The sequence below is a fragment of the Wolbachia endosymbiont (group A) of Aleiodes leptofemur genome, assembly GCF_964028465.1.
Taxonomy (GTDB): Bacteria; Pseudomonadota; Alphaproteobacteria; order Rickettsiales; family Anaplasmataceae; genus Wolbachia; species Wolbachia pipientis.
Map to the genome: position 1 here is coordinate 114221 of NZ_OZ034782.1, position 57671 is coordinate 171891.

A 57671-nucleotide genomic window follows, 5' to 3' on the forward strand; every position below is an offset into this window, starting at 1 on the left:
GAATAAGATTTTGTCCTTTAATTTTATTGTTGGATCTTTATAAACCTCAAACAACATGCTATTGCTATCAATATTGTTGTTTTTAAAGGAGGTATAGTTGTTTATGATCTTCTCTTGCAAGGGAAGAAGCATTTTATTCAGGCAAATAAACGCAGCAATAACAATAAAACCTGTAGCCAAAAATGCTAGTGCAGGGCTAGAAGTGCTTGTAGATAAATAGGCATAAAGACCATCAACAATTAAGTTTTTGTATAATCTTTCAAAGGGACGAACTAGAATCGGGTCAAGGATATAGTGAACAAGAAGATTTAAATAATACACGAGAAACAAAAGTGCAATCAAAAATGCAATAATACTACAAACAACCAAAAATGCTTTTAATCTCGGATTCATAACCCCCTCTTAATAATCTGTTAATATAATCTATTTTAGGAATAAATTGAAAAAAATGCAAGTTTTTATGTTAAAAGATCAATTGAAATTTCTGAGTTTAGGGTATATTGTTAATCTATTTAGATAAGAATTATTGTGTCAAATAAAATAGGTTTTTGGGCTATTTTTGCCTTAGTGATTAGCAGCCAAATTGGCTCTGGAATTTTTATGCTTCCAATTAGCCTTGCTCCATATGGCATGTATAGCCTTATAAGCTGGATAATATCAGGGCTTGGTGCTATATCTCTTGCTTTAGTTTTTGCCTCACTCTGCGCAAAATTTCCGGAAACGGGTGGCCCTCACGTCTATGTAAAGCATGCTTTTGGCCCTGCTGCAGCTTTTTTTGTTGGTTGGACGTATTGGGTGATCTCATGGGTTAGCACAACAGCCGTAATAGTTGTGGGTGTTGGTTATCTTACACCATTTTTCCATGAAGATATTCAAAACGTACATCTGTTTTTAGAGATGTTATTACTTACAATTATTACACTAATAAATTTTAGAGGAGTAGCTACTGCTGGACGTGTTGAGTTTTTATTGACGGTGATAAAAATTTCTGTATTGCTTGTAATACCTATAGCAGCATTGTTTTTTTTTGATAGAAATAACTTCATCATAAGTGAAGAAATATCAAATCTTACAACATCGCAGATTCTTGCCCGTTCTACACTTATTACTCTATGGGGTTTTATTGGAGTTGAATTGGCAACAGCACCTGCAGGGTCAGTTGATAATCCAGCTAGAACAATACCAAGAGCTGTGGTACTTGGAACAATCTCTGTTGCTGTTGTGTATTTTATCAACAATCTTGCAATTATGGGATTAATAAATGGCAATGATTTAGCAAGTTCAAGAGCACCATATGTTGACGCAATAAAAATTATGGCCTCTGGCAATTGGCACTTGATTATTTCTATAACTGCGTTCATTTTTTGTGTTGGTACTTTAAACGCTTGGGTACTAGCTAGTGGACAAGTGGCCCTTGGCCTTGCAAAAGATAAACTGATGCCACAGTTTTTTGCTCAAAGAAACAAGCACGGTTCTCCTTTCTGGGGCATAACAACTAGCTCAGTTGGAACTGCAACTTTACTAATCCTCACTTCAAGCAACAATTTTGCTAAGCAGATCACATCAATTATCGACTTTTCTGTAGTTTCATTTTTATTTGTTTACCTTGCATGCAGTCTTGCTTTTCTCAAAGTTATTGTGCAAGAAAAGAGTTGTTACAAATTTTTAATTGGCAGTATAGCAACAACCTTTTGCTGCTGGGTAATATTTGAAACTTCTGTGAATACCTTGCTGATCGCAAGCTTATTCACTGCAAGTGGCGTACCTCTTTATTTATTTTGGTATCGCAGAGTTTCTGTATAGCAAATGTTATGTATCTGTTCAGCAGAGTGGCAAAATAAGGTAGACGAGAAAAGACAACTATAGGAAGAAATGGGTGTCATGCCAGTGCGTGACACTGGCATCCAGTTCTTTCGCGCAGTTCCATCAAAAACGTTGTAAAGGATTAATCGCTTTCGTGTTTACCAACTTAGTGCCCAATCTGGATCCCAGATACTGTCTCTGCTGTCAAACAAATTATCCAACAAAATTACAATTAAATGGTTGATTATTTTTAAGAATACCAAAAAAGACATGCATTAATTTTCGCATTAACGCAAGAACTATGACTTTTGGACATTTGCCTTTACTTGCTAGACGCTGACAAAACTTTTGAAAATGATTATTATGGTTTTTGACTACTATAGCTGGCATATAAAGAGCTTTTCGAATACGCTCAGATCCTATTTTGCATATGCAACTTCTCTTACTTACTGACGATCCCGATTGATAATGTCCTGGATTTAGACCAGCAAAAGCTGTAAATTGTTTAGCATTGTCAAAGTTATCAACTGATGGCATTTCTGCGACAACAGCAACAGCAGTAAGATATCCTATACCTTTTATAGTCTTAAGGTTTTCCACCATATTTTTTAGATGTGGATAGTTATTTATATGCTCATTAATTTCTTTTTCGAGAACAATAATTTGCTCCTCTATTGCCAAAATTACTTTAGATATAGCTTCTTTGCAACTGGAATGCATATTTTTGTTTTCCAAGCGATTTGTCTGTTGCACCTTATCATCTTTTAGCGATTGCATGCAACGGTAAAGCTCCCTCAAATGCCTCATTTCAGGTGCAATGGGCTTCCAAAGAGCAGGTTTGTTGGCGATACAAAATCTAGCTATCATAGCTGCATCTGATTTATCTGTCTTATTTCTGAGCAGCTCACTTTTGCCAAAAGCTTTCTGGGTTTACTATACTGACATTATGTCCTAAATCGTGCATAAAAGTAGCCAAATCTTCTCCATACCAACTAGTTGCTTCAAGACATAAATGAGTAAGATTTGCTCCATGGCCATTGCACCAAACTACAAGTTTTGCAAAACCATCTTGATTATTTTGAAAGACTTTGTGTCGTTTTTTACTGTCCACTAACAAACAAACATCAAATTTCTTTTTTGAAATATCCACACCCAAAATAGCATTTACTTGCATAAAATTGCCTCCAAGACTATAAATAAACTGAGAGTTTAGACTAACCTTGTAATACGGGATATAATTCCAAAAGATACTGTTCAGTCTTTAACTCTATGGGAGGGAAGCAAAATCTGGCTTAATGGCATTAGTGTCGCATCAGCTTCACCCTCCCTGTGAGGTATTTTAGCTCTAATGCCTCACATCATAAAGATAAAAGTGTCACGCACTGGGATGACGAGAAAGGAGCACTGGAATTTTTGTTTCAATATTTGTACATGAGCCATGCATCTGAACAGATACAATGTTATAACTAGAGATAATTTTTAAATGATTGATATTTATGAACTACGACTTTTCTTGTTGTCCACTTGTTCAACATTACCCTTCTCAAGTTTACTATCTACTTCTTTTGTGTGTTCATCATCTATACTAGTTTCATCTTTTATCTTACTAGGGTAATCTTCCTGCGATTTTTTATATGCTTCCATGTTGTCATATATAGGGTTACTGATGATTTCTATTTTTTCAGGTGTGAAAATCCTTGCTAAAAATCTCCTTATTATTGGTATTGACCTTAAGAGATCTCTTAGCTTTGAAGATTCTTGTCTTTTGTTTAGAGACTGTTGGTCTATTTTAGAGGTTTTTACACCATACTTTTTATCATCAAAATTTATTGTAGGCTTTCTTTTATTCGAAAGAACACTTTGGGCCTTTGATCCATTGGTTCCTTCAGGCCCTTGAGGTGTAGACATTGCAGGTTTAACCTTAGTTTCATCGTATTCCTTACTCATCTTTCATTTCATTATGTAATATTACTAATATTGCATAATAATAGCTAAATTACAATTAATTGCAAGGTAAAAATATTAAAACAATTGTAAATTTTGTCAGTAAAAATATAATAGAACTTTAAAATTAGAGGTTCATCTATATGAGATACAAAATTGCTGTTATTGGAGCAACCGGAAGAGTAGGGCGTGAGGTATTAAGCACGCTTGCTGAATTTCAAGATGAGGCGATAGATTGCGTTATTGCACTTGCATCGAAAAAATCAGAAGGGAAGAAGGTGAGCTTTGGTGACAAAGAGTTAACAGTTTTATGCCTTGAGGATTATGACTTCGTTGGAACTAATGTAGCCATTTTCTGTGCTGGATCTCATGTTTCTGAAGAGTATGTACCAATTGCAACACAGGCTGGATGCATCGTGATAGATAACAGTTCCCATTTTAGAATGAAAGAGGGTGTGCCACTCATTATTCCAGAGATTAATAAAGAAAAAATTATGGAATATAAAAACCACAACATAATATCCAATCCAAACTGTACTACAATACAGATGCTGCTAGTACTACATCTATTACACCAAAAAGCAAAAATAAAGAGAATCGTTGCTTCAACTTATCAATCAACTTCTGGTGCAGGCAAAGCAGCAATGGATGAGCTCTATGACCAGACAAAAAAAATCTTTATGAACGAAGCTAAAAAACCCAAGATATTCTCTAAGCAAATAGCATTCAATTGCATTCCCCATGTAGGAGAATTCATGGAAAATGGCTCTACAGAAGAGGAATGGAAAATGCAAGAGGAGACAAAAAAAATTTTAGAGGAAGATATAAAAGTTACTGCAACTTGTGTAAGGGTACCCGTCTTTATCGGTCACGCTATGGCAGTAAATGTGGAATTTGATCAACATATCACTGAAGAACAAGCTCGTGAAGTGCTAAGTGAAGCCGAAGATAGTGGAGTTTTAGTGTACAACAGGCGTGAAGATAGTGAATACATAACTCAAATTGATGTTGTACAGGAGAATGCTGTATATGTATCGCGTATTAGAAGAGACAATACTGTTGAGCACGGATTAAATATGTGGATAGTGGCTGACAACCTGCGCAAAGGCGCAGCATTAAATATAGTGCAGATTCTTGAGATTTTGATAAGAGAGCATTTGTCAATCAAGTGCATATAGAGCGCACGTACGTTGTAATTCGAAGGAAATTGTATATCACATGGCAGCGCGTGACGCTGGAATGGCTTTGTTGCATCGCTACTTATGAAAGGCTAACTATAATTAGGATTATAAGCAACTTATTGAAAATCTTGTTTTTTTTGCAATCAATCTGATCAAATTTAAGAATAGTAACTTGTTATTTATATTAATAAATTTAATTCTATTGAAAATAGCTAAAGCATTGAAATTCTTGAATTTTAGCCGGATTAGTGAGTGGTAGTGAAATTTCTTTTACTCAAATTTAGGTATTCACTGACCGTTCTTGTTATAAATACCAGAATAATAAGCTACTGATATTCTCCACCTTTTTTATCTTTAATCCATCATAGCTAGCGATGCAACAAAGCCGGCTGGATTCCAGTGTCAAGCACTGGAATGACACCATTTGCTGTGCAGTTTACCTTCAAAAATGAATGTTCGTACAGCTATGGAATAAATCGCGGTATGACGGTTCGCAGCGGTATAGTATAGCATTTCTCATAATAGTCCGAATAGGTCATAGGAAGGCAGAATCAACAGCACGACGAAAGGATTCGAATAGAGGAATGTTTTTCCTGGCTCTGTTTTTTATAGCAAACCAATGATGCTCAATTTTGTTAAAATCTGGAGAATAAGGCGGCAGATACAAAATTTCTGCACCGACTCCTTTAGCGAGCTTGATAAGCTTATCAGACTTATGAAAAGTAGCATTATCAAGAATGACAGTTTGTCCAGGTTCTAAGATCGGTGCCAAAAATTGCTCAAACCATCCATTAAAAATATCCATATTACAGTGGCCTTCAAATGTTAATGGAGCAACTATCTTTCTTCTACTTAAGGCTGCAACCATGCTGATTCGTTGAGTTTTTTTTCCAGATTTTAGGGCATAAAATCGCTGTCCTTTCTGGCAATACCCATATGGATAGTCCTCCGTGTTATCAATCCCAGACTCATCTATATACACTAAGTTTTCTGGTTCTTTTGTTGCTATAATTTTTAAGAATTCAGCACGTTTTTCTTCGTTCCTTTCCTTGTATCCATATGTCTTTTTTTGCGCGTAAATCCAATTTTTCTGAGAGCTCGGTGGATCGTTTCGATACTAACGTTGCCCCAAAGTTTAGCCATTTCCGACAGAGTTTTTCTACCGTGTTTTTTAGCAAATTCGATAAACTTATTCCAGTCGATAATTTTCTGATTGTAACCTCCATTACCGAGTTTTTTGACTGAAAGTCGCCTGTTTCTTTTTTTCTTTGCTTCCACTCCCACAAAGTAGTTCGTCCAATTTTAAATCTTGCTGCCACTGCTTCTCTGCTTTCCCCTTCGTCTAGTGCTTCCATTGCTTTTTTTCTTAAATCATAACTATATGCTGCCGGCATCCAACCTCCTTATCGCCATCTATCCTTAATCTTATCATATCCGGACTTCTGTGGAAAGAGCTATACCTGGAGAGTTTTGCTATGCTCTCTTTACTATTTTGTATTGCTCTACGAATTGTCTCTGTTGTTTTGGCGCACCCATGTAATATTTGTCCCATAATTCCTCCTTTGATGGTATTGTTTTCTCATATTTTATCATACCATCACACTCTGGGACCATACATCCCCCCCTCCCCCCCCCCTAATTCCTATATCAAACCTTTCTTTACTAGATTATATAGTCAATATAAAAAGCCATATAAAATTGCTTCCACTGCTGCCATGAGGAAATTGCTTATTCTTGCTAACTCTTTAGTCAGAGATGACAGGGTTTTTACTGAGGAATATAACTCTCTGTCTGTTTCTATCTAAGAGCCAGTATAGCTGTGGATAAGCACGTTTATACAGATAAAAGTACTTATCCACAGCTACATCAATTTTTCTATTGACTTTTAACACAACTGCTGAACAGATACATTCGTCATCCCGCTACGTGTTAGCGGCCAAGATACCGCGGCGGTATGCCGTGGGAAACCTGACTTGCATTAGCTATAAAATAGTGATTTATATAAATCCCATAGCATGCCGAATGAAGCTTTTTTTGAGGAAATTTGAATTTTCAACTGCAATCAAGCCAAGATTTCTTAGTGCTTTAGCGCAGAATATTCTGTTGGAAAACATCCTATTTAATCCATCAGTTGCAAGCGCCATTGTAAAATTATCAAAGTATCTGTTACGTGAAATTTTCTTTAATAAATAACTACTGCCAACATCAATACCAGATGCTTTTGCGGCAACTACGTGCTTTATAATACTTTCTACATCTCTAATTCCAAGATTAAGCCCTTGACCTGCAACTGGATGAATTGAATGTGCTGCATCGCCGATAAGCAAAACTCTACCCTTATATAACTTTTTTGCGAAAACAAAACTTAAAGGATAAAGTTTTCTTTCACCCTCTAGTTTTATCTTTCCTAAATAAGAACCAAATCTTTTTTTAAGCTCTATAATAAATTCTTCTTCAGACAGATCCATTAGCATTTTTGAAATTCCAGATTTTTCTGTCCAAACTATCGAAGAAGTATAGCCATCCTTTATCGGTAGAATTGCAAATGGACCGCCAGGAAAAAAACGCTCTACAGCTAAGTTTTGGTGATGCAGTTCATGCTTTACATTAAATACTATGCTACTTTGTTTATAATCAAATTTCGCTTTCGGTATAGAAAATAACTCTGGTAGTTTAGAGTTCTTGCCTTCAGCGCAGATAAGTAGCGATGATATTAATTCCTGGTTATTATCAAGAATAACTTCCACATATCCTGAATCACAAGCAATTGTTTTATAGGAATGTGGAGAGTATATATTTAGTTTATTCAAAAAATTATTGTTGATTGCATTCCATATAGTGGCATTGTTAATAACATAACCCATTGGTTCTTCACCAACCATTTTATGATTGTAATGCACAGTAACCGCATCTAATATGCATATATCAAGTATTGGCTCAGCTTCGCTTTCTATAAACTGCCAAATCCCTAATTTTTCCAATATTTTTTTCGAACCTTGAGAAATAGCAAATGCTCGGTTGTCATCTACTACACGTGGTAGACTATTTTTTTCAATCACAGCTACAGACACAGAGTCACAACTGAGGCCAATGGCAGTAATAAGACCAAGTAACCCACCACCTGAAATGATTACATCATAATTCATTTTATTTACGCTAATTGTAAAATTATATTTTATCTGTTTTGAAAATAGTTTAAACAAACTTTATATATAAATTAAATTTTTTAGATCCCAGTGTCAGCTACTTGGATGACATCTAAAGACACTCCACCTTGTCATTCCAGCACGTAACGAACAACTGTACGAACATTTTGCGAAGGCAGTGTGTTAAATGCTATGGCCGGTTTTGCCTCAAACATAAAGGTGTCATCCCAGTGCTTGACACTGGGATGACTTTGTTGCATAGCAACTGAAAAAATCTGGTGGCTACTGACAAAATTCATTATAAAATAGCCATTTAACCTTGAAAGAAAAAATATGCCACAAAAAATGAGGGTCAGTAACCATAGCGAATATAACAAATTTCTAGAAAAAAGAGGAAATATTTTTCATTATATCAACGAAGCCATAGAAAAGTGGTACGAGAATGGTCCAAAAATACCAGGTGGCAACAATATTTATAGCGATAAAATTGTAATTTTGGTGCACATAATAACTTGTTTATTTAGAATAGGCCTGAGGCAAACAGTTGGGTTTATAGCAGGATACCTTGAGCAAATTGGGAAAAATTTGCAAGTTATCAGCTATTCACAATCATCAAGAAGGTTTAAGAAACTCAATATTAAGATCAATGATTGCAGAAAATAATATGGAAGATATCGAAATTGCTATAGACAGTACAGGAATTAGTATATATAGCTCTTTTTACAATAATCCGAACAGACCGTAATATGCTACTGGCCTGCTATAGCCATAAACACATATCTTATCGCATTCGGACTATTATAAGAAAGGCTATACAACAACACTCCTGGTCATAGCAAATAAAATAGCGAAGATAGAAAGTATCGCAGCTATGAACAGACAAGAAAATTGCATGTAATGTTGAATACAAACAGCAAAAAAGCCATAGCTGTAAAATACAGTAACGGCTGATCACTATGGAGCTTGTGATTTGCTAAAAGAAGTCGATTTTCAGTATGTCATAAAAGTACTATATGCAGATAGGGCATATGACAGAGAAAAGCTCTATAAGCTGTGTAATCAATATGGTATAAAAACGAAAATTCCTCCGAAAAACAACGCAGCAGAGCATCCAAAGTTAGACTATATGGCTGAGAGAAATTCTGCAGTCAAGCTCATAAAGTCATATGATGAAGATGGTATAAAGAAGTGGAAAAAAGAGATGAGTTATGGAAAAAGATCTTATATAGAAAGTTTTTTCTCGCGACTGAAACAAACATTCGGGTTTAGTTTTAGGAATAAATCTGAGACAAATAGAGAGAAGGAACTACTTGTTAAATGCTATTTGCTCAATAAGTTCACTGATATTGGTATGGCTAAATTTGAGATAGCTTCATAAATTTATTGTGCGTTACCTACTATCCAAAGAGCGATGCAACAAAGCCCACTGGGATCCATTCTTCTTTTTTTCTGGATTCCAGCGTCACGCGCTGGAATGACAAAAGCTGCTAATTTTTCATGTAAATAATGGTTATGCAAGCAGTCTATTTTGTAACTAACAAAAGAGGACTTTGATTCGCATGTTTCTCACGCTTATTCTATTGTTTAACTATACTTTGAGCAATGTCTTCATAAATCTCTGCCAAATCCTCACTTAACATTAAAGGATTTCCGCAATCAGAAGCATGGCATATTTGTGGATCTAGAGGAACTCTGCCTAGAAGTTTGATGCCCAGCTCCTCAGACATTTTTTTTGCACCGTCTTTTCCAAATATGTATATTTTTGAGCCGCTTTGAATGAAATAACTCATATTTTCTACAATGCCAATAACCGGTACGCTGAGCTTTGTAAACATATCATAAATTTTGCGAGCATCGATTAAAGAGAGCTCCTGTGGAGTTGAAACTATTATCGCCCCAGTTAAGTTAAAATTTTCCATAAGACTTAAATGCACATCGCCAGTTCCAGGTGGTGTATCAATTATCAAATACTCTATATCGGACCATTTTGTTCCCATTAGCAGACTATAAAGTGCTTTTGTAATCATAGGTCCGCGCCATATTGCTGCACGATCTTTATCGATAAAATAGCCAATTGAAATAGTATGCAGTCCATACTTTTCTATAGGCATTGCTTTACTATCCTGTATTTCTGGCTTTAATTTTTCAGCGCCAAGCATTTTAGGAATTGAAGGACCATATATATCTGCATCAACCAGCGCAACTTTGTGTTTTAACTTTGCTAATGAGAGAGCAAGATTTAGCGCAACTGTGGACTTGCCCACACCGCCTTTACCAGAGGCCACAACGATTATATTTTTCACTCCTTCGATATGTAATTTAGCTTTTTGTTGCCCAGTTTGTTTTTGACAAGTAGCAACCACGGTCACTTTTGTCACCCCCGGTATAGCTTTAACAGCTTGCTCACAATTTCTTCTTAATTCTTCATTTGCTTGCGTGTTACCGGCAACTTCAAGCACAAAACCAACATCTTGACCTTTAATAATAATTGAGGATATTATGCCAAGAGCGATCACATCTTTACCGCTTTTTTGCTCTATGACTTTTTTTAAGTTCTCTCTTACAATTTTTTCGTTGATCATTAGCCTTTTAGGTGATTTCTTCCTGAAGTCGTTTAATCTCAGCTTGAGGAAGGCCGGTTGTCTGAGAGATAATATCAATAGAGATGTCAGCCTTAAGTAGGTTTTTTGCTACTTCAATCTTTCCCTCATCAAGTTTTTTAGCGAGGATGCCTTCTTCTTTCCGCAGATCCATTATTCTTTCTTCATATGCTACTAAATCTTTTTCATTCCAGCTAAACCTGTCTAATTCATCGTAGGCTAACTTTATTATTGGTGCTTTTTCTGCTATTTTCCTTAAGTCTTCTTCCGTAGTTTCATCTGCATATTGTTGTCTAAGTGAAGAAGGTCGCCCCTCCTCACTCGACTTCAAAACCGTACGTGAGACTTTGCGCCTCATACGGCTTCTCTCCAATTTGGAGCTTTTCATGCACACCTCCTGTGTAATTCATCGTGACAATGTCCATGTAACAAAGATAAGTTTTTGATCATGTTGTTTCGTCTATTCCGGTCTTTGTGATGTATTTCTATTGTATCATCACTTTTAAACCATAGTCTACAATTATCACATTTACTTTGTTGTAACTTCAATAGTTTTATTACTCTTAATGGCTTATCTGGTATTTTTCTCAGACGTTTACCCCAATAAACCCAATCACCATCATATGGAGATCTGGTTTTTTGCACTTTGATATGTCGTTTAATAACATGATCGCTGTGTATAATAAGATGTATCTTGTTACTTGTCATAAAACGCCAGTTATCGTTATTATACTTTTTAAAGTATTTTCTTTTTATCCAGCATTTCCCTTTGTTTGGGTGCCTAAAGACTGACCTTACCCAGAAAAAGTGGAGAGAAAGAAAAGAGTTTTTTTGGGTAAAATAAAATTTTGGAGGATTAGAAATGGTAAGAGAATATACGGCAGAATTCAAATTGGAAGCTGTTAAACTGGCAAATGAACAAAGAAAGGCAGGTCAAACAATTACAAAAATAGCAAGAGATTTAGGAATAAAGGGTGGTTTATTAGGAAAATGGATAAAGAAACACAACGAAAAAAAGTCAGCGGCAAATGCATTTCCAGGTAGAGGTAACATGGCTCCTTACGACAAAGAGAGGTTTGATTTACAAAGCAAGAGTAACAAGGGAAAGAGACATTTAAAAAAAAGCCCTGGCCAGTCAAAAAGAGTAAAATATTTTTTTATATAGTAACTGCTATAAAGTACAGGAATTATGTAGGATTTTCTGCTAGTGGCTACTATAAGTGGACCACAAGAAAAATAAGCAGTAGAGAATCAGCAAATAAAGAGCTACTCGAAGCTATTCAAAAAATATATCAAGTTTCTAAATGTAGATATGGAGCTCCTAAAATTCATGCTGAATTGAAGGCTTTGGGTAAAAGTTGCAATTTGAAAACGGTGCAAAGTATTATGCAGAAAAATGACATCAGGGCTATACTGAAAAGAAAGTTTAAAATTAAAAAACAACAAACAGATAATAGAGCTGTAGCTCCCAATATACTAGATCAAAACTTTATTGTTGATCAACCAAATAAAGTATGGGATTACTTACATCAAAACCAAGGAGGGATGGCTATATTTGGCAGCAATAATTCTCACGTATGGTAGTTAATGAGTAGTGCAATAAATAAACAATTGGTTATGAATTCTTTATTAATGGCCATTAATAGGCGTAAACCTGTTAAAAATCTACTGCTGCACAGTGACCAAGGTTCACAATATACTGCGCAAGGGTATCAATATCTCTTAGCTGTAAAGAATATAGATGAGTAATAAAGGCTGTTGTTACGACAATTCTGTTGTAGAAAGCTTCTTCAGTTCTCTAAAAAGGGAGTTACCAATAGACACCTCTCGGCACTCTAAACAGCATATCAAAACTGCTATATTTGAATATATAGAAATTTTTTATAACAAACAACGTCACTATTAGAGGTTGTCCGGAAACAAGTAAAAGGCTATAATATCTGAAATTTTAGTACGGGGTAAAGATGAGAAAAAAGTATCCAACAGATCTAAGCGAAAGGGAATGGGCAAGAATAGAAAAACACTTCAGAGTATCATACAAGAAAGGAGGAAGGCCGCCAAAGTATAGCAAAAAAGAAATATTAGAAGCAATTTTCTATGTATTGCGTACAGGGTGTCAATGGCGGTATTTACCAAATGATTTTCCGCTATGGAAGACTGTGTATGAGCAGTTCAGGCAATGGAAGAAGCAGGGAATTTTTGAGAAAATGAATTATGAAATTACAAAATATAGTAGAAGAAAAATAGGAATGAATGAGCAGCCGAGTGCCTGTATAGTAGATAGTCAATCTGTAAAGACTACAGAAAAGGGGGGATCAAAGGCTATGATGGAAGTAAAAAAGTAAAGGGTAGAAAAAGGCATATAATTACAGACACTCAGGGTTTTATACTAGGTTGTTACGTAGGCGCTGCTAACGAAAATGATAGAGATGGTATTAAAATAGCATTAAACAATATGAGAACAAAATATACTAAAGTTAAAAAAATGTGGGCTGACATGGGATACCAAGGAAGAAATTTAAAGAATCACATAAAGGAAGAATATGACATAGATATTGAAATTGTTAAAAGGCCTCCATGTAGATTTTGGGTGCACAAAGATACTCCACCTGAGCTACTACCAACAAGAGAACAAGGGTTTAAAGTACAGCCAAGAAGATGGGTTGTAGAAAGGACTTTTGCTTGGGTTAATAGGAATAGAAGGCTATCGAAGGAGTATGATTTACTCACAACATCCACTGAGAATTTCATATACCTAGCTATGAGTAGGGTTATGTTAAAGAGGGAATATGCTTGAATTTACTAGTTTCCGGACAACCTCTTATAGCCTTTCTTATAATAGTCCGAATGCGATAAGATATGTGTTTATGGCTATAGCAGGCCAGTAGCATATTACGGTCTGTTCGGATTATTGTAAAAAGAGCTATACCTGCCGCTATTCAAGTCATGTCCGTTTTAGCATAAGAAAGCAAGTCTTTTTCTTTTTATTTCATACACTCTAACCTATTATTAACATAATATATGAGGATCTAAATATAAGTGCTTAACTTATTATAGATATTACTTGGCTATTTTTCCAACTTCTGTTCAAATGACGATGTTCGTGCCACGTTAGTACTCCTGGGTAAAATACCAAAATGTAACTTTCTAACTCGTGTATTGCGTCCTTTTGCTTTAAATCTAAATTGTTTTCAAAATGAACATAGTGTTCTGCGACACCAAATCTTATAACTTTTTGGTTGGTAAAGTCTTCTACCTTGTAATGGTGAGTAACGCTAAACCTTTCTAAAATTGGTTTGTGTTTTAAATTCCACAGTTGTTCAGATAGTTTGCTACTTCCTAGTAAAAATTTATCCCCTTCCTCTTCTACGCTCGTAACCGGAAAACATGCGTTTATTTCCCCTAAGTTCCAGCTATCTGATAATACTATCTGCGCTTTAGCAAACTTAATCTCAGGTAATAAGCTCTGTGGTAGCGGATATAACGTTTTTAAATTATTCCACTGATGACTTCTTTCATAAAGACCGTTATAATTCTTTGTGTGAGGCTCGGTTTCTCCAAGTATTGCTACATCTAATCGATATATGTCATTACTAAATGCTTGCTCATAATGATCGCGTAGATAGTTTTCTATTATCCTAATAACTGGACCACTAGACCTGAAAAAATTTACTCTTCCAAATGATAACACTGGTCCATCTTTTTCTATTTTTAACCCTGAATAATCCGATAACAAACTGCCAAAAAAGCTTTCATCTAAAATGAACCTGCTAATATTGTAGTGATCGTTAAAAATCCTCATTAGTCTCGATCTTGCAGGTAATGATAGCTTTGCTAGTTCTACTACTGCATCAACAAAGAAATCATTTGGTACCTCTTTTATCCCTACTTGCAACTCAAAAAAGTGTTTACCGGGTGGCTCTTCAATAATTGTAATATCTTCTATATTTGCCCATTTTAATGCTATTTTCAGTGACGCTGATGTTCCTCTTAAACGCTGAAATTTTATTCCTTCCTCTACGGCTTTTCTTTTGTCTTTTGCCCAATGCAGTATCTCTCCTAACCCATATTCTTCTATTATCCACGATAGTATTTCATCTTTAGGATTAAGCTTAAATCCTCTTATCCTGCTTGGATCAACTTTATAATCGATTGCTTCTACTAGCCCTTTTTCCTGTTTTGTTGCATTTGGTGGCAGTAACATTTTAAATTTCTCAAATTTGCACATTCATTCCCCAGTACCACAACATCCTCTTTTGGTTCTATTAATTCTACGTTTTCTACACCATCTACAAATAAATTTGCTATTATCCATGATCTTGTAACACTCCATCCCAGTCTTTTGCTTGCTTCAAACTTTTCGATAAATTTCTTCTTCACTGTTTCAATAATATCTGGTCTTTTAATGCTAATTTTACTGTGGATATCTATTTCAATAATATTGCAACTTACCACTTCTATTGTATCTGTTAAAATCCTCACATCCTCCCTGTTTAGCTGATTTCTGACAATTTCTAGTAATTCTTCTTCGGGTATGCCAGTTGTGGATAATTGTGTTGATAAGATTGAAACTTGTACTTTTCCTGGTACAGGTGATTCTACTAATGCATCTTTTACTCTTGTATCTGCTGATAATGCATAATACCGATAATTTCCTCCTGTTGACCAGCCAACTATCTTTGCTTTAATCCTTTTCCTAAAATTTTCATCTTTTTCTTCTTTTTCTCTTTCAACTCCGTAAAATTCAGCTAAATTATCAAGATCTTCTCCCATTGCAAACTTCACTAAATTACTTTTTACTGCTTCATTTATTCTTTCTCTCAGCAAAAGTTCTCGCCATGCTGCTACCTCCAGAATCTTCATCGCTGGGTCACTTTCTACTAATGCTGTAAAACCTGCGTCTCGACTCACTAGCTCTTCTTTCATTCGTGAAAAGATTTCTTCGAAGTTCAGTGGTTCGATAATATTTGGCTGCTCCACCTTTATACCACAACCACGTCAAAGCGAATCTTTTCCCCCATTGGTAAGTACAATCCTTCTAGGTCAAGCGTTACTTTTCCTTCTTTCACTTCTGTTATTTTTACTTTTTCTAACTTAAATCTCTTTTCCCATTTTTCCAAAGCTTCTGCTGTTGCTGCGTAAATTTCTAGCGTAAAATCGCGATTGATTGGCTTGTCAACTAATTCGAACAACCTCGACCCATAATTTCTCCGCATTATTCTGCTATTAATAGGAGTAGTTAATATATCAATAATTGATTGCTTTAAGTGCTCTAAGCCTTCTAATTCCTTTCCTGTTTTAGCATCCATTCCTCTCATTTTTCGACTACTTTAATTTTTTTATTTTGAAAACACACTTTGATTTTTACTTACTATTTGAAAACTACAGGATGCCACATCACCTGTTCTCGCTACACCAATACCATTTACAAATACGTTGTTTGATCCTTGCGTTAGTGTTTCCCCAATACTCAAGATATCACCCTTACGACAAGCAGGTCTACCATTAACAAATACATCTTCACTCCCGCTCACACAGACATGAATCGGCATACCTGTACAATGATCTCCTATGCAAACAACTGCTTTACTCATATATATCAATTTAAATCTACTCTTCTTGCTTTTAATTTAATACTATCTTTTGTCATTTCTATACTCGATTCCCCAGCCTTCAGTGTTATTTTGTCCACTACTTCAATCTCTAAATGATGCTTCCCTTTATCATATGTAAACTTTGTCCCATCCTGAAATTTTACACTATTTATTTCCTTTTTATTCTCTGATGCAGCATACTTCTGTTGATATATTCCAGCTAGTACTACTCCTAATGATAACTCTCCCAATGGTGACAATATTACTACCTGTTCATTTATGCTTGGTGGTAGCCAGCTTCTTTCCTCTCCTGCTCTAGAAGTTATCCATGGAAGAAAATCTGTTAAAAGTTCACCTATTTTTACTCTTACTTTTGCTTTTTCATAATCTACTTCTTTTACAACTCCTATACGAATGATATTCGCTACTTTTCTATTTAGCTCTGAAATCGCAAAACTATGATCCAACATTTATATTTCCTACGTTTATTGTATGTGGTTTAATTTTCCCCTCTTCCCATACTGATTTACCTAAATGAAGCTGATGACTCCAATCAACCATCCACACCAAATATGCATCTAATTCGGGTCTAAATCCATCAGGCTCTGCAGAGAGAAATTCAGCAGAAGAAATATTTTTTACGTTCCAAGTATTTTTATTTACTACTCTTGCTACTTCTGCTGCTAATGACCTTACAACTAACGAGGAATCCTCGACTGTTCCATCAACTACAATTCTCGCTTCAAATCTTCCTCTTAGCGCTAATTCCTCAGTACCCGGATCTTTTCCTGGCTCTAAACTCACAAGCTCTACAAACACCGCTGGCGCTACTATTTCCCTTCTTATCGTTGGATAAACCTCACAAGTTTGCATTGCTGATATTTCTTCCTTTAATGTAGTACAAATTGCGTTATGTAAATCCTTCCAATTCATACTCTGTAGCTCAATTCACGTTCAAAGAACTTTTTAAACACTTCCTCAACCTCATAATTGACAAGATCTCTTATTACTTTTGATGCTTCTGGTTCCAATGGTAGTTTTACTTCCTTTATTGGCAATGCTGCTCTTCCTTCACGTTTAAAAGCTCCTTTATAACCTCTTGGCATCGTTGCCATAAATGCTCCTATAAACTCATTTTTTCCTATTTTTGTACCTCTTTTTGTTTGTCTCATTTTACCCATTGATGAAGCTTTGATGTCATACAAGTTTGCTCTTATTAAAACCTCCAATCTACTTGTTCTTGCCTTAAAGATTCGCAACCTTTTTCTCATTACCGTTAATTTTATCTTCTTTTCCTCACTAATTTCCTTAGCTGCTTTTGCTTTTAACCATAGTGCTGTTTTGTTCAGCGCTTTTATAGCTGCCAGTTTTACTTTCTGCTCTTTTCCGTCAATATTGGAGATTATTTCATTAATATTGTTACCAGTTTTAATATTAAACACTTTCTATTGCCTCAATTTTCCATATTTTACCTGAAGAATCTTTCAATGGTGGTTCAAAAATCTTGTAGAACCTTTTTTCAATCTTGATATAATTACCTATGCTAAAGGAAGTAACGTCCTCACTGCGTATCTCTATTGAGGCAATTTGCTGAGTTAATGCTCCATCTGCACCTAAAGAGTACGTAGTGTCAGGACGTTTAATTAGCGCTTTTATTTTTCGAATAGCCTCCTTATTTTTATTACAATATGTGGCTTCCACTCCTAAATGCTCAAAACAATCTTCCAATAGTCGCTTAATATTCTCTTGCATTCTTTCATAAGTATGCTAATAAGGTATATACTAGTAGATTCCTCTTGTACCTCACCAACTTGTGGTTACTCTACCAGTATGTTATGCTATAGCGACTTTTACTAATATTCCTGGACGATGGCACATTGGCAGAGGATTTGACTGAGTATGTAAATCAGTCCCTCTATCAAATCTTCTTGGCTCTTGTTTTGCATATAGTGGCTGTCCAAGAGTATTTACTGTTTCATTAAAGTCTGCTGGTGCAAAGTATGTCGTAAATGTGCTTGCTGTTCCTACTGGAAAACATTGCCCTGTATCTTTCTCAATAAATCTTCTTACGTTTCCTTCAGGATCAGTTGCTTGCCCTCTATATTCCTCAAATGTGATTCCGCAGAACGTAAATCCTGACCTCATATCATTCCGAAGCGCTGCTCCTTCTTGCCATCAACTATGTTTTTTAAAATTTTTTGAATTTAGTCTCATTTGTTGATAATTTTGTATTTTTATTCAATTGAAAAATGTATTTTGGTAACAAAGATCCTAGTTTATACAGAAAGAAATTTATATCAAACAGCAACCACTGCTTAGATTTTATGGTTAACGAATATGTGCTTTAAATGTGTGTAGACGCACATATCCGTTAACCTATTTTCTATGCAGATTTTTTTTTATTTCATATTAATTGCTTCTTTAAGTCTTGCATTGGCAATTAGATGTATGGTCCCAGAGTGTGATGGTGTGGATTTAGTATAAATAATTCTGGAGACTGTGTCCACTGATAACATATAAATTCATAAGGAGTAAGACCCTTAAGAGTTTTGAGTCTCTTTGCATAATTATAAGCCATAACAAAGTTATAAAGGTGTTCTTTAAGTTGCTGGTGCGATTGATAGTAATACTTCTTAACTGTAGCATCCTTTAAAGTTTTATTCATACGCTCGACTTGCCCATTCGTCCAAGGATGGCTAACTTTTGTCAAACGATGTTCAATAACATTCTCTTCGCAAACTCTATCAAATATATGTTGGAAAGCATACTTATGACGCTTCTGGTTTGTAAATTGTATACCGTTATCTGTCAAAATAGTATGGATTTTATACGGTAAAATTCTAATCAAATTACGTAAGAACTCAGCAGCTATGGGTTTTGTAGCACTGTTACACAACTCAACATAGGTAAATTTGGATGTCCTATCAATAGCAACAAACAAATGTAATTTGCCCTCCTCAGTTCTATAGCTCTTTCCACAGAAGTCCGGATATGATAAGATTAAGGATAGATGGCGATAAGGAGGTTGGATGCCGGCAGCATATAGTTATGATTTAAGAAAAAAAGCAATGGAAGCACTAGACGAAGGGGAAAGCAGAGAAGCAGTGGCAGCAAGATTTAAAATTGGACGAACTACTTTGTGGGAGTGGCAGCAAAGAAAAAAAGAAACAGGCGACTTTCAGTCAAAAAAACTCGGTAATGGAGGTTACAATCAGAAAATTATCGACTGGAATAAGTTTATCGAATTTGCTAAAAAACACGGTAGAAAAACTCTGTCGGAAATGGCTAAACTTTGGGGCAACGTTAGTATCCAAACGATCCACCGAGCTCTCAGAAAAATTGGATTTACGCGCAAAAAAAGACATATGGATACAAGGAAAGGAACGAAGAAAAACGTGCTGAATTCTTAAAAATTATAGCAACAAAAGAACCAGAAAACTTAGTGTATATAGATGAGTCTGGGATTGATAACACGGAGGACTATCCATATGGGTATTGCCAGAAAGGACAGCGATTTTATGCCCTAAAATCTGGAAAAAAAACTCAACGAATCAGCATGGTTGCAGCCTTAAGTAGAAGAAAGATAGTTGCTCCATTAACATTTGAAGGCCACTGTAATATGGATATTTTTAATGGATGGTTTGAGCAATTTTTGGCACCGATCTTAGAACCTGGACAAACTGTCATTCTTGATAATGCTACTTTTCATAAGTCTGATAAGCTTATCAAGCTCGCTAAAGGAGTCGGTGCAGAAATTTTGTATCTGCCGCCTTATTCTCCAGATTTTAACAAAATTGAGCATCATTGGTTTGCTATAAAAAACAGAGCCAGGAAAAACATTCCTCTATTCGAATCCTTTCGTCGTGCTGTTGATTCTGCCTTCCTATGACCTATTCGGACTATTATGAGAAATGCTATAACTTCAGCAATATCAATATGAAAGTAACCGATAGGATATTGTTTGAATTTCTTTTTTGACTTAACTTCTCCATCAACAGTTGGTAATCTGCTAATGTTGTGTCTTTGTAAACAACGATGCAAGCTAGAGCGAGTCAAATGCGGAATTGTAGACTGCAGAGCGTAAAGGCAATCATCTAGTGGCAGTAGTGTATACTTGCGAAATGTAACTATTATAGCTTCCTCTTCTAGCGTTAAAACAGTTGATCTTGGATGCTTTCGACCCATATCAGCATCTTTCGTAAATGAACGTTTTCTCCACTTAATAATAGTTTTTGGATTAAGGTTATAATGCTTGGAGAGTTTTGCTATGCTCTCTTTTCTATTTTGTATTGCTCTACGAATCGTCTGTGTTGTTTTGGCGCACCCATGTAATATCTGTCCCATAATGACTCCTTAAATGATGATGATAGTATACCATCACTCTCTGGGACCATACATCTTATAGCCTTTCTTATAATAGTCCGAATGCGATAAGATATGTGTTTATGGCTATAGCAGGCCAGTAGCATATTACGGTCTGTTCGGATTATTGTAAAAAGAGCTATATCTACGCAACCATTATGAACAAACATTTAGTAATGACATATATCGATTAGATGTAGCAGTACTTGGAGAAACAGAGCCTCATACAAAAGATTACAAAGGCGTCTATGAAAGAAGTCATCAGTGGTATAACTTAAAAGCCCTGTATCCTCTAACTCAAAGCTTATTACCATCGATTAAATTTGCTAAAGCGCAGATAGTATTATCGGACAGTTGGAACTTAGGAGAAACAAATGCGTGCTTTCCGGTTGGTAGCATAGAAGAAGAAGGAAATAAATTTGTATTGGGAAACGATAAACTTTCATGGCAACGTTGGAATTTAAAACACAAACCAATTTTAGAAAGGTTTAGCGTTACTCACAACTATAAAGTAGAAAATTATACAGATCAGAAGGTCAGAAAATATGTTTTAGCAGAACACAACGTTTACTATAAAAATGATTTGGATTCAGAGCAAAAAGACTCAATACACGAATTAGAAAAGCACATTTTAGTATTTTACCCGGGAGTACTGAAGTGGCATGAACATCGACATTTGCACAGAAGTTGGAAAGATAGTTGAATAATATCTCTAATAAGTTAAGTACTTATATTTAGATACTCATATATTATATTAATAATAGGTAAAAGTGTATGAAATAAAAAGAAAAAGACTTGCTTTCTCATGCTAAAAAGGACATGACTTGAATAGCAGCAGGTAAACATAAGAAATTTATCTGGCGCTAGAAAAGCTAATTTTGTGAGGTATGAAATGAGTTTTAGCAAGAGTAAGTTTTTTAAAGAAGTATCAAGTAACGGATTTAAAGATATTAATAAAAGAAATGAAGAAGGAGAAACGATATTACACCAAGCAGTAGAAATCTCTGATTACAAAACAGTAAGGTTATTAATAAATAAAGGAGCAGAGATCAATGCAAGAGATAAAAATGGTTATACACCACTACACTGTGCAGTATTTGCGAAAAGCTTAGAAAATATAAAAGTGCTGCTAAGATCGGGAGCAGAAGTAAATGCCACTCAATATGTCACTGGATGTACGCCACTGCACTCTGCGTGCAAAATAGGAGGAGCAGGAGTTGAAATAATAAAAGAGCTGGTAAAGGCTGGAGCTGAAGTTAATCAACTGAATAAGTACGGCGCAACGCCAATGTATTACATCTGGGAAAGTGAAAAGTATCGTCTATGTGATAGCAAAGAGAGTGAAAAGGCGAGTAAATTTCTGAGAGAAAAAGGAGGAATAACAAAAAGTAGAGAACTGACGTGCTATGGAATAGAGGGGCTAGTGGGAGAAATAGCAGACATGTTGAATGGAAGCTACATGCCGGAGCTAAAAATAATAGAGATAGGAGAAATAAGGAAGAGAGACAAATCGCTAATAAAGAAAGAATGTCAAAATTTAGCAAGCAAGATAATCAGCCAAGTGAATGAAATGATAGATGAGGCAGAAAATGTAGTAGTAAGAAAGGCTTAAAAAAGGGACTTAATTTTAAAGAAAGGTGGAGGTAAGTTATGGTAAAGCTCGGTAAAAAAGAGGAGTCACTATTAGAGAACTCGTTTAAAAATATTTATGAAAGAGACGAGAATGGAAGAACAGCTCTGCATTATGCAATAAACGCAAAAACAGTGAGGGTATTAGTTGAAAAAGGAGTGAATGTAAATGCAACAGATGTAGGAGGATATACAGCACTGCACCTAGCGGTAACGGAGAAACGTCTAGAAATCGTGAGAGAATTGATAAAATCAGGAGCAGACGTAAATGCGGAAGAATATGAAAATAAATGCACACCGCTGCATCTAGGATGTATGGTAGGTGAAAAAGAAATAGTGGAAGAGTTAGTGGAGGCAGGAGGAGAAATAGAGCAAGAGGATGAATGTGGGATGACGGCAATAGATTATGCGAAAAATAGTAAAGAAGTAACTGAAGTATTGAAGAAAGAAACGGACAAAATTGAAAAGTTATTTATGAGAGGCTGAAAACATGGAGGAAGAAATAGAAAAGAAAGTAATGAATTTAGAGAGAAAACCTTTGGATGAGCTGAGAAAAACGTGGAAGAAGGTATTTGGGAAAGAAGCGCCTAGATACTCAAAGAAATATCTGATACCAAGATTAGCTTATAGAATGCAGGAAAAAGCGTATGGAGAAATGTCAAGAAAAGGAGCAAAAAGACTGGAGTATCTGGCAGATCGGCTAGAGAAGGGAAAAAGAATAAGTAGTGACAAACTTCCAGTAGCAGGAACAGAGCTAATATTAGAGAGAGGAGAAGAGACGCATGCGGTAATGGTAACAGATAAGGGTTTAATCTACAGAGAAGAGTTTTACACGTCATTGTCAGCAGTAGCCGGAAAAATAATGGGAATGAGTTACAATGGGCCGCTTCTATTTGGAATGAGAGATAAGGAGAAAGGATGCTGAAAGAGGTAAGATGTGCGATATATACTAGGAAGTCAAATGAAGATGGTCTAGAACAAAAATTTAATAGTCTTGATGCGCAACGTGTAGCGTGTGAAAAATATATAAAAAGCCGAGAAGGATGGGTAGCATTGGTAAAAAGGTACGATGATGGTGGATATTCAGGGAAAAATTTAGAAAGACCAGCAATAAAGGAATTATTTGAAGATGTAAAAACAGGAGAAGTAGATTGTGTAGTAGTATATACGCTAGATAGGCTATCAAGAGAAACAAAAGACAGCATAGAAGTAACGTCATTTTTTAGAAGGCACCGAGTAAATTTTGTAGCAGTAACACAAATATTTGATAATAATACGCCAATGGGAAAATTTGTACAAACGGTATTGTCAGGAGCAGCACAACTAGAAAGAGAAATGATTGTAGAAAGAGTAAAAAATAAAATAGCAACATCAAAGGAGCAGGGGTTATGGATGGGTGGAACTTTACCGCTTGGATATGATGTAAAAGATAAAGAATTAATAATAAATGAAAAAGAAGCGAAAATAGTAGGGCACATATTTGAAAGATATTTGGAGCTAAAATCAATGGCAGAATTGGCAAGGGAGCTAAATAGTCAAGGTTACAGAACAAAATCAGATATCTTTAAAAAAGCGACAGTGAGAAGAATAATAACAAATCCAATATATATGGGAAAAATACGGCATTATGAGAAAGAGTATGAGGGAAAGCATGAGGCGATAATAGAAGAAGAAAAATGGCAAAAAGCGCAGGAATTGATAAGGAATCAACCATATAAAAAAGCAAAATATGAGGAAGCTTTGCTTAGGGGAATAATTAAGTGCAAGAGCTGTGATGTAAATATGACGCTGACGTATGCAAAAAAGGAAAATAAAAGGTATCGATACTACGTATGCAATAATCATTTAAGGGGAAAAAATTGTGAATCAGTGAATCGAACAATAGTAGCTGGAGAAGTGGAAAAAGAAGTAATAGAGAAAGCGGAGCAGCTATATGAAAAATGGGGAGAAGAGCGGAAAGATTTAAGTTTTGGAAAGCAGAAAGAAGTAGTGAAAAAGTTAATAAAAGGAGTAATGGTGAGAGAGGATGGAATAGAGGTGAGTTCAGAGGATAAGGTGGAATTTATACCAATAAAAAAGAAAGGAAAGAAATGCACAGTAATAGAGCCAGAAGCAAAAACAAACAATGCGTTACTGAAAGCAGTGGTAAGAGCTCATCTGTGGAAACGGCAACTAGAAGAGGGAAAATATGGAAGTGTGAAGGAGTTAAGTGCCAAAATTAATATAGGTACAAGACGAATACAACAAATTTTAAGGCTGAATTATTTAGCACCAAAGATTAAGGAAGACATAGTAAATGGAAGGCAACCAAGAGGATTGAAGTTAGCTGACTTGAGGGAAATACCGATGCTGTGGAGTGAGCAGTTGGAGAAATTTTATGGGTAGTGCTTGATTGAGAAATTATAGCATTTCTCATAATAGTCCGAATAGGTCATAGGAAGGCAGAATCAACAGCACGACGAAAGGATTCGAATAGAGGAATGTTTTTCCTGGCTCTGTTTTTTATAGCAAACCAATGATGCTCAATTTTGTTAAAATCTGGAGAATAAGGCGGCAGATACAAAATTTCTGCACCGACTCCTTTAGCGAGCTTGATAAGCTTATCAGACTTATGAAAAGTAGCATTATCAAGAATGACAGTTTGTCCAGGTTCTAAGATCGGTGCCAAAAATTGCTCAAACCATCCATTAAAAATATCCATATTACAGTGGCCTTCAAATGTTAATGGAGCAACTATCTTTCTTCTACTTAAGGCTGCAACCATGCTGATTCGTTGAGTTTTTTTTCCAGATTTTAGGGCATAAAATCGCTGTCCTTTCTGGCAATACCCATATGGATAGTCCTCCGTGTTATCAATCCCAGACTCATCTATATACACTAAGTTTTCTGGTTCTTTTGTTGCTATAATTTTTAAGAATTCAGCACGTTTTTCTTCGTTCCTTTCCTTGTATCCATATGTCTTTTTTTGCGCGTAAATCCAATTTTTCTGAGAGCTCGGTGGATCGTTTCGATACTAACGTTGCCCCAAAGTTTAGCCATTTCCGACAGAGTTTTTCTACCGTGTTTTTTAGCAAATTCGATAAACTTATTCCAGTCGATAATTTTCTGATTGTAACCTCCATTACCGAGTTTTTTGACTGAAAGTCGCCTGTTTCTTTTTTTCTTTGCTTCCACTCCCACAAAGTAGTTCGTCCAATTTTAAATCTTGCTGCCACTGCTTCTCTGCTTTCCCCTTCGTCTAGTGCTTCCATTGCTTTTTTTCTTAAATCATAACTATATGCTGCCGGCATCCAACCTCCTTATCGCCATCTATCCTTAATCTTATCATATCCGGACTTCTGTGGAAAGAGCTATAAACTATCTTACTCCTTGTCGTCACTTTTTTTATCATTATTACTAACCACAGTAATGGCATACGCGCATAACTCTGAGAAAGAGACTCCATTTTCTTGAGATAATTTATATAATTTTTGCAGACTTTCTTTTACTTTATTAGGGATATTTCCTCCACGTTCTTTTACAAGCCAGGAATCTTGATGATGAATTGGATGAGCATCACTTTTTGGATTTCCTATGTATATTGCAAAAGGTGAACTTTGTCCTTTGAAGTCACATTGTACAGTAAATTTTTTTATAGATTCAGCCATCTAAAGACCTCTACTTTTCTTTTTGGTCGATTTTATAGCAGGTGGAAGAGGTGGTTTCTTTATAAAATCTTGTCTATTGACAACACTTTCTCTACCTTCCAAAGCTCGGCGAACATCAGCTCTGCTTAATTGCGACTCTTTTGCTACCTTCATTCCATGCTTTGCCATAATATTAGCACATGCTAGTACTTTTTTTACCAACTCTAGATCACCATTTAGCATTTGAACTAGCACTTGAAACACTTCCGCTAAAGTTAGCCCATTAGCATTTATAACCTTGTTTTCTATAAAATTGACAGCTTCTTCAAATTTGTATTCAATACTATCATCTTGAGGTATAAGGGCAACATAATCGGTGTTTTTGTCGTCCATAACTCAAGCACTATTACTCACAAACTTAAGTTTATACTATATATATAAATACTCTACTATTTTATATTATGGCACGCTATAGTTAAACATTTATTAATAACATGCTCACTTATATACACGAATTAATTGACAAAAGTCAAGGATCAATATCCATCAGTGATTTCATGAATGCCGTTTTGTACCATGAAAAATACGGCTATTATACAAGTAAATTACCGCTTGGTAAGGATGGTGATTTTACTACCGCACCTGAGATCAGCCAATTATTTGGTGAAGTAATTGCAGTTTGGATAATGCATACATGGGAAAAATTAGGAAAGCCATCAAAATTTTCTCTAGTTGAACTTGGGCCAGGCAAAGGAACACTCATTCACGATATAATAAGAGTCACTAAAAAATACAGCAGCTTTTTTAATTCAATGTTGATCCACTTAGTTGAAATAAGCCCTACTTTACGGAAGATACAAAAGGAAAAATTAAAAAGCTTAGATGTTAATTGGCACAAAAATATTGACAACCTACCAGAACAACCAACCATTTTTTTAGCAAATGAGTTCTTTGACGCTCTTCCGATAGATCAGTTTGTATATCATGATGAGGGGTGGTATGAAAATATGGTGACAAAACAAGATGATGGCAGTCTCTTGGTGTCATGCCAGTGCGTGACACTGGAATCCAGAAAAAAAGAATCATGGATTCCAGTGTCAGCTACTCAGATGACAAATGGAAAATTTTTTAATGGTGCAGTGGTGGAAATATGTTCAGTTGGGGTTGAAATATTAAAAAAACTTGAGAAGAAGATATATAATAATAAAGGAGCTGCTTTGATTGTAGATTACGGTTATGTATACCCCGCATATAAGAGCACTTTGCAATCGATAAAACAACATAAGTATGCTAATTTTCTTGAGAATGTTGGTAATAGTGATATTACCGCACTTGTGAACTTTCAAGCGTTAAGAGATTCATTAAAGCATGTAGATTGTGAGATTTTAACTCAAAGGGAATTTTTATATCTTTTTGGCATAAAAGAAAGAACCCAGGCTTTAATGAAAAACGCAAGTGATGAACAAAAGAATAGGATCTTTAGTGAATTCTTAAGGTTGACTGAAAATATGGGCACTCTTTTTAAAGCAATGCTATTGATATAGCTAACCCAAGAAAGGTTTCCCTACGTCATACCGCCGCGATATCTCAGCATAGATTCCGCTAACAAGCAGCGGGATGATGAATTACTATGCCGCCGCGAACCGTCATACCGCGATTCATTCGCGGTATCTCAGCCGCTAACAAAGCGGTATGACGAGCTTATCGTCATGCCGCCGCGAACCGTCATACCGCTGCGGTATCTCAGCCGCTAACAAGCAGCGGGATGACGGTTGTCTCCTAGCTGTCATCCCAGTACTGGTAGACTCAAATCACAATGCTCGTATAGCTGCAACCCTGGAGGTATAGCTCTTTCCACAGAAGTCCGGATATGATAAGATTAAGGATAGATGGCGATAAGGAGGTTGGATGCCGGCAGCATATAGTTATGATTTAAGAAAAAAAGCAATGGAAGCACTAGACGAAGGGGAAAGCAGAGAAGCAGTGGCAGCAAGATTTAAAATTGGACGAACTACTTTGTGGGAGTGGAAGCAAAGAAAAAAAGAAACAGGCGACTTTCAGTCAAAAAACTCGGTAATGGAGGTTACAATCAGAAAATTATCGACTGGAATAAGTTTATCGAATTTGCTAAAAAACACGGTAGAAAAACTCTGTCGGAAATGGCTAAACTTTGGGGCAACGTTAGTATCGAAACGATCCACCGAGCTCTCAGAAAAATTGGATTTACGCGCAAAAAAAGACATATGGATACAAGGAAAGGAACGAAGAAAAACGTGCTGAATTCTTAAAAATTATAGCAACAAAAGAACCAGAAAACTTAGTGTATATAGATGAGTCTGGGATTGATAACACGGAGGACTATCCATATGGGTATTGCCAGAAAGGACAGCGATTTTATGCCCTAAAATCTGGAAAAAAAACTCAACGAATCAGCATGGTTGCAGCCTTAAGTAGAAGAAAGATAGTTGCTCCATTAACATTTGAAGGCCACTGTAATATGGATATTTTTAATGGATGGTTTGAGCAATTTTTGGCACCGATCTTAGAACCTGGACAAACTGTCATTCTTGATAATGCTACTTTTCATAAGTCTGATAAGCTTATCAAGCTCGCTAAAGGAGTCGGTGCAGAAATTTTGTATCTGCCGCCTTATTCTCCAGATTTTAACAAAATTGAGCATCATTGGTTTGCTATAAAAAACAGAGCCAGGAAAAACATTCCTCTATTCGAATCCTTTCGTCGTGCTGTTGATTCTGCCTTCCTATGACCTATTCGGACTATTATGAGAAATGCTATATTAATGAAAAAAGTATATACAAGTAACCATTGTAGAGGAAGAAATATAATGCCACAGTTCAAAAATATCGAAAACAGGAAAAATATAACCTATGAATTGGCAAATGATGATAGCCAGTTAACAAAGCAAGATACAGAAAAACTTTTTAAGCTATTAAAAAAGATAGAAGAGGGTAAAAGTATTAGTGAAAAATTGAAGAAGCGTAATTATAATACACAGAAACTTCTGACAGCAAAAATAATTTACAACGAAAATTTTCACCTGACATTTGAAAAGAAGGAAAAAGCTGAAACCGAGGTTCTTTTTTCTAAAGAAAAAATGGTGTCAACAAGAAGACTAATATCAGTAGACTGGTCATTATTAAATGGCGAAGATATAGATAATTTCAATCCAACAATGATAGAACATGCTGAAGAAAAGCGATGTCAACACAAAGACTAATGCCATTAGATCCAGTATTATTAGACAATGAAGATAACGAAAATTTTCACCTGACATTTGAAAACAGCAAAAAAGCTCAAAACTTCTCAATAGAAAATGCTGTGCAAGAACGCAATATTTCTGATAGCTTTCCTTTTCGAAAATGTTTTAATAGTGATGCTGGAGGCAAAGAAGACAATCCATCAACAAAAGCAATACAGCAAAAACGAGCAATCCTGGCTGGTAGTGCTGGAATAGTTTTATTGGTAGGCAGCATTGTATCGTATATCCTAAAAATGCATATAATAGCGGTAGTTGGCGGGATTGTTGGATTGGCTTGCATAAATTTTGCGTTATACAGTACTCTGAAACCGGATACGAAACTCGAAAAATTGCAAGATCCAGCACAGCCTATCATTGTTCATTCTCATTTGAATACAACATAAAAATGTCATGCTTAAAAACAAATAAGCATCAGGTAAACCTTTAAATAAGATAACTTACTCGGAAAAATACCTAAAATGTTAACTTAATATTACCATGGTTTTCCATTGTAATATTATGTAACTGACTATCCTACCTGTTGTATACTCTCTTGTATAGGAGAAGACAATGATATATCACCTAATGAAGAGTTAACGCTAAGTGTTTCAGAAGGTTGACAAAGTTTTCCAGATCTGAAAAAATATCCTTGTTCTATTGCATTATTGACTGATAACCCTCCTAGCAAGCAATTCCTTCCTAGTTCTTCTTTACAGTGCTTTAAACTTTCCAGCAGACCTTGGTTTTTTACTTCCACCTTTATTTGGTCTTTATTTTGCTTATGAGGGTATAACCTAACTTCTAATTCTCCCAAACTAGTACAGAAAATTAACACTATATTACTATCTTCTACAAGATCTGTATAATTCCTTATTCCTCCTTGAGTTATAATTTCTACCTCATTTTTACCGATCTTGATTATATTTCTTCCGTATTCTATTTCTCCTTGAGTGAGTCCTAAACTCCTTGCTCCATCTGTAATCTTCGCAACATCTATTGTGCTATCTTCTGAATATTCTAAGTAAAAAGTAGAGTTATCAATTTTTGTGCTATTCAACTCGGAATTGGTTGCATTTTTTGCAATTTTCAGAAATCTCTGAGTAAAATTGAGATACTCTTGATAAGCTTTGATCATATTAGCTTTATGAGCTTCAAACCCTGATCCTATAACCTCCAATTTATCAACACTGTCACTTTTTCTTAACCTTGCTCCCTTCGATACTAATATACAGACTATATTGCTAGCGACTTCTGGACTTTCTTTTAGCTGGTTAATTCTTTCTATTACATGATCTGTGAAATAATTCTTTTGATCTTTAGCAAAATTCAGTCTTACTCCAGATATGATAGCTTCATTCACAACTTTTTGTAATTCAGCCATATTTTTAGCTTTTGATACTTCTGTCAAGTACTCATCTAGCTGGTTTAATTTATCTGGTAAACAAACGTTAAATAAACATTTACTTGGTAAATTTACTGTTTGGTGTGAAGTTGTCTCAGCCTCTTGTTCATCTGCTCCTGCTTGCGATTGAGTTGCCGCTACTGAAAGTAACTTACTCAATTCAGTGCACATATCACCTTGAAGCTCTGGGAGATTATATTCATAGTTCTTACTAATCAAAACAATCTTTAAATCTTCAGTGTTTTTATGTTTATCCAAAAACTTCTTCAAATTTTCAATACCTTGAGTGTCAAATTTATATGAGTTGTACTTATCGTCAGAAGTGTATGTACCCAGGACCAGTTTATTTAGTTCTTCATTCAATTTCTTTTGCTTTTCAGTGAATAAGTGCTCTATGAGATAGTAATTGCAATTGTCAATCGCAATTTGCATAGGAGTTTTTCCATTCTTATTCTCTATTTTAAAATTATCCACATATTTCATAAAATCATCCATTTCATAATCTCTAGCAAGAGGTACAGCTACATGTAGAAATGTTTCTCCTTGATGATTCTGAATGTTAGGATCAGCTCCATTTTTAATGAGTAAACCTACAGTTCTGTGGTCTATAAGACCAAGATGAGCAGCAGCGTAATGTAGAGGTGTATTTCCTTGATAGTCTCTTATGTTAGGATCAGCTCCTGCCTTTAAGAAATCCTCCATCAATGTACGACCATTGTACATGTTTTCTTCTAGCACTTCTATAAGCATATGTAGTAGTGTGAACTCTTTCGCTCCTACTTTAAGATTAAGAACAGCTTTTAGATCTGCGTTATTCTCATTTTTTGCTAAAAATTGTTTAAGTTTTGAAGTGTCAAGAGAATTAGAATACCTAATAATAGGGTATAACTCGCTAATTAATTCTTTTTGACTATTTGTTAATTGTAAACCACCTAATTTAACAAACCATTCTTCCATTATATCAAGACAGGAAGGACCAAATAAGTCTGAAATTCTCCAAAGTAAATCCTGTTTAATGGAGTTATAGTAATCATCTTGATTACCTACTATTGGTAACTCATCTGTTTCTATACACTTTAGCCCACTACTTAATCCCCCTCCTGAAACTTGCTCACTTGTTTGTTGACTGACAGACACTACAACAGTTTTTTTTGACTTTTCAACCATCGTGCTACCTCCTAGCTTGAACAGATAATTTATTATATATAATGTATCATATGAGTCAAGTCAAGTCAAGTTAATTTAACATAACATAACATTTTTCTTATTTTGCAATTTTTATACTAAGATGTATGGTCCCAGAGTGTGATGGTGTGGATTTAGTATAAATAATTCTGGAGACTGTGTCCACTGATAACATATAAATTCATAAGGAGTAAGACCCTTAAGAGTTTTGAGTCTCTTTGCATAATTATAAGCCATAACAAAGTTATAAAGGTGTTCTTTAAGTTGCTGGTGCGATTGATAGTAATACTTCTTAACTGTAGCATCCTTTAAAGTTTTATTCATACGCTCGACTTGCCCATTCGTCCAAGGATGGCTAACTTTTGTCAAACGATGTTCAATAACATTCTCTTCGCAAACTCTATCAAATATATGTTGGAAAGCATACTTATGACGCTTCTGGTTTGTAAATTGTATACCGTTATCTGTCAAAATAGTATGGATTTTATACGGTAAAATTCTAATCAAATTACGTAAGAACTCAGCAGCTATGGGTTTTGTAGCACTGTTACACAACTCAACATAGGTAAATTTGGATGTCCTATCAATAGCAACAAACAAATGTAATTTGCCCTCCTCAGTTCTAACTTCAGCAATATCAATATGAAAGTAACCGATAGGATATTGTTTGAATTTCTTTTTTGACTTAACTTCTCCATCAACAGTTGGTAATCTGCTAATGTTGTGTCTTTGTAAACAACGATGCAAGCTAGAGCGAGTCAAATGCGGAATTGTAGACTGCAGAGCGTAAAGGCAATCATCTAGTGGCAGTAGTGTATACTTGCGAAATGTAACTATTATAGCTTCCTCTTCTAGCGTTAAAACAGTTGATCTTGGATGCTTTCGACCCATATCAGCATCTTTCGTAAATGAACGTTTTCTCCACTTAATAATAGTTTTTGGATTAAGGTTATAATGCTTGGAGAGTTTTGCTATGCTCTCTTTTCTATTTTGTATTGCTCTACGAATCGTCTGTGTTGTTTTGGCGCACCCATGTAATATCTGTCCCATAATGACTCCTTAAATGATGATGATAGTATACCATCACTCTCTGGGACCATACATCTAACTCTTTTATTTCCTTATATTTCACCTTCAGATATTTGATCTTACACTCCTTCTCTCAATTTTGAAAGGAGTCTATTGATGCTGCTACGCTTCTGCTTTTAATTGGCTACACCTGCTAGATTAACGATATTGTGCCTATTTTAACATCACTGTCATCAAAATATAAAGAGGTTGCTTAACTTTTACCTGCTGTGGTTACTCCTCATCGTCATAGTCAGGATATTGTGGAGGAGCTTCTCCTTGCTTTTTAGTAACTTTTGGATATCTTTTTCCAACTTCTGCTTCAATGACACCACAACATTCTACTAAGAACTTCCAATTATCACCATAATCAAAAAGAAAAACCATTTTTTTATCTGGCTCAAAAACCTTGTAGATATAAGAATTTTCAACGCTTTTTTCATTAGGCATAACAGTCATACTAGAATCAATATCATAAAATAAAGTGTATACTTCATTACTTTTACGAATATCATTTATATTGCTATAAAAACCAAATGAATGATCTAACTCAAAACTAAAGGCCTTTATGATAGTTTCTGCAAATTTATAAAGACTGCTTTCAATTCCATCTCACGGTAGATTTTTTTGTCTAGAGAAACTTTAAATGAGTATACTTTCTTTTTCTTATCCACTTAATTTACCTTTAACTTACATTAAGTTAACCAATCGCAAAAAAATAACGTAAGTCAAATATAACCTTACCCACATATCTTACCCTATTCGGACTATTAGGAGAAATGCTATACTTTAGAAAAAGCTTAACTGAACTTTCATTCGTTCTTACAGCACATACTTACTTTTCAATGACCAATTATATGGCTATTGCCACAAATAGGCGTTCTTAGGCCTTGAAGATGACTGTTTACTTTCAGCGAATCGTCTAAATCATGCTCTATTTTTTGTGTTGCCATCTCAAATTTAAATCCCAATTTTTCACAGAATTTTTGAAAATATTCTCTAATAATAGAGAGCAAGTTTCTATCTCCCTCTTTATAATTTTTTAATTCCTTGGGAACAGTGAGTGATAATTTACCGTCTTTATAGGTTACACCATCTTTTCCATCTTGAGACTCAAGTGTAAATTCCAGTGAGGTGGATAGACCACATATTTTTTCCCCTGGATTATCAAATTTGGTCACAGGTATTTCCATATCAGACTTTACTCTTATGTTATTATGGCCAGTGTAATCAATATTCATTACTTTGTCAGGGTCTTGCGTTGTTAATCGATAATTGCTAAGTGCAGAGTGATATTCAATAAATATACCTGCCAAGTATCCTGCTTGATTACAATTAGTAACTAGTTCTTCTAAGATAGGGTCACTCGGAACTTCTGCTTCAGCATATTTAAACATTTCCTTAAAAACTTCTTTTACAAATGGTCGGTAGTTCTTATTCTCATCTCCTACTTTGAGTAATAGATGCATATGCTCTCTTCCAGCATTGTAAAATCTCTCAAAATCTCTACCGTACGAATTGGTTTTCTGATAATCAGGAATTTCAGGATTTTCACAATGACTTTCCCACAATTCACTTAACGCGTTATGTGCAAGTTCCTTTTCAAGATCCTTTAGGAGTGAATCAACAAAAGCCCTACCATGATCTGTATCTATTTCTCTTTGTTTTTTTCTTGCGGTTTCAGTACTATATATATCATAACCATTAAAAAGGTTGCTTTTGCAATATTTAGCTCCTTCCATTAACGCAGAGGTTAAAACTGTATCTATAATCTTTCCATTAATAACAAAGTTCATTCTTGGAAGATCAAAATACATTGTTTCACCAGAGTTTGCTGATTTATTGCTCTCACCAGCCTTTAATTTACTAAAGCCAAATTCTTTAATTTTAACCTTCAATGTATAGCTCTTTCCACAGAAGTCCGGATATGATAAGATTAAGGATAGATGGCGATAAGGAGGTTGGATGCCGGCAGCATATAGTTATGATTTAAGAAAAAAAGCAATGGAAGCACTAGACGAAGGGGAAAGCAGAGAAGCAGTGGCAGCAAGATTTAAAATTGGACGAACTACTTTGTGGGAGTGGCAGCAAAGAAAAAAAGAAACAGGCGACTTTCAGTCAAAAAAACTCGGTAATGGAGGTTACAATCAGAAAATTATCGACTGGAATAAGTTTATCGAATTTGCTAAAAAACACGGTAGAAAAACTCTGTCGGAAATGGCTAAACTTTGGGGCAACGTTAGTATCCAAACGATCCACCGAGCTCTCAGAAAAATTGGATTTACGCGCAAAAAAAGACATATGGATACAAGGAAAGGAACGAAGAAAAACGTGCTGAATTCTTAAAAATTATAGCAACAAAAGAACCAGAAAACTTAGTGTATATAGATGAGTCTGGGATTGATAACACGGAGGACTATCCATATGGGTATTGCCAGAAAGGACAGCGATTTTATGCCCTAAAATCTGGAAAAAAAACTCAACGAATCAGCATGGTTGCAGCCTTAAGTAGAAGAAAGATAGTTGCTCCATTAACATTTGAAGGCCACTGTAATATGGATATTTTTAATGGATGGTTTGAGCAATTTTTGGCACCGATCTTAGAACCTGGACAAACTGTCATTCTTGATAATGCTACTTTTCATAAGTCTGATAAGCTTATCAAGCTCGCTAAAGGAGTCGGTGCAGAAATTTTGTATCTGCCGCCTTATTCTCCAGATTTTAACAAAATTGAGCATCATTGGTTTGCTATAAAAAACAGAGCCAGGAAAAACATTCCTCTATTCGAATCCTTTCGTCGTGCTGTTGATTCTGCCTTCCTATGACCTATTCGGACTATTATGAGAAATGCTATAGTAGCTCAGGTGGAGTATCTTTGTGCACCCAAAATCTACATGGAGGCCTTTTAACAATTTCAATATCTATGTCATATTCTTCCTTTATGTGATTCTTTAAATTTCTTCCTTGGTATCCCATGTCAGCCCACATTTTTTTAACTTTAGTATATTTTGTTCTCATATTGTTTAATGCTATTTTAATACCATCTCTATCATTTTCGTTAGCAGCGCCTACGTAACAACCTAGTATAAAACCCTGAGTGTCTGTAATTATATGCCTTTTTCTACCCTTTACTTTTTTACTTCCATCATAGCCTTTGATCCCCCCTTTTCTGTAGTCTTTACAGATTGACTATCTACTATACAGGCACTCGGCTGCTCATTCATTCCTATTTTTCTTCTACTATATTTTGTAATTTCATAATTCATTTTCTCAAAAATTCCCTGCTTCTTCCATTGCCTGAACTGCTCATACACAGTCTTCCATAGCGGAAAATCATTTGGTAAATACCGCCATTGACACCCTGTACGCAATACATAGAAAATTGCTTCTAATATTTCTTTTTTGCTATACTTTGGCGGCCTTCCTCCTTTCTTGTATGATACTCTGAAGTGTTTTTCTATTCTTGCCCATTCCCTTTCGCTTAGATCTGTTGGATACTTTTTTCTCATCTTTACCCCGTACTAAAATTTCAGATATTATAGCCTTTTACTTGTTTCCGGACAACCTCTAATTAGCCAACCACGGGGCTTCTTTTGCCTTTTTTTTCGTTTGGTAAATTCCTTAATATTTATAGCTAAGAGAGCCCAAGAGAGGTGTCATTCCAGCGCGTGACGCTGGAATCCCAAAAAAAGGATGATGTCATCCCAGTGCTTGACACTGGGATGGCTTTGTTGCATCGCTCAAGTAAAAAGAACTGGCAGTTACTGACAAAATTCATTATAAATAGCCATTTAACTGTTGAAGAAAAAATATGCCACAAAAAATGAGAGTCAGTAACTGCCATGAATATAACAAATTTCTCCAAGAAAGAGGAAGCATTTTTTGTTATATCAATGACGCCATAGAAAATTGGTACGAGAATTGTCCAAAAATGCAGGGCGGCAACTATATTTATAGTGATAAAGTTGTGATTTTGGTGCATATAATCGTCAGTTTCTTTAGAATTGGTTTAAGACAAACAGTCGGGTTTATAAAAGGGTATTTGCAACAAATAGGAAGAGATTTGGCAGTTATCAGCTATTCACAAGCATCAAGAAGGTTTAAGAAACTTAATATTAAGATAAATGATTGCAGAATTGATAAAAATAATATGGAAGATATCGAAATTGCTATAGACAGTACAGGAATTAGTATATACAACAACACTCCTGGTCACAGCAAGGAAAATAGCACTGACAGAAAATATCGTGGCTATGAGCAAACGAGAAAATTGCACGTAATGTTGAATATAAACAACAAAAAAGCCATAGCTGTAAAATACAGTAACGGTGTCTACTCTGATCACTATGGAGCTTGTGATTTGCTAAAAGAAGTTGATTTTCAGCATGCCATAAAAGCACTATATGCAGATAGAGCATGTGATAGGCACAAGTTTTATAAGTTGTGTAACGAATATGATATAAAGACAAAAATTCCACCAATAAACAATGCGGCAGAACATCCAGAAATAGATTATATGTCTGACAGGAATGCTGCTATTAGGTTAATAAAATTATACGGTGAAGATGGCATGAAAGAATGGAAAAAAGAAGTAAATTATGGGAAAAGATCTTATATTGAAGGGTTTTTCTCAAGATTAAAGCAAATATTCGGATTTAGTTTTAGGAATAAATCTGAGATACATCGAGAAAAAGAACTAAATGCTATTTGCTTAATAAATTCACTGATATTGGTATGGCTAAATTTGAGATAGTTACATGAATTTACCATAAATCACCATCTCATAAAGTGTGATGCAACAAAGCCCACTGGGATCCAGGAATTTTATTAAGTTAGTAAGCATAAAAGCAGCCATTTTATGTTAAAATACAACGTTTTGATGATTATGAAAAAGCTGGATTCCAGACTGGAATGACACCATTTGTTGTAAACTCACTTCTTCTTGATTTATAGAACAATAAAACAGTAAGCTAAAAGGGAACTTATTACTCAACAAAACAAGACTTAAAATTTTGTGCAATGCTATTGATTATAGCTAGATATGCATCTTTTCCAGGCTCTATGTCTGATCCAATAGGATCAAGAACTACCATTTTTGCGTCATTAGAAAGGGCGTTAGGCTTTATGCTATCTTCCTGTGAATGAGCAAATATACATTTAACGTTTTCTTCCTTCATTATCTTTTTTAGCTTCATTAAACTCTTCATACCTATGTAAGAATCCTCTTCTATGGAAAGAATAGCGCTTGGATGATTTAGACCGAAATATTTTTCAAAATATTGATAAGCATCATGAGTAACGATGTATTTTTGATTTTTAAAATCATTCAGTTCTTTCATGATTTCTTTTACTTCTTGGTCTATTTTTTTTATAGCTTTTGTTGCATTAGAACTGTATCGATGGGAATTTCCTTTATCTATGTCAGACAATGTTGCACTTATAGAAAGTATCATGCTCTTTGCATTTTCGGGACTCAGCCACATGTGTAAATCTTTTTCATCTTGAATGTGAGTGATTTTTCTAGAAAATGAATGTGGCCGAGTAGGAAGTAGGTTGATTGCCTTTGACAATTGCACTAGTTCTTTATTATTTTTGGCGAAAGTTTGAACAAACGTCTCTAAGTTATCGTCAACATAAAATATAACGTCACTTGATTCTAAATTACTCGCATCAGATGGCTTTAATATATAATTATGTGCAGATGTTGCATAGCCAAGCAATTCCGGTTCTAAAATCCCTTCTGTAACAGAAGCTACAAGTGAGTGGATAGGTTTGATTGTAGCTACAACTTTTAAATTGGATGAAAAGGCAATATTATAGTATAGTGTAAGTGAAAGTAATAGAAAAAAAGCCAGTAAATGTCTCATATAAACGTTGAGAAGAAGTTAAATTTTGTCAATAAATTGAATAATGTCAATAATCGTGTTCTAAAAATAGAAAATCTTGCTCTCGCATATGATGGTAAAAGAATCCTTGACAATATCAATATGTTCATGGAAAGAGGAGACATAATTACAATACTTGGTCCAAATGGTGGAGGTAAAACCTCTTTAGTGAAAGCAATTGCTGGTATAAATAAAAATTATACTGGAAATATTGTGTTAGCTGAGAACACAAAAATTAGCTACATGCCGCAAAATTTTAGTATTAGTAATTTGATGCCAATAACAGTTGAATATTTTCTTTTAAATAGCTCCTTGAAAAGACTAAAGAAAAATCAATCCATTATTACAGAAACGATAGAGTTGGCTAGTATCGGTAACATTTTGAAAAATCAAGTGTTAGAAATTTCTGCAGGGCAAACACAATTATTACTGCTTGCACGTTGTTTAATTGCAGAGCCTGACTTGATCATTCTAGATGAACCAGTTAGTGCAATGGATATTAACGCGCGGGCTAAATTTTATGATATTATAAATAAAATAGCAAAAAAACGATTGGTATCGATTCTTATGACTTCTCATGATCTTAACTCTGCTCTACCATCCTCAGATTACATAATTTGTATAAATAATACTATCTATTGCCAAGGCAAGCCTGATGAGATTATGAAAAATAGAACCCTAAATGAAATATTTAGCAGTTACGCAGCGAAATGATTCAAAATATTTTGCGTCTTCTGCACATAACTACGGTGCTGACGCGTTACAATATATTACCTTATTTACTTCCACCATCAAAAAAATCAATAAATAAAATACAAGGCCACAAGCTAAAGTGTGCTCTTGAAAAATTAGGTCCGGTGTTCATTAAGTTTGGGCAGTCTATCTCATCACGTACTGATGTTTTAAATGAGGATATAACAAATAACTTGTTATTGATATGTGATAGATTGCCATCATTTTCACATAAAATAGCAGTTAAAACTATAGAAAGTGAGTTTAATTGTAAATTGAGCGACATTTTTTCAAGCTTTTCTGAAAAGCCAATTGCAGCAGCATCGATTTCTCAGGTGCATAGAGCGGTTACAACTGAGGGTAAGGAAGTTGCTGTGAAGGTTTTAAGGCCAAATATTGAGAAAACATTCTCAAGGGATATAAAAATGCTTTCTTGGCTTGCAGAAATTGCAGAAAAATTTAGCGAACAATCAAAAAGGCTGAGGCCAATTGAATTAGTCAAAACTTTTGCTGAAATTTGCCGATTAGAGTTAGATCTACGTTTTGAAGCTGCTCACTCTTCGGAACTAAAGGAAAACACAAAAAATGACAGAGGTTTTTACGTACCTGAAATAGATTGGAATAGAACTTCGAAAAAGGTTTTAACATTAGAATGGATAGAAGCAACGCCAATATACGAAGTTGAAAAACTGAATAATCGTAAGCAAATAGCTATCAATCTTATAGAATCGTTTTGCAATCAAGTATACAGGGATTGTTTTTTTCATGCTGATATGCATCCTGGAAATCTAATGGTTGATAGTAATAACAATATTATTGCCCTGGATTGTGGAATCATGGGTAGAATAGATCGTGAGACATGCTATTACGTTATAGAGATACTCAAAGGCTTTTTAAATCGGGATTATGATCACGTTGCAAAAATGCACTTTAGGGCTGGTTATGTTTCATCACAGCATAGAAATTTTGTCACAGCTTGCAGGGCAATAGGTGAACCCATTATTGGGCAGCCTATACAGAAGATTTCATTTGCTAGTTTACTTGCTCAGCTATTAAAAATAACTGGTGATTTTGATATGAAAGTTCAAACACAATTGTTATTGCTGCAGAAAACTATGATTTTACTGGAAGGGACATGTAGAAAGATCTACTCAGAAATCAATATGTGGAAAGTAGTTGAAGCGTGGATAAGCAGTCAACATGAAAATAAAATAGGGTATAGGGAAAAAATTAGAAGTTCTTATCCTGTAAAAACAATCCAAGGGATATTTAGCCTTATAGAAAAATTAAACCTAATAGCTGATAAAAAATTAGAAAACATCCAAATTAAAAATAAATCAAATGGAAAAGTCTATTTTTTATTGTGGTTTGTAATTATAATTCTAATCGTTAAACTTTTAATTTCTTAAACTATGGGAAAAAACTGCGTCAAATCCAATTTTTATTCAACTTAATTTTTAATCTGCAGGAGCCGAGTTGAGAATGTCCAATTTTCCACTTTCTTTATGTATCTGTTCAGCAGAGTGGCAAAATAAGGTAGACGAGAAAAGACAACTATAGGAACAAATGGGTGTCATGCCAGTGCGTGACACTGGCCTCTTGTTTCAATGTTAAACAAAATACCATAGAATTCAAAAAGACAATTCCTAGAAAATTTCTACATCCAAAAAAGGCACAAGTTATGTTAATGCTGTTTGAATGAGATGATATAAAGATAAGCCAAATTTTTACAAAGAAAACATTTCAAGCAGCAAGACACCTTTGATTGAAAGAGAGCACCAAATTTATGGGGTGAGTAACTGCGCTATTTCAACTATAGTATTTTCTAAAACGAATGATAAACGTCTAAAATGGTATTACCAACTAAAAGGTGTAAGTCTGTACATTGATGCATTAGAGGTCTGAGGCAACTTTTGATGGTGTGCCAACAATGCTCTATCGGATTTAGATCAGGTGAATATGTTGGAAGATAAAGCAAATGACAGCCAAAAGACTCTATTAATGACTTTGTTTTGGGAGTTTTATGGAATGTAGCATTATCCATAACTATGGTTGTATCACGCTGTAATTGTGGAAGTAATCTTCGCTCTAACCATACATTAAATATATCTTTATTACACCCTCCTGTGAAGGTCATTGGTGCAATAAACTTCTCATCCACCTATTATACTCACTCTTTCCCGCTTTTTTCCTGGAACATCAGCATATATTTTTTCTCCTCTTGGAGCTCGTGCATATTCTCGGTATAGTCTATTATCAACTCCTGCTTCATCTATATATAAAATGCTACAGTGGTCTATTTTTGAGACTTTATCGATAAATTGCTGCCTATCTTCTTGATTGCGCTCTTGATAGAATGTGACTTTTTTTAAAGGTTATTTTTAGCTGTCTTAATCTATACCAAATTGCACTTATCCCAAAGCCAAGGTTTTGTTTCATTTCTGCTAGTGTGTGATCTGGGTGTTTTTTGACATATTCTTTGAGTATTTCTGGATCTATTTTTCGAATAAAACCAGTACTTTTTACCGCTTTGAGACCTTGGCCAGTAGCTTTCTTTTTTAGCCATCTATATAGTGTTGCTATCCCTATCTCAAAAACCTCTGCAACTTCAACCTTTGACTTTCCTTTTTCTACCAAAGACACTGCTTTTTCCCTTAAATCTACACTATATACCATCGCTTTCCCTACTTTAAAAAAACATATTATACCTTTATCATTCGCTTTTGAAAATACTATAGTTAGCGGAATGACGGTTTTTCAAATTGTCGGTAAATCTAAGTCAGTTTAGCTATAATTTCCTAAATTTGCTCACAATCTCTTGACTTGACACATATGTTTTTTTCCCAAATGTTACTATCTTCCTCCTTTTCCTTTCTCAATTTGTGCAACCATTTCCTTTACATTTGCATGCGTGAGAAGGGAATTTTTGCTGACATGAGATTTTGGATCAGATTTTGCTGTTACGTGTTTCGTTGCAGATCTTTTATTCTCTGTTAGAAATGAATGAGATTGTTTTTTCTTCACACCGATATCCGCTTGTGCTGCTGGAGTGGTTTTGCTTTCAGCAAGCTGTACATTAGCATTTCCTTTTGCTTGATTTTGCTCAAATTTTTCTTTTAATGCCTTTACTTTACTGCCCATCTCGCGATTAGCTCCTCCTTTCATAGTAGCTGCTGCTACTTTTGGTATCGCCTTACCAGCAGCTTTTTGTGCTGATTTCCTATTGTCTTGATTTTCAGATTTTAGTGGTACTCTTTCAGCTGATTTTTTAAGAATTACTCCTACTACTTTTGGCTCTGTGCTTACTTTTTGATTAGCACGGCTTAGATTTTTAGGCTTTGGCGGTACTGCAGGTTTATCTTTGATTACCACTTTCGATTCTTGTCTAACTTCTTGACCAGTAGTAAACATTTTTTTTGGCACTTGCGGTGGTTTTGGTGGTACGAGGGATTGAGGTTGTTGTTTCTGCTTACGTTCTCTTTTTGCTTCTATATGTTCTTTAGGAACTGTTGCATAAATTGGCTCTTCTTTGGGCGATTTTGAACTCTGCGAATTTTCTATTAAAATTTTACTCTTCTTCTCTTGATAATTTGATATCTCTTTGTATACAGACTCTTCATTTAATGAACTTCCATAGCCTGAATCTTCTCTCTGCTCATATAAAGGATTTTCCTTTTGCTTTTTCTCTTGATAATTTGATATGTCTTCATATTCAGACCCCTGATCTAATGAACTTTCATAGCCTGAATCCTCAGAAGGATTTTCCTTAGCATCAGGCATACTAAAACTATTAGCTCCTTTTAGTAAAGAAGATGTAGACTTTGCCTTGCTTTCTCCATCTGAGGATATTTCTGATTTAAAGCGTACCTTCCTCGAATCTGGAGCAGCCGGAGGTGCTGTTGTTGGTCGCTTTATTTGCCTCATGCGATTACCACCTAATTTTTCTTTCGGCTGTTCTTCTTTTCGCAGCTCAAAAGTACCTTCCTTTTGCTTTCTACCTTCCAAACTCACTTCGTGTGATCTATCTTTTCCTTGACTCTTTTCACTTTGTTCTAAATTTAAAGAATCTTTTAAAATATTATTTTTTCTGAAATCTTTTTCTAATTGTTCCAAGAGATCAATTTTTTTTAAAATTCTTGTATACTTAGCTGCTGTTTCTAAAGTGAAACTTGACAACTCATCATTTATAGCATTTCTCATAATAGTCCGAATAGGTCATAGGAAGGCAGAATCAACAGCACGACGAAAGGATTCGAATAGAGGAATGTTTTTCCTGGCTCTGTTTTTTATAGCAAACCAATGATGCTCAATTTTGTTAAAATCTGGAGAATAAGGCGGCAGATACAAAATTTCTGCACCGACTCCTTTAGCGAGCTTGATAAGCTTATCAGACTTATGAAAAGTAGCATTATCAAGAATGACAGTTTGTCCAGGTTCTAAGATCGGTGCCAAAAATTGCTCAAACCATCCATTAAAAATATCCATATTACAGTGGCCTTCAAATGTTAATGGAGCAACTATCTTTCTTCTACTTAAGGCTGCAACCATGCTGATTCGTTGAGTTTTTTTTCCAGATTTTAGGGCATAAAATCGCTGTCCTTTCTGGCAATACCCATATGGATAGTCCTCCGTGTTATCAATCCCAGACTCATCTATATACACTAAGTTTTCTGGTTCTTTTGTTGCTATAATTTTTAAGAATTCAGCACGTTTTTCTTCGTTCCTTTCCTTGTATCCATATGTCTTTTTTTGCGCGTAAATCCAATTTTTCTGAGAGCTCGGTGGATCGTTTCGATACTAACGTTGCCCCAAAGTTTAGCCATTTCCGACAGAGTTTTTCTACCGTGTTTTTTAGCAAATTCGATAAACTTATTCCAGTCGATAATTTTCTGATTGTAACCTCCATTACCGAGTTTTTTGACTGAAAGTCGCCTGTTTCTTTTTTTCTTTGCTTCCACTCCCACAAAGTAGTTCGTCCAATTTTAAATCTTGCTGCCACTGCTTCTCTGCTTTCCCCTTCGTCTAGTGCTTCCATTGCTTTTTTTCTTAAATCATAACTATATGCTGCCGGCATCCAACCTCCTTATCGCCATCTATCCTTAATCTTATCATATCCGGACTTCTGTGGAAAGAGCTATACATGGTAATGTTGGGTTAGCTCTTGCAATTGATGTAATAAAGAAGATCCTCCAAGCAATAATACTCATAACTGTTAGATATCTCATTAGTCTTTCTGCTATTCCAAGCCTACATTCTTCAACTTTGAGACCGGATTTAAAATTTTATGTAATATCTCTATTTTCCATCTAAGGCAATTGTAAGTTAAAAACGTGATATAAAAGAGATAAGAGAGAAAGATAACCCTGCTCACTAGGAATAGCGGGCGTGCGCGACCGAAAGGAAATTGGTATTACAACCGTTGGTATCAAGGTACGCTAGCCCTATCTCTCGATACGTTTGAATAGTTGCTTGGGACATATATATGCACCCGTTTACAATCTTAAATTAACTAAAACTATCGAGGTTTATTATGGTTACATCTTATCAAAATTTTATTGGCATTGACATCGGAAAATTTAAAAATGTCGTTGCAATTCACAAACAGAAGAATGCTGTCGAATTTGATAATAATGCTTCTGGTTGGCAACAATTATTTCAAGAGTTTTCAGATATTCTACCTAATGCTTTAGTGACTTTAGAAAATACAGGGAAATATGAGCTTGGCTTATCACATTTTCTTACCGACAAAAATATTGCCGTGCATCGAGCTAATACTCGTAAAGTAAAAAGCTTTATTTTATCTCACGGAACTTTAGCAAAGTCTGATAGATCAGATGCAAGAGCTCTTGCTCAATATGGATTTGAACGCCATAGAACTATCTCTCTATTTGTACCTACCTCTACAGAACAATCAACTTTGGCTGCACTTTGTCAACGTCGTGATGATATTACGCAAATGAGAACTCAAGAAAAATGCAGACTTGAAGCACCGGAAAATGATCATATAAAAGAAAGCTGTCAAAAGACCATTGAGTTTTTCGATAGTCAAATAAACGAACTCAATGATACTATACAAAAGATTATTGATGAAAGCCGCGAATTACAACAACACCAAAAAATTCTTAAAACAGTTCCTGGAATAGGTAAAAAGTTATCACAAGATTTTTTGTGTTTAATGCCAGAGCTTGGTTACTTAAATAGAAAAGAAGTAGCAAGTCTTGCCGGAGTTGCACCGCATCCAAAAGAAAGTGGTAAAGCTGTTGGTTACCGAAGGATTACAGGTGGTAGAAGTAACGTTCGTTCAAAGCTCTTTACAGCCGCTATGGCTGCTACAAGGTCAAAATCTATACTTGGCGCCTTTTATTCTAAGCTTGTTGAAAGTGGTAAGAAGAAGATGGTGGCTATAACAGCCCTAATGCGTAAAATTATAGTATAGCTCTTTCCACAGAAGTCCGGATATGATAAGATTAAGGATAGATGGCGATAAGGAGGTTGGATGCCGGCAGCATATAGTTATGATTTAAGAAAAAAAGCAATGGAAGCACTAGACGAAGGGGAAAGCAGAGAAGCAGTGGCAGCAAGATTTAAAATTGGACGAACTACTTTGTGGGAGTGGAAGCAAAGAAAAAAAGAAACAGGCGACTTTCAGTCAAAAAACTCGGTAATGGAGGTTACAATCAGAAAATTATCGACTGGAATAAGTTTATCGAATTTGCTAAAAAACACGGTAGAAAAACTCTGTCGGAAATGGCTAAACTTTGGGGCAACGTTAGTATCGAAACGATCCACCGAGCTCTCAGAAAAATTGGATTTACGCGCAAAAAAAGACATATGGATACAAGGAAAGGAACGAAGAAAAACGTGCTGAATTCTTAAAAATTATAGCAACAAAAGAACCAGAAAACTTAGTGTATATAGATGAGTCTGGGATTGATAACACGGAGGACTATCCATATGGGTATTGCCAGAAAGGACAGCGATTTTATGCCCTAAAATCTGGAAAAAAAACTCAACGAATCAGCATGGTTGCAGCCTTAAGTAGAAGAAAGATAGTTGCTCCATTAACATTTGAAGGCCACTGTAATATGGATATTTTTAATGGATGGTTTGAGCAATTTTTGGCACCGATCTTAGAACCTGGACAAACTGTCATTCTTGATAATGCTACTTTTCATAAGTCTGATAAGCTTATCAAGCTCGCTAAAGGAGTCGGTGCAGAAATTTTGTATCTGCCGCCTTATTCTCCAGATTTTAACAAAATTGAGCATCATTGGTTTGCTATAAAAAACAGAGCCAGGAAAAACATTCCTCTATTCGAATCCTTTCGTCGTGCTGTTGATTCTGCCTTCCTATGACCTATTCGGACTATTATGAGAAATGCTATAATTGCTAATACAAGACTTAAAGAAGCAATTAATTTGCATACTTAAAAATCTTCACAACGGTAACTGAAATTGGCTAATGAATATGTGCGTCCACACAGACTTAAAGCACATATTCATTAGCTTAAGCAGAAATTGCTGTGGTAGCTGTTTGATATAAAATTCTATTTCTATGACAAACGGGTTTTTATTGCCCATATAATTTGCAAAATTACACAAATAAAAAAATTTTTAAAAAACATAGTTGATACCAACTAATTTTTTCAACAGCTTCATCGAAAGTATTAACTGAAAGATTCGTTAATAGCATCCATTCTAGCGGTTTTTTTTAAGGGAAGGGGAGTTTTCTCAACAACATAAACTGCATAAAGTGGTAATTTAGGTAGTTCTTCCGTCTTATGCCTAATATTATTCTTAGATGGATTCATCATAAACTTTCCAAATCTAACTTCCAAACGTGCTGTTCTTTTTGGCTTATTATCTTTTACAGGAACTTCAACTTCTACCGTACCTGCACAATGAGAGGATTTAATAAATGCCCATAACTTCTGCTCACCTTTTTCAGGATATCGAGATTTTCTATTTACTGCTCTATCTCTGCATGCTCTAACTAGCACTGCCGAATTAAGATTATGTGCAAGCTCAAAAAAGTCATATATATCTGCTTCTCTATCGCATACAGTTATAGTCTCAGTTTGAGTTGGATCAATAATATTATTTGTTTTTCTTAAAGTTTCCAACCACTTTACGCTTTCTTTATCTTCAATGCGATCGCTCTTTTTTTTAAGGTTCTCAGTTTCTTCAGGTCTTGAATAAACTTTTTGATCTAGTATCCCTAGTACCAAACCTTCTATACTAACGGCAAGAGCTGTATGCATTATAATACCTTTTGCAGTATCATAACTGGACAAATTTGCTAATCCGCTTGTTTTTTTATGGTTATTATATACAATGTAACTGGTATCTTGAATGACAAGAACCCTCTTGTGAGCTTTTGTTCTCTCAACCGTCTTATTAATATGTGTAGCTAAAATATCACTTTCTTTTACATTCTCATTTTGAAAAAAACGTTATGCTGTTTTTGCTTCTGACCAACTTTCACATGCTTGATTAATCTAACTTTCAGGTAATTTTGTCAAACATATCAGCAATCTTTACTAATCGCTCAGTTAACCTTTTATCTCCAAATTCATTTTTAGCCCATTCACTACTTTTACTTGCCATTTTACACCCTCAATATTTGCAAACTTTAATATTGTAATATTTTACTTTTTAGTCCATTTATATTTGTGGGTAATAGTAAGGAATGACACCGTCTTGGATGGAAACCAGTGTCAGCTACTTTCATGACACCATCACAAGGTGAAACTGGATCCCAGTGGGCTTTGTTGCATCGCTCAAGTAAAAAGAACTGGCAGTTACTGACAAAATTCATTATAAATAGCCATTTAACTGTTGAAGAAAAAATATGCCACAAAAAATGAGAGTCAGTAACTGCCATGAATATAACAAATTTCTCCAAGAAAGAGGAAGCATTTTTTGTTATATCAATGACGCCATAGAAAATTGGTACGAGAATTGTCCAAAAATGCAGGGCGGCAACTATATTTATAGTGATAAAGTTGTGATTTTGGTGCATATAATCGTCAGTTTCTTTAGAATTGGTTTAAGACAAACAGTCGGGTTTATAAAAGGGTATTTGCAACAAATAGGAAGAGATTTGGCAGTTATCAGCTATTCACAAGCATCAAGAAGGTTTAAGAAACTTAATATTAAGATAAATGATTGCAGAATTGATAAAAATAATATGGAAGATATCGAAATTGCTATAGACAGTACAGGAATTAGTATATACAACAACACTCCTGGTCACAGCAAGGAAAATAGCACTGACAGAAAATATCGTGGCTATGAGCAAACGAGAAAATTGCACGTAATGTTGAATATAAACAACAAAAAAGCCATAGCTGTAAAATACAGTAACGGTGTCTACTCTGATCACTATGGAGCTTGTGATTTGCTAAAAGAAGTCGATTTTCAGTATGTCATAAAAGTACTATATGCAGATAGGGCATATGACAGAGAAAAGCTCTATAAGCTGTGTAATCAATATGGTATAAAAACGAAAATTCCTCCGAAAAACAACGCAGCAGAGCATCCAAAGTTAGACTATATGGCTGAGAGAAATTCTGCAGTCAAGCTCATAAAGTCATATGATGAAGATGGTATAAAGAAGTGGAAAAAAGAGATGAGTTATGGAAAAAGATCTTATATAGAAAGTTTTTTCTCGCAACTGAAACAAACATTCGGGTTTAGTTTTAGGAATAAATCTGAGACAAATAGAGAGAAGGAACTACTTGTTAAATGCTATTTGCTCAATAAGTTCACTGATATTGGTATGGCTAAATTTGAGATAGCTTCATAAATTTATTGTGCGTTACCTACTATCCGAAGAGCGATGCAACAAAGCCATCCCAGTGTCAGCTACTTGGATGACAGAGGGGGGTGGGATGACAGAAGATGATGGAGTGACAGGGAGTAATACAAAAAGTTTCGTCATCCCCATTGAATCGGCTTTAAAATCGATGTTCAAAGTTGAAATTTCCCTAGAAGATGCGGGGAAAATCAGAAAAGGTCAGGAAGTTGTATTAAATAACTTGCGTAATTTAAAGAATCATGATATTTGTTGTACGGTGGTGGGTAGTGTACCTATTGCAATCTGCAGTTTTATTTATGGTTGTGTGAAACCTATTCGTGTTTTTAATATTTAAAATGAGGTTTAGATGTCGATAACATCCGAAAAGAAAAAGAGTTTGATAAATATATATGCAATTAAAGAAGATGATACAGGCTCATCTTTTGTACAATGTGCAATTTTGACCGAGAGGATCAGTAACTTAACTGAGCATTTTAAAGTGCACAAGCATGACCATCACTCTAAGCGTGGTTTACTTATATTGATAGGTAGAAGACGCAAGCACTTAAATTATATAAAGCGTAAATTTGGTAATGAAGCCTATCAGGAATTAATAGAGAAGTTAGGCATTAGAAAATAATCGAGGAATTTAATATGTTTAAAATTATAAAAAAATCTATAGAGTGGGGTGGTCGTGCCTTATCTTTAGAAACAGGAAAAATAGCACGCCAAGCTCATGGTTCAGTAGTTGTAAATTACGGTGATACTTCTGTTTTAGTAACTGTTGTACGTAAAAAGAAGGAAGAAAGCGTTGATTTCCTACCTTTAAATGTGCAGTTTATCGCAAAAAGCTATGCCATGGGTAAGATCCCTGGCGGGTTTTTTAAAAGAGAAGGCAAGCCATCTGATAGAGAAACTTTAATCTCAAGAGTAATAGATAGAAGTATAAGACCACTATTCCCAGAAGGATTTCATGATGAAATTAGTGTGGTGTGCAATCTATTAACTTATGATACAGTCAATCCTCCTGAAGTGCCAGCATTGATTGGTGCTGTTGCAGCTCTTGCAATTTCTGGTGTTCCCTTTCACTTTACTATAGCTGGAGTGATGGTTGGTTGTGATGAAAATAATAACTATATACTCAACCCTTCTGTTCAAGAGATGAAAGCAAGCAGCTTGGATCTGTTTTTGTCTGGTGATGAAAATTCAATTTTAATGGTTGAATCAGAAGTGAAAGAGCTCTCTGAAGAAAATGTTTTTAATGCAATAAAATTTGGCCATGAACACCTTAAGCCTGTCATTAAGCTCATAAAAGAGTTTGCTGATACAATTGGCAATAAACCTGAGAGCTTTGCCCCTATTGATGCATCAGATATAACACAAGAGCTCGAAAAATACGGTAAAGATTTTGAAAAAGCATATTCGCAAACAGTAAAACAAGAGCGAGTTCAAGCTCTAGAAGCGATCAGAGAGAATATATTGAATACTCTTAAAGAAACTGGAAAAGACGAAAAGTTAATTACGTATGCAGTAAAAAACTTTGAAAGATCTTTAGTACGTGAAATAATTAGGAAGAAAAGTGTAAGGATAGACGGTCGTAAGCATGATGAGATACGTCAGATAGAAGTTGAAGTTGATATTCTGTCCAAAACTCACGGTTCTGCACTATTTACAAGAGGCAATACTCAGGCACTGGTTGTTACTGCTCTTGGCACCACTCAAGATGAGCAAATTGTGGATGATATTGAAGGGGATAGACGTGAGCATTTCATGTTGCATTATAACTTTCCCTCATTTGCTGTTGGAGAAACTTCTGCTGCGCGTGCACCAGGAAGAAGAGAAATCGGTCATGGCAAACTTGCTTGGAAAGCAATTCATCCTGTTTTACCCGATAAGTCTGAATTTCCTTATACAATAAGAGTAGTGTCCGAAATTTTGGAGTCTGATGGTTCTTCTTCTATGGCAACAGTTTGTGGGACTTCTCTTGCTTTAATGGATACGGGTGTGCCAATAAAGGCCCCTGTTGCTGGAATTGCTATGGGTCTCATCAAAGATAAAGACGAGTATGTAATACTTTCCGATATACTTGGTGATGAAGATTATCTTGGTGATATGGACTTTAAAGTAGCAGGAACTAGTGAAGGGGTTACGGCGCTACAAATGGACATGAAAATTTCTGGTATAAGCTTTGAAATTGTTGAAAAATCTTTAGAACAGGCAAAAGCTGGAAGATTACATATTTTAGAAAAAATGAATGCAGTGATTTCAGAACACAGTGATGATATCAAAGACCATGCACCAAGGATGTTATCATTTTACATAGATAAAGACAAAATTTCTGCTGCTATAGGTTCTAAGGGGAAAAATATACGCAGTGTGTGTGAAAGAAGTAATGCAAAAATTGAAATAGGAGATGATGGTAAAGTTTCTGTTTTTGCTACGAGTGGCACTGAAGCTGAAATTGCAAAGAGTATGATGATTGATTCAATAACAGAACTAGAACAAGGTTCTATAGTTGATGTCAAGGTTGTAAGAATAGAGAAGTCTATTGTAGAGCTTGAATTTCTTAATGGCAGAAAAGGAAAAATGCACATAAGTGAAGTAGCTAATGAACATATAGATTCTATAGAGAGCGTACTTAAACAAGATGATACTTTCAAAGCACTAGTAATTGACTTCGAAAAAGGTGGGTGTCCAAAGTTGTCAAGACGTCGGGTTGATCAAGAGACGGGAGAGTTTTTTGAAGGTGAGCTTTACAACGAGGAAAGGAAAGATGGTCCAAATGACAGGGATAATTATTACAATAATTCATTTAGTAGAAAACCTGGAGGAAGTCACCATAAGAGGCCTCCTCGTCCTCGTTCTGGTTTCAGCAACAGAAATAGGCCGAAATTTGGTAATAATGATTCATCATCAGGTTTTTATTAAGAGTAAACTTCTTGCGTTACCTCTCGTCATTCCAGTGCTTAACACTGGAATGACACCCTTTCTGGTGAAGGTTGTTCTCAAATCACAATGTTAGTACAATTGTGGTGTTAGCTATAGCTAACCCAAGGTATCCGTTCAGCGGAGTGGTAGAATAAGGTAGACAAAGTGATCTAAAAAGATAATCATAGAGCAAAAGTGAGGTAATGTGGTAAACCTTTTAGAACTTTGCAAAAATTTACAGCAAAAAATAGAAAAACTGAAAGCAGAGATAGAAAACTTAAAAGCAGAAAATAAAGCTTTAAAGATAGAGAACGCTGAATTAGAGGTTGTCCGGAAACTAGTAAATTCAAGCATATTCCCTCTTTAACATAACCCTACTCATAGCTAGGTATATGAAATTCTCAGTGGATGTTGTGAGTAAATCATACTCCTTCGATAGCCTTCTATTCCTATTAACCCAAGCAAAAGTCCTTTCTACAACCCATCTTCTTGGCTGTACTTTAAACCCTTGTTCTCTTGTTGGTAGTAGCTCAGGTGGAGTATCTTTGTGCACCCAAAATCTACATGGAGGCCTTTTAACAATTTCAATATCTATGTCATATTCTTCCTTTATGTGATTCTTTAAATTTCTTCCTTGGTATCCCATGTCAGCCCACATTTTTTTAACTTTAGTATATTTTGTTCTCATATTGTTTAATGCTATTTTAATACCATCTCTATCATTTTCGTTAGCAGCGCCTACGTAACAACCTAGTATAAAACCCTGAGTGTCTGTAATTATATGCCTTTTTCTACCCTTTACTTTTTTACTTCCATCATAGCCTTTGATCCCCCCTTTTCTGTAGTCTTTACAGATTGACTATCTACTATACAGGCACTCGGCTGCTCATTCATTCCTATTTTTCTTCTACTATATTTTGTAATTTCATAATTCATTTTCTCAAAAATTCCCTGCTTCTTCCATTGCCTGAACTGCTCATACACAGTCTTCCATAGCGGAAAATCATTTGGTAAATACCGCCATTGACACCCTGTACGCAATACATAGAAAATTGCTTCTAATATTTCTTTTTTGCTATACTTTGGCGGCCTTCCTCCTTTCTTGTATGATACTCTGAAGTGTTTTTCTATTCTTGCCCATTCCCTTTCGCTTAGATCTGTTGGATACTTTTTTCTCATCTTTACCCCGTACTAAAATTTCAGATATTATAGCCTTTTACTTGTTTCCGGACAACCTCTAAAGTTAAAAAAATGTGGGCTGAAATGGGATACCAAGGAAGAAATTTAAAGAATCACATAAAGGAAGAATATGACATAGATATTGAAATTGTTAAAAGGCCTCCATGTAGATTTTGGGTGCACAAAGATACGCCACCTGAGCTACTACCAACAAGAGAACAAGGGTTTAAAGTACAGCCAAGAAGATGGGTTGTAGAAAGGACTTTTGCTTGGGTTAATAGGAATAGAAGGCTATCGAAGGAGTATGATTTACTCACAACATCCACTGAGAATTTCATATACCTAGCTATGAGTAGGGTTATGTTAAAGAGGGAATATGCTTGAATTTACTAGTTTCCGGACAACCTCTTAAGTTAGCTTAAATGATTTGTACAGAATTTGCTGCACAAATAGTGTAATTTCATATAAAATAGTATATAATTATTTATTAAGAGATTGAGGTTATCAAAAATGAATAAACAAGAAGCTTTGAAAATATTAGGCTTTAGTGAAGCTGCTAATCTTAGTAGAGAGCAAGTAAAATCAAAGTACAAAAAATTGGCATTGAAGTTTCACCCAGATAAAAATGAAGAAATGGTGAGAAATGAATATACAGAAAAATTTAAGCAGATAAGTGTTGCACATGAATACCTTACTTCGCTAATGTTGGAAACAAATTCACAAGTGAAATATGAAACCACCTTAAATGCAACAAGACAATTATTTAATGCTATTGACAATGCAAATTTAGAAGAGTTTCAACAAGCTTTAAATAATGGAGCAGATGTTAATCAATTTAATAATCAGGGTTATACACCATTGATGCGTGTTATTGATCGTCATAGCAATAATCATGAGAATGTACTTTTGGAAATGGCTAAATTACTTGTTCGGCACGAAGATATTGATATTAATATTCAAAGTGAAGTACTTTCAACTCAGGAGAAAGAAAACGATTATAAATGTCGTGCAGGTTCTTCAGGCAGATTACCTCTTTTTTATTATAAAGAAGAAATGGTAGCGCTTCCGTTTCGTCGTGGTATTGTTGTTCAGTATAAAAAGGCTAACTCACTTTATCATTATAAAAGCGGAACGGCTTTCTACCTCGCTTATTATTCCTCAATGCCTGGTAATATTCTATCTATTTTATTTACGCATCCAAAACTTGAAGCAAGGGTACATAAAAGTGATAGAAGTATAACAATACATAATGATATGAGGCACTACTATGAAGGTATAGAAAAAGGAGAAAGTTTATTAAATGCTATTTCTAGTAAGAATAAAGAAGAAGCTCAAAGGATCTTAAAGCTAGAAAATATTAATGTTAATTGTTTTGATGAAAATGGAAATGACGCTTTACATCTTGCTGTCACAAGGTCGCTGATATCATTGATACCTTTCCTTCTCAAACATAAACGCAAAAATTATTATATAGATGTTTTCACAAAAAACAATGCAGGGAAAACTTGGTGGAATTTAGTTGATAGCCTAGACATAAAAAAAGAAGTTGAGCAGGTTTTAAGAAATTGTTTATTTGATGCCGTTTATGATGATGATTACGACATAGTTGCAAGTATATTAGAGACCTCTAATATACAATTAAGAAACGGAATAAGTGTACTGGATTGTGCTGAGCATTTTTGTCGTAGTTCTATTTGTGAGTACTTAAAAGAAAAAAGCGTAAAAAGTACAGAGCTTGGTGATGATGGCAAGAAAATTCTAGATTTAGAATGCGAGTTACATACCGCAAAGAAAGAGCTTACAGAACAAGTTACAAAATTAAATAAAGAAATTATAAAGTTAAAAAAAGTTTTTGGTCAGCAAATTTTCCAATTGACAACTCATGTAAGAGAAGAAATTCCAAAATTAAAAGAGCTTTATGGCAGAATACAAAGGTGTACTTTAGATATAGAAAAGCGGCTCAAAAATAGGCAGCAGGATATTTATGATCATACTACTAGAGTGAGATATTGTGTTGGTCTAGCTATAGTAGGAAATGTGACCATGCTAGTTGCATATGGAGCTTTTGTGATGGGAAATTACGAGTATTCTAAAAATTTGTTATTAATATCTATTATATGCAGCTTAAGTAGCATTGCATGGGTTACCTATCTTGAAATTACCACTAATGAAACAATTGATGATTATACTAATCTTTTTAAAATTGCACTTTCAGAAAGTAATATATCCCTCAATAACAAGTTGACTTACACAGCTTTGGTAGATGCAGAGGAAGAGATTAGTGATAGGAGTATATACATCTCAAGCTTAGAGAAGAAACTACAAGATGTAACAACAGAGATCAGAGTAATTCAATTGGTCTTAAAATGTGAAAGCTTTCATCAGCATATACAAAGCAATATTTCAAAAATTAGGCGTAAACTTACGTATCCATTAGGTCAAAACGGCTTTAACAAAATGAGAATTGCTGCTCTCCCTGGTATTGCAGGTTCTATATTACCATTTTTAATCTATTTTCTTTGCTTTCATGAAACGGCCAATACCATTTTATTGAGTGTCCATGAAATGTTACTCTGCTTTGCTGTATGCGTTATACCTTTCTGTATCGGTTTTGCTATTATTGGCATATATGATTTGATAATTAATAGATCTATCAATCAAGAGAAGTTTAATATTGAACTTCCAAAAAGTTGTATAGAGTTAGAAAGTCTATTAGCACTTACAGAAGGAAGTTTAAAGCTTGAAGGGAAAAATTCTGTTTAGTATTAAACACTACTAGGTATGTTTGGTAAAATAGAGTAAAAACTCAGCTCCTCAAGTAGCTTAGAGAATTTGAATTATAGAGAAATGTTAGATAAATAAAACTATTAGACAAAGAATCATATAATTATGCAAGAAATCAATAATTTTCGCATGTTCACTTTAATTTTTCCTACTAAGTAATACCAAGTTACCTATACAAAAATAGATTGGGTAATATTTCAAGTCTACCAAGCAACATCAGACCTACTGCGAAACGGTATGCAACTAATTTAAGCGCAAATTAGGCTAGCAGCAAGAATTAATTAAAACCCATGCCTGATGTGACCTTACCCAGAAAAAGTGGAGAGAAAGTTAGGGATATTTTTTATAAAAAGAATATCCTTAGAAAAGAATCTTATTCTATTTAGAATATAAAGTTACGATAAATTTTCCTGCCATCTCCAAATAAATTACATTAACTCAATATTGTATATTAAACCTGCTGCAAAAGAGAGGGAATGGTTATAAAATAGGGTATAGCAAGAGAATAGAGAGGGAAGATGAGCTTAAATTACCATAATCTAAAAGAACATCCGAGGAGATGTAACAGGTTTGAAAATAGAAGAATTCGAAAAGGTTGTAGAAAAAGTGCGCCCAGAGTGGGAAAAAGTTCAAGAACAGAAGAAATGCCATGGAAGAACGTCAAGATTACCTGTATTGGAAGATAAAATACTCTGTATAATTCTATATTATCGAACTTACATAACCCACAGATTCTTGAGCTACCTATTCAACTTGCATAACTCAAATATCTGCCGATTACTCAAAAAAATGGAACCTCTTTTGGCTAAAAAAATCTCAATAAAAAAAGACAGAACTATGACTCCAGAAAGAATTTTGAAGATATTAGCAGATGTTACAGAACAACCAATACAACGGCCAAAAGATAGGAAGAAAAGAAAATTGTCTTACTCCGGAAAGAAAAGATTAAACACAATGAAAACAGAAATCATTATAAGAGACGATGGACAAATTCTATCAGTTTCAAAGTCTCACAGAGGTCGAATTCATGATTTTAAGATACGAAAACAGGAAAAAATGTTGCCAAAAGAGAATATAAAGTATGCTGATTCTGGTTATCAAGGGTGGCAAAAATTGCAGAGTAACGTTGTAATTCCATATAAAAAGTATCGAAAAAAATCGCTGACCGATGATCAAAAAGAGCACAATCGAAAGCTGGCATCATTTAGAATGAGAGTAGAGCATAAAATTCGTGAAATTAAGGTTTTTAAAATCATGTCGCATACCTATCACAATTTTCAGAAGAAATACAACATGAGATTTAACATAATTGCTGGTCTGGTCAACCTCAAACATGAGTTTTAATTGATCCTCCTGTTGACCTAACTCATCCTTCAATTAGTTCCATACCGTTTCGCAGTAGGTCTATTGTTAATAATCTAAATAGACATGCCCATTTCCAGCAGCAAAAACCAGTTATCGTGAGAACATTTTTCTTTGGAATGCGTTGGTCTACCAAATGTTCCGTGCGAACTTTTCTTTATAATAATTCTACTATACCGCAAAACGAGCTATATTGGCTCACTT

General features: G+C 35.1%; 57 protein-coding genes and 15 pseudogenes (1 of these 72 cut by a window edge). 35 read left to right on the forward strand and 37 right to left on the reverse strand.

Going from position 1 to position 57671, the window contains the following annotated elements:
- Positions 1–393 carry the start of a hypothetical protein gene (locus tag ABWU67_RS00655; protein WP_353282039.1) on the reverse strand. Its footprint begins 1074 nt before the window's first position, so the window shows 393 of its 1467 coding nt (coding positions 1–393); it begins with the start codon at positions 391–393; its stop codon lies off the left edge, out of view.
- A 135-nt stretch (positions 394–528) separates the two neighbouring features.
- On the opposite strand from ABWU67_RS00655, the gene ABWU67_RS00660 reads away from it, so the two are divergent.
- Positions 529–1803 carry an APC family permease gene (locus ABWU67_RS00660; protein ID WP_010082345.1) on the forward strand — a complete coding sequence of 425 codons (1275 nt, stop codon included), beginning with the start codon at positions 529–531 and terminating at the stop codon, positions 1801–1803.
- Positions 1804–2016: 213 nt separating this feature from the next.
- On the opposite strand, the gene ABWU67_RS00665 is transcribed toward ABWU67_RS00660, so the two are convergent.
- From ABWU67_RS00665 to ABWU67_RS00675, 3 genes and pseudogenes are all read right to left on the reverse strand, one after another.
- Positions 2017–2610: a transposase gene (locus ABWU67_RS00665; protein ID WP_341820549.1), complete on the reverse strand. Its 594-nt coding sequence runs from the start codon at positions 2608–2610 to the stop codon at positions 2017–2019.
- Positions 2593–2977, reverse strand: a pseudogene (locus ABWU67_RS00670) (IS110 family transposase); the annotation flags it as partial. The gene ABWU67_RS00665 and the pseudogene ABWU67_RS00670, both read right to left, overlap by 18 nt.
- A gap of 320 nt (positions 2978–3297) precedes the next feature.
- Positions 3298–3750: a hypothetical protein gene (locus tag ABWU67_RS00675; protein WP_015589289.1), complete on the reverse strand. Its 453-nt coding sequence runs from the start codon at positions 3748–3750 to the stop codon at positions 3298–3300.
- A 140-nt stretch (positions 3751–3890) separates the two neighbouring features.
- Between ABWU67_RS00675 and ABWU67_RS00680 the strand changes: the two genes are divergently transcribed.
- On the forward strand, positions 3891–4925 hold the full coding sequence (locus ABWU67_RS00680) for an aspartate-semialdehyde dehydrogenase (RefSeq protein ID WP_010962945.1): 1035 nt from the start codon (positions 3891–3893) through the stop codon (positions 4923–4925).
- 538 nt (positions 4926–5463) lie between these two features.
- Here the strand turns inward: ABWU67_RS00680 and ABWU67_RS00685 are convergent.
- The 3 genes and pseudogenes from ABWU67_RS00685 to ubiH form a co-directional block, all read right to left on the reverse strand.
- Positions 5464–6322: pseudogene (locus ABWU67_RS00685) on the reverse strand (IS630 family transposase).
- A gap of 62 nt (positions 6323–6384) precedes the next feature.
- Positions 6385–6480: pseudogene (locus tag ABWU67_RS00690) on the reverse strand (IS481 family transposase); the annotation flags it as partial.
- A 445-nt stretch (positions 6481–6925) separates the two neighbouring features.
- Complete coding sequence (gene ubiH, locus ABWU67_RS00695; protein WP_353282040.1) at positions 6926–8074, reverse strand: 2-octaprenyl-6-methoxyphenyl hydroxylase; 1149 nt, start codon at positions 8072–8074, stop codon at positions 6926–6928.
- Positions 8075–8407: 333 nt separating this feature from the next.
- Between ubiH and ABWU67_RS00700 the strand changes: the two genes are divergently transcribed.
- Together ABWU67_RS00700 and ABWU67_RS00705 are read left to right on the forward strand one after the other, a co-directional pair.
- A complete protein-coding gene (locus ABWU67_RS00700) occupies positions 8408–8737 on the forward strand; it encodes a transposase (protein ID WP_264329437.1) in 330 nt (109 codons plus the stop codon).
- A gap of 307 nt (positions 8738–9044) precedes the next feature.
- Positions 9045–9452: a transposase gene (locus tag ABWU67_RS00705; protein WP_007548764.1), complete on the forward strand. Its 408-nt coding sequence runs from the start codon at positions 9045–9047 to the stop codon at positions 9450–9452.
- Between the two features lie 199 nt (positions 9453–9651).
- Here the strand turns inward: ABWU67_RS00705 and ABWU67_RS00710 are convergent, their stop codons facing one another.
- Positions 9652–10656 carry an Mrp/NBP35 family ATP-binding protein gene (locus tag ABWU67_RS00710; protein WP_007548295.1) on the reverse strand — a complete coding sequence of 335 codons (1005 nt, stop codon included), beginning with the start codon at positions 10654–10656 and terminating at the stop codon, positions 9652–9654.
- A gap of 7 nt (positions 10657–10663) precedes the next feature.
- Positions 10664–11062 (reverse strand): hypothetical protein, encoded by a 399-nt coding sequence (locus ABWU67_RS00715; RefSeq protein ID WP_341822054.1) that lies wholly within the window; start codon positions 11060–11062, stop codon positions 10664–10666.
- 474 nt (positions 11063–11536) lie between these two features.
- On the opposite strand from ABWU67_RS00715, the gene ABWU67_RS00720 reads away from it, so the two are divergent.
- The 5 genes from ABWU67_RS00720 (at position 11537) to ABWU67_RS00740 (ending at position 13471) form a co-directional block, all read left to right on the forward strand.
- A complete protein-coding gene (locus ABWU67_RS00720) occupies positions 11537–11839 on the forward strand; it encodes a transposase (RefSeq protein WP_264373917.1) in 303 nt (100 codons plus the stop codon).
- Between the two features lie 122 nt (positions 11840–11961).
- On the forward strand, positions 11962–12258 hold the full coding sequence (locus ABWU67_RS00725) for an IS3 family transposase (RefSeq protein WP_231115910.1): 297 nt from the start codon (positions 11962–11964) through the stop codon (positions 12256–12258).
- A gap of 3 nt (positions 12259–12261) precedes the next feature.
- Positions 12262–12423: a DDE-type integrase/transposase/recombinase gene (locus ABWU67_RS00730; protein ID WP_010082071.1), complete on the forward strand. Its 162-nt coding sequence runs from the start codon at positions 12262–12264 to the stop codon at positions 12421–12423.
- Positions 12416–12580 carry an IS3 family transposase gene (locus ABWU67_RS00735; RefSeq protein WP_141456809.1) on the forward strand — a complete coding sequence of 55 codons (165 nt, stop codon included), beginning with the start codon at positions 12416–12418 and terminating at the stop codon, positions 12578–12580. The genes ABWU67_RS00730 and ABWU67_RS00735 overlap by 8 nt, the downstream gene beginning before the upstream one ends.
- Before the next feature lie 58 nt (positions 12581–12638).
- Positions 12639–13471, forward strand: a protein-coding gene (locus ABWU67_RS00740) for an IS5-like element ISWpi1 family transposase (protein WP_353282041.1) whose coding sequence is annotated in 2 segments (ribosomal slippage) — positions 12639–13008 and positions 13008–13471 — 834 coding nt in all. Because the reading frame shifts where the segments join, the coding sequence is not laid out codon by codon here.
- Positions 13472–13717: 246 nt separating this feature from the next.
- Here ABWU67_RS00740 and ABWU67_RS00745 read toward each other — a convergent pair.
- From ABWU67_RS00745 to ABWU67_RS00790, 10 genes and pseudogenes are all read right to left on the reverse strand, one after another.
- Positions 13718–14878, reverse strand: coding sequence for a phage tail protein (locus tag ABWU67_RS00745; RefSeq protein WP_353282217.1), 1161 nt, complete (start codon positions 14876–14878; stop codon positions 13718–13720).
- Positions 14836–15654: a baseplate J/gp47 family protein gene (locus ABWU67_RS00750; protein ID WP_182282600.1), complete on the reverse strand. Its 819-nt coding sequence runs from the start codon at positions 15652–15654 to the stop codon at positions 14836–14838. Before ABWU67_RS00750 ends, ABWU67_RS00745 begins: the two co-directional genes overlap by 43 nt.
- 2 nt (positions 15655–15656) lie before the next feature.
- Positions 15657–15992, reverse strand: coding sequence for a GPW/gp25 family protein (locus ABWU67_RS00755; protein WP_182282601.1), 336 nt, complete (start codon positions 15990–15992; stop codon positions 15657–15659).
- Positions 15993–16013: 21 nt separating this feature from the next.
- A complete protein-coding gene (locus ABWU67_RS00760) occupies positions 16014–16268 on the reverse strand; it encodes a PAAR domain-containing protein (RefSeq protein WP_065095513.1) in 255 nt (84 codons plus the stop codon).
- A 5-nt stretch (positions 16269–16273) separates the two neighbouring features.
- Positions 16274–16738: a phage baseplate assembly protein V gene (locus tag ABWU67_RS00765; RefSeq protein WP_341821723.1), complete on the reverse strand. Its 465-nt coding sequence runs from the start codon at positions 16736–16738 to the stop codon at positions 16274–16276.
- A complete protein-coding gene (locus ABWU67_RS00770; RefSeq protein WP_353282042.1) occupies positions 16725–17201 on the reverse strand; it encodes a hypothetical protein in 477 nt (158 codons plus the stop codon). The genes ABWU67_RS00765 and ABWU67_RS00770 overlap by 14 nt, the downstream gene beginning before the upstream one ends.
- Complete coding sequence (locus ABWU67_RS00775; protein WP_316658878.1) at positions 17198–17710, reverse strand: phage tail protein; 513 nt, start codon at positions 17708–17710, stop codon at positions 17198–17200. The genes ABWU67_RS00770 and ABWU67_RS00775 overlap by 4 nt, the downstream gene beginning before the upstream one ends.
- Entirely contained in the window at positions 17703–18020 is a 318-nt protein-coding gene (locus ABWU67_RS00780; RefSeq protein ID WP_353282043.1) for a hypothetical protein, read from the reverse strand. Before ABWU67_RS00780 ends, ABWU67_RS00775 begins: the two co-directional genes overlap by 8 nt.
- 81 nt (positions 18021–18101) lie before the next feature.
- Positions 18102–18443, reverse strand: a pseudogene (locus tag ABWU67_RS00785) (major capsid protein); the annotation flags it as partial.
- 265 nt (positions 18444–18708) lie between these two features.
- Positions 18709–19233: pseudogene (locus ABWU67_RS00790) on the reverse strand (integrase core domain-containing protein); the annotation flags it as partial.
- Between the two features lie 64 nt (positions 19234–19297).
- Between ABWU67_RS00790 and ABWU67_RS00795 the strand changes: the two are divergent.
- A protein-coding gene (locus tag ABWU67_RS00795) for an IS630 family transposase (RefSeq protein WP_156518142.1) occupies positions 19298–20157 on the forward strand; the annotation gives its coding sequence in 2 pieces (ribosomal slippage) (positions 19298–19622 and positions 19622–20157; 861 coding nt in all).
- A 29-nt stretch (positions 20158–20186) separates the two neighbouring features.
- Here the strand turns inward: ABWU67_RS00795 and ABWU67_RS00800 are convergent.
- Both ABWU67_RS00800 and ABWU67_RS00805 read right to left on the reverse strand, forming a co-directional pair.
- Positions 20187–20612, reverse strand: a pseudogene (locus ABWU67_RS00800) (IS481 family transposase); the annotation flags it as partial.
- On the reverse strand, positions 20534–20737 hold the full coding sequence (locus tag ABWU67_RS00805; RefSeq protein ID WP_341821850.1) for a hypothetical protein: 204 nt from the start codon (positions 20735–20737) through the stop codon (positions 20534–20536). The gene ABWU67_RS00805 and the pseudogene ABWU67_RS00800, both read right to left, overlap by 79 nt.
- Before the next feature lie 29 nt (positions 20738–20766).
- Between ABWU67_RS00805 and ABWU67_RS00810 the strand changes: the two are divergent.
- From ABWU67_RS00810 to ABWU67_RS00830, 5 genes and pseudogenes are all read left to right on the forward strand, one after another.
- Positions 20767–21333 (forward strand): annotated as a pseudogene (locus tag ABWU67_RS00810) (phage tail protein); the annotation flags it as partial.
- 189 nt (positions 21334–21522) lie between these two features.
- On the forward strand, positions 21523–22242 hold the full coding sequence (locus ABWU67_RS00815; protein WP_265023347.1) for an ankyrin repeat domain-containing protein: 720 nt from the start codon (positions 21523–21525) through the stop codon (positions 22240–22242).
- Positions 22243–22280: 38 nt separating this feature from the next.
- Positions 22281–22745 carry an ankyrin repeat domain-containing protein gene (locus ABWU67_RS00820; RefSeq protein ID WP_265023346.1) on the forward strand — a complete coding sequence of 155 codons (465 nt, stop codon included), beginning with the start codon at positions 22281–22283 and terminating at the stop codon, positions 22743–22745.
- 4 nt (positions 22746–22749) lie between these two features.
- On the forward strand, positions 22750–23184 hold the full coding sequence (locus ABWU67_RS00825) for a DUF2924 domain-containing protein (RefSeq protein WP_265023345.1): 435 nt from the start codon (positions 22750–22752) through the stop codon (positions 23182–23184).
- A complete protein-coding gene (locus ABWU67_RS00830) occupies positions 23178–24644 on the forward strand; it encodes a recombinase family protein (RefSeq protein ID WP_353282044.1) in 1467 nt (488 codons plus the stop codon). The genes ABWU67_RS00825 and ABWU67_RS00830 overlap by 7 nt, the downstream gene beginning before the upstream one ends.
- Positions 24645–24690: 46 nt before the next feature.
- Here the strand turns inward: ABWU67_RS00830 and ABWU67_RS00835 are convergent.
- From ABWU67_RS00835 to ABWU67_RS00845, 3 genes and pseudogenes are all read right to left on the reverse strand, one after another.
- Positions 24691–25549 (reverse strand): annotated as a pseudogene (locus ABWU67_RS00835) (IS630 family transposase).
- Between the two features lie 72 nt (positions 25550–25621).
- On the reverse strand, positions 25622–25906 hold the full coding sequence (locus ABWU67_RS00840; RefSeq protein ID WP_010962783.1) for a DUF2610 domain-containing protein: 285 nt from the start codon (positions 25904–25906) through the stop codon (positions 25622–25624).
- Entirely contained in the window at positions 25907–26278 is a 372-nt protein-coding gene (locus ABWU67_RS00845; protein ID WP_353281786.1) for a hypothetical protein, read from the reverse strand.
- Between the two features lie 101 nt (positions 26279–26379).
- Here ABWU67_RS00845 and ABWU67_RS00850 point away from each other — a divergent pair, with 101 nt between their 5' ends.
- The 4 genes and pseudogenes from ABWU67_RS00850 to ABWU67_RS00865 all read left to right on the forward strand — a co-directional run bounded on the left by ABWU67_RS00850 (position 26380) and on the right by ABWU67_RS00865 (position 29548).
- Positions 26380–27429, forward strand: a complete 1050-nt coding sequence (locus ABWU67_RS00850; RefSeq protein WP_264329519.1) for a class I SAM-dependent methyltransferase — start codon at positions 26380–26382, stop codon at positions 27427–27429.
- Positions 27430–27793: 364 nt separating this feature from the next.
- Positions 27794–28652, forward strand: a pseudogene (locus ABWU67_RS00855) (IS630 family transposase).
- A gap of 15 nt (positions 28653–28667) precedes the next feature.
- Positions 28668–29123: a hypothetical protein gene (locus ABWU67_RS00860; RefSeq protein ID WP_353282045.1), complete on the forward strand. Its 456-nt coding sequence runs from the start codon at positions 28668–28670 to the stop codon at positions 29121–29123.
- Positions 29123–29548 carry a hypothetical protein gene (locus tag ABWU67_RS00865; RefSeq protein WP_341821704.1) on the forward strand — a complete coding sequence of 142 codons (426 nt, stop codon included), beginning with the start codon at positions 29123–29125 and terminating at the stop codon, positions 29546–29548. The genes ABWU67_RS00860 and ABWU67_RS00865 overlap by 1 nt, the downstream gene beginning before the upstream one ends.
- Positions 29549–29673: 125 nt before the next feature.
- On the opposite strand, the gene ABWU67_RS00870 is transcribed toward ABWU67_RS00865, so the two are convergent.
- The 4 genes from ABWU67_RS00870 to ABWU67_RS00885 form a co-directional block, all read right to left on the reverse strand.
- Positions 29674–31713: an ankyrin repeat domain-containing protein gene (locus ABWU67_RS00870; RefSeq protein WP_353282046.1), complete on the reverse strand. Its 2040-nt coding sequence runs from the start codon at positions 31711–31713 to the stop codon at positions 29674–29676.
- Positions 31714–31824: 111 nt separating this feature from the next.
- Positions 31825–32781, reverse strand: coding sequence for an IS481 family transposase (locus ABWU67_RS00875; protein WP_353282047.1), 957 nt, complete (start codon positions 32779–32781; stop codon positions 31825–31827).
- 252 nt (positions 32782–33033) lie between these two features.
- Positions 33034–33405, reverse strand: a complete 372-nt coding sequence (locus ABWU67_RS00880; RefSeq protein WP_341822183.1) for an IS1096 element passenger TnpR family protein — start codon at positions 33403–33405, stop codon at positions 33034–33036.
- A 236-nt stretch (positions 33406–33641) separates the two neighbouring features.
- Positions 33642–34697 carry a hypothetical protein gene (locus tag ABWU67_RS00885; protein WP_353282048.1) on the reverse strand — a complete coding sequence of 352 codons (1056 nt, stop codon included), beginning with the start codon at positions 34695–34697 and terminating at the stop codon, positions 33642–33644.
- Positions 34698–34764: 67 nt separating this feature from the next.
- On the opposite strand from ABWU67_RS00885, the gene ABWU67_RS00890 reads away from it, so the two are divergent.
- Positions 34765–35624, forward strand: a protein-coding gene (locus ABWU67_RS00890) for an IS630 family transposase (RefSeq protein WP_156518142.1) whose coding sequence is annotated in 2 segments (ribosomal slippage) — positions 34765–35089 and positions 35089–35624 — 861 coding nt in all. Because the reading frame shifts where the segments join, the coding sequence is not laid out codon by codon here.
- Positions 35625–35652: 28 nt separating this feature from the next.
- Here ABWU67_RS00890 and ABWU67_RS00895 read toward each other — a convergent pair.
- Positions 35653–36308 (reverse strand): annotated as a pseudogene (locus tag ABWU67_RS00895) (IS5-like element ISWpi1 family transposase); the annotation flags it as partial.
- Positions 36309–36467: 159 nt separating this feature from the next.
- Here ABWU67_RS00895 and ABWU67_RS00900 point away from each other — a divergent pair.
- A complete protein-coding gene (locus ABWU67_RS00900; protein ID WP_353282049.1) occupies positions 36468–36626 on the forward strand; it encodes a hypothetical protein in 159 nt (52 codons plus the stop codon).
- Complete coding sequence (locus ABWU67_RS00905; protein ID WP_353282050.1) at positions 36611–37552, forward strand: IS5 family transposase; 942 nt, start codon at positions 36611–36613, stop codon at positions 37550–37552. Before ABWU67_RS00900 ends, ABWU67_RS00905 begins: the two co-directional genes overlap by 16 nt.
- 232 nt (positions 37553–37784) lie before the next feature.
- On the opposite strand, the gene ABWU67_RS00910 is transcribed toward ABWU67_RS00905, so the two are convergent.
- Positions 37785–38666 (reverse strand): zinc ABC transporter substrate-binding protein, encoded by an 882-nt coding sequence (locus tag ABWU67_RS00910; RefSeq protein ID WP_010962934.1) that lies wholly within the window; start codon positions 38664–38666, stop codon positions 37785–37787.
- Here ABWU67_RS00910 and ABWU67_RS00915 point away from each other — a divergent pair.
- Together ABWU67_RS00915 and ubiB are read left to right on the forward strand one after the other, a co-directional pair.
- The gene (locus tag ABWU67_RS00915) at positions 38658–39398 is read left to right on the forward strand and encodes a metal ABC transporter ATP-binding protein (RefSeq protein WP_353282051.1); all 741 of its coding nucleotides are present in this window, start codon (positions 38658–38660) and stop codon (positions 39396–39398) included. The genes ABWU67_RS00910 and ABWU67_RS00915 overlap by 9 nt on opposite strands.
- Positions 39395–40825, forward strand: a complete 1431-nt coding sequence (gene ubiB, locus ABWU67_RS00920; protein WP_070356945.1) for a 2-polyprenylphenol 6-hydroxylase — start codon at positions 39395–39397, stop codon at positions 40823–40825. Before ABWU67_RS00915 ends, ubiB begins: the two co-directional genes overlap by 4 nt.
- 416 nt (positions 40826–41241) lie before the next feature.
- Here the strand turns inward: ubiB and ABWU67_RS00925 are convergent, their stop codons facing one another.
- From ABWU67_RS00925 to ABWU67_RS00945, 5 genes and pseudogenes are all read right to left on the reverse strand, one after another.
- On the reverse strand, positions 41242–41553 hold the full coding sequence (locus tag ABWU67_RS00925; RefSeq protein WP_022626381.1) for a transposase: 312 nt from the start codon (positions 41551–41553) through the stop codon (positions 41242–41244).
- 191 nt (positions 41554–41744) lie between these two features.
- Positions 41745–42092 (reverse strand): IS630 transposase-related protein, encoded by a 348-nt coding sequence (locus ABWU67_RS00930; protein ID WP_022626382.1) that lies wholly within the window; start codon positions 42090–42092, stop codon positions 41745–41747.
- A gap of 177 nt (positions 42093–42269) precedes the next feature.
- Positions 42270–43616 (reverse strand): hypothetical protein, encoded by a 1347-nt coding sequence (locus ABWU67_RS00935; RefSeq protein WP_353282052.1) that lies wholly within the window; start codon positions 43614–43616, stop codon positions 42270–42272.
- A gap of 15 nt (positions 43617–43631) precedes the next feature.
- Positions 43632–44490: pseudogene (locus ABWU67_RS00940) on the reverse strand (IS630 family transposase).
- A 46-nt stretch (positions 44491–44536) separates the two neighbouring features.
- Positions 44537–44730, reverse strand: a pseudogene (locus ABWU67_RS00945) (IS4 family transposase); the annotation flags it as partial.
- A 216-nt stretch (positions 44731–44946) separates the two neighbouring features.
- On the opposite strand from ABWU67_RS00945, the gene ABWU67_RS00950 reads away from it, so the two are divergent.
- Positions 44947–45852 carry an IS110 family transposase gene (locus tag ABWU67_RS00950; RefSeq protein ID WP_353282002.1) on the forward strand — a complete coding sequence of 302 codons (906 nt, stop codon included), beginning with the start codon at positions 44947–44949 and terminating at the stop codon, positions 45850–45852.
- 60 nt (positions 45853–45912) lie between these two features.
- Positions 45913–46771: pseudogene (locus ABWU67_RS00955) on the forward strand (IS630 family transposase).
- A gap of 268 nt (positions 46772–47039) precedes the next feature.
- Here the strand turns inward: ABWU67_RS00955 and ABWU67_RS00960 are convergent.
- Positions 47040–48022: pseudogene (locus tag ABWU67_RS00960) on the reverse strand (IS4 family transposase); the annotation flags it as partial.
- Between the two features lie 122 nt (positions 48023–48144).
- On the opposite strand from ABWU67_RS00960, the gene ABWU67_RS00965 reads away from it, so the two are divergent.
- The 6 genes from ABWU67_RS00965 (at position 48145) to ABWU67_RS00990 (ending at position 52509) form a co-directional block, all read left to right on the forward strand.
- On the forward strand, positions 48145–48282 hold the full coding sequence (locus ABWU67_RS00965) for a hypothetical protein (protein ID WP_353282053.1): 138 nt from the start codon (positions 48145–48147) through the stop codon (positions 48280–48282).
- A complete protein-coding gene (locus ABWU67_RS00970; protein WP_341813885.1) occupies positions 48267–49223 on the forward strand; it encodes an IS5 family transposase in 957 nt (318 codons plus the stop codon). The genes ABWU67_RS00965 and ABWU67_RS00970 overlap by 16 nt, the downstream gene beginning before the upstream one ends.
- Positions 49224–49308: 85 nt before the next feature.
- Complete coding sequence (locus ABWU67_RS00975) at positions 49309–49569, forward strand: hypothetical protein (protein ID WP_012673289.1); 261 nt, start codon at positions 49309–49311, stop codon at positions 49567–49569.
- 12 nt (positions 49570–49581) lie between these two features.
- On the forward strand, positions 49582–49854 hold the full coding sequence (rpsO, locus tag ABWU67_RS00980; protein WP_006279944.1) for a 30S ribosomal protein S15: 273 nt from the start codon (positions 49582–49584) through the stop codon (positions 49852–49854).
- A 14-nt stretch (positions 49855–49868) separates the two neighbouring features.
- A complete protein-coding gene (pnp, locus tag ABWU67_RS00985; RefSeq protein WP_353282054.1) occupies positions 49869–52142 on the forward strand; it encodes a polyribonucleotide nucleotidyltransferase in 2274 nt (757 codons plus the stop codon).
- Between the two features lie 205 nt (positions 52143–52347).
- Positions 52348–52509: a hypothetical protein gene (locus ABWU67_RS00990; protein ID WP_264329870.1), complete on the forward strand. Its 162-nt coding sequence runs from the start codon at positions 52348–52350 to the stop codon at positions 52507–52509.
- Here the strand turns inward: ABWU67_RS00990 and ABWU67_RS00995 are convergent.
- Positions 52489–53321, reverse strand: a protein-coding gene (locus ABWU67_RS00995; protein WP_353282041.1) for an IS5-like element ISWpi1 family transposase whose coding sequence is annotated in 2 segments (ribosomal slippage) — positions 52489–52952 and positions 52952–53321 — 834 coding nt in all. Because the reading frame shifts where the segments join, the coding sequence is not laid out codon by codon here. The two genes, ABWU67_RS00990 and ABWU67_RS00995, sit on opposite strands and share 21 nt — an antisense overlap.
- A 57-nt stretch (positions 53322–53378) precedes the next feature.
- Here ABWU67_RS00995 and ABWU67_RS01000 point away from each other — a divergent pair.
- The 3 genes and pseudogenes from ABWU67_RS01000 to ABWU67_RS01010 all read left to right on the forward strand — a co-directional run.
- Positions 53379–53705 (forward strand): annotated as a pseudogene (locus tag ABWU67_RS01000) (transposase); the annotation flags it as partial.
- Between the two features lie 126 nt (positions 53706–53831).
- Positions 53832–56084, forward strand: coding sequence for a DnaJ domain-containing protein (locus tag ABWU67_RS01005; protein WP_353282055.1), 2253 nt, complete (start codon positions 53832–53834; stop codon positions 56082–56084).
- A gap of 570 nt (positions 56085–56654) precedes the next feature.
- Positions 56655–57449 (forward strand): transposase family protein, encoded by a 795-nt coding sequence (locus ABWU67_RS01010; protein ID WP_410541769.1) that lies wholly within the window; start codon positions 56655–56657, stop codon positions 57447–57449.
- The last annotated feature ends 222 nt before the right edge of the window (positions 57450–57671 follow it).

Bases quoted from the DNA above. Each gene is read 5' to 3' on its own strand.
- ABWU67_RS00910 (WP_010962934.1), bottom strand. From the start codon at position 38,666: ATGAGACATTTACTGGCTTTTTTTCTATTACTTTCACTTACACTATAC.
- ABWU67_RS00970 (WP_341813885.1), top strand. From the start codon at position 48,267: ATGCCACAAAAAATGAGAGTCAGTAACTGCCATGAATATAACAAATTT.
- ABWU67_RS00950 (WP_353282002.1), top strand. From the start codon at position 44,947: ATGGTTACATCTTATCAAAATTTTATTGGCATTGACATCGGAAAATTT.
- ABWU67_RS00710 (WP_007548295.1), bottom strand. From the start codon at position 10,656: ATGATCAACGAAAAAATTGTAAGAGAGAACTTAAAAAAAGTCATAGAG.
- ABWU67_RS00930 (WP_022626382.1), bottom strand. From the start codon at position 42,092: ATGGTATATAGTGTAGATTTAAGGGAAAAAGCAGTGTCTTTGGTAGAA.
- ubiH (WP_353282040.1), bottom strand. From the start codon at position 8,074: ATGAATTATGATGTAATCATTTCAGGTGGTGGGTTACTTGGTCTTATT.
- ABWU67_RS00665 (WP_341820549.1), bottom strand. From the start codon at position 2,610: ATGAGGCATTTGAGGGAGCTTTACCGTTGCATGCAATCGCTAAAAGAT.
- ABWU67_RS00755 (WP_182282601.1), bottom strand. From the start codon at position 15,992: ATGAGAGGAATGGATGCTAAAACAGGAAAGGAATTAGAAGGCTTAGAG.
- ABWU67_RS00830 (WP_353282044.1), top strand. From the start codon at position 23,178: ATGCTGAAAGAGGTAAGATGTGCGATATATACTAGGAAGTCAAATGAA.
- ABWU67_RS00825 (WP_265023345.1), top strand. From the start codon at position 22,750: ATGGAGGAAGAAATAGAAAAGAAAGTAATGAATTTAGAGAGAAAACCT.
- ABWU67_RS00780 (WP_353282043.1), bottom strand. From the start codon at position 18,020: ATGCAAGAGAATATTAAGCGACTATTGGAAGATTGTTTTGAGCATTTA.
- ABWU67_RS00975 (WP_012673289.1), top strand. From the start codon at position 49,309: ATGACAGAAGATGATGGAGTGACAGGGAGTAATACAAAAAGTTTCGTC.
- ABWU67_RS00700 (WP_264329437.1), top strand. From the start codon at position 8,408: ATGCCACAAAAAATGAGGGTCAGTAACCATAGCGAATATAACAAATTT.
- pnp (WP_353282054.1), top strand. From the start codon at position 49,869: ATGTTTAAAATTATAAAAAAATCTATAGAGTGGGGTGGTCGTGCCTTA.
- ABWU67_RS00735 (WP_141456809.1), top strand. From the start codon at position 12,416: ATGAGTAATAAAGGCTGTTGTTACGACAATTCTGTTGTAGAAAGCTTC.
- ABWU67_RS00815 (WP_265023347.1), top strand. From the start codon at position 21,523: ATGAGTTTTAGCAAGAGTAAGTTTTTTAAAGAAGTATCAAGTAACGGA.
- ABWU67_RS00730 (WP_010082071.1), top strand. From the start codon at position 12,262: ATGAGTAGTGCAATAAATAAACAATTGGTTATGAATTCTTTATTAATG.
- ABWU67_RS00680 (WP_010962945.1), top strand. From the start codon at position 3,891: ATGAGATACAAAATTGCTGTTATTGGAGCAACCGGAAGAGTAGGGCGT.
- ABWU67_RS00820 (WP_265023346.1), top strand. From the start codon at position 22,281: ATGGTAAAGCTCGGTAAAAAAGAGGAGTCACTATTAGAGAACTCGTTT.
- ABWU67_RS00905 (WP_353282050.1), top strand. From the start codon at position 36,611: ATGCCACAAAAAATGAGAGTCAGTAACTGCCATGAATATAACAAATTT.
- ABWU67_RS01005 (WP_353282055.1), top strand. From the start codon at position 53,832: ATGAATAAACAAGAAGCTTTGAAAATATTAGGCTTTAGTGAAGCTGCT.
- ABWU67_RS00760 (WP_065095513.1), bottom strand. From the start codon at position 16,268: ATGAGTAAAGCAGTTGTTTGCATAGGAGATCATTGTACAGGTATGCCG.
- ABWU67_RS00875 (WP_353282047.1), bottom strand. From the start codon at position 32,781: ATGGGACAGATATTACATGGGTGCGCCAAAACAACACAGACGATTCGT.
- ABWU67_RS00925 (WP_022626381.1), bottom strand. From the start codon at position 41,553: ATGACCTTCACAGGAGGGTGTAATAAAGATATATTTAATGTATGGTTA.
- ABWU67_RS00675 (WP_015589289.1), bottom strand. From the start codon at position 3,750: ATGAGTAAGGAATACGATGAAACTAAGGTTAAACCTGCAATGTCTACA.
- ABWU67_RS00850 (WP_264329519.1), top strand. From the start codon at position 26,380: ATGCTCACTTATATACACGAATTAATTGACAAAAGTCAAGGATCAATA.
- ABWU67_RS00935 (WP_353282052.1), bottom strand. From the start codon at position 43,616: ATGAGAAATGCTATAAATGATGAGTTGTCAAGTTTCACTTTAGAAACA.
- ABWU67_RS00865 (WP_341821704.1), top strand. From the start codon at position 29,123: ATGCCATTAGATCCAGTATTATTAGACAATGAAGATAACGAAAATTTT.
- ABWU67_RS00870 (WP_353282046.1), bottom strand. From the start codon at position 31,713: ATGGTTGAAAAGTCAAAAAAAACTGTTGTAGTGTCTGTCAGTCAACAA.
- ABWU67_RS00765 (WP_341821723.1), bottom strand. From the start codon at position 16,738: ATGTTGGATCATAGTTTTGCGATTTCAGAGCTAAATAGAAAAGTAGCG.
- ABWU67_RS00860 (WP_353282045.1), top strand. From the start codon at position 28,668: ATGAGAAATGCTATATTAATGAAAAAAGTATATACAAGTAACCATTGT.
- ABWU67_RS00845 (WP_353281786.1), bottom strand. From the start codon at position 26,278: ATGGACGACAAAAACACCGATTATGTTGCCCTTATACCTCAAGATGAT.
- rpsO (WP_006279944.1), top strand. From the start codon at position 49,582: ATGTCGATAACATCCGAAAAGAAAAAGAGTTTGATAAATATATATGCA.
- ABWU67_RS00770 (WP_353282042.1), bottom strand. From the start codon at position 17,201: ATGAATTGGAAGGATTTACATAACGCAATTTGTACTACATTAAAGGAA.
- ABWU67_RS00715 (WP_341822054.1), bottom strand. From the start codon at position 11,062: ATGAAAAGCTCCAAATTGGAGAGAAGCCGTATGAGGCGCAAAGTCTCA.
- ABWU67_RS00915 (WP_353282051.1), top strand. From the start codon at position 38,658: ATGTCTCATATAAACGTTGAGAAGAAGTTAAATTTTGTCAATAAATTG.
- ABWU67_RS00745 (WP_353282217.1), bottom strand. From the start codon at position 14,878: ATGTTACTGCCACCAAATGCAACAAAACAGGAAAAAGGGCTAGTAGAA.
- ABWU67_RS00840 (WP_010962783.1), bottom strand. From the start codon at position 25,906: ATGGCTGAATCTATAAAAAAATTTACTGTACAATGTGACTTCAAAGGA.
- ABWU67_RS00720 (WP_264373917.1), top strand. From the start codon at position 11,537: ATGGTAAGAGAATATACGGCAGAATTCAAATTGGAAGCTGTTAAACTG.
- ABWU67_RS00965 (WP_353282053.1), top strand. From the start codon at position 48,145: ATGACACCATCACAAGGTGAAACTGGATCCCAGTGGGCTTTGTTGCAT.
- ubiB (WP_070356945.1), top strand. From the start codon at position 39,395: ATGATTCAAAATATTTTGCGTCTTCTGCACATAACTACGGTGCTGACG.
- ABWU67_RS00805 (WP_341821850.1), bottom strand. From the start codon at position 20,737: ATGCTACTGGCCTGCTATAGCCATAAACACATATCTTATCGCATTCGG.